A 57671-nucleotide genomic window follows, 5' to 3' on the forward strand; every position below is an offset into this window, starting at 1 on the left:
GTCGATGACAGCGCGTTCACGCAGGCCAGAAGTACTCTCAGGCGACTACGCAAAGCCCCTGGCGGAGCCGCGAGCCCGACGACAGGGCGGTCTGTGGTTCGCGTTCTACGGTCGAATGTAGACTATGGAGCGATGGGACCGGGTGACCTCCCGCCACTGGCAGCTGGACTGCGCGACCGAACTCGTGTCCGGTCACGGGACGATCGTCGCCGAGTACTTCGACGTCGGCTGCTCCCGTCGCCGAAGCTGGCACCGTCGCCCGCAATCCGCAGCGCTGCTGGCCGCGCTCGGCGATCCTCTTCGGGGGTTCGACGCGATCGTCGTCGGCGAGTACGAACGCGCATTCTCCGGGAACCAACTGGGGTTGACCCGGTTTGACGGACAGGGTCGGTAAGTTGATCTCACGCTACTTTGCTTGCCGACCTGGGCTGCTCCGCCCGGGTCTGAAGCGCTCATCGCCGCTACATGAGCAGCAGTTCCTCGCGCAAGATGATCATGTAGTTGGAGATCAACTCGGGCCTCGGACACATACAGTTACCCCACAGTAATCAGCGTCAGGCTTAGCCTCGACGCTGATTTTGTTTTGGCCGGGGTTGTAGGTGAGGGCGAGTCGTAGCTCGCGGTAGACGTTGCTCTTGTCCCTGCTGTCGGCGTCCCGCAGCGTGTTGCGGATGTCATCGAAGCTGCCGACGAGGCGCCGGATGTCGTCCTCGGTAAGGCGACGGGGTGGGCCTGACCCGGTTTGACGGACATCCCAGCTCAGAGGGGCTGTGTGCTCCTCGGGAGGATGTTCATCATGGAAGGCATGGGCAAGAAACCACGCCGGCCGCGCAGAGCGTTCACGCCGGAGTTCAAGGCGGAGATCGTCGAGGTGTGCCGGCGGGGTGACCGATCGGTGGCGCAGGTCGCGAGGGACTTCGACCTGACCGAGACCGCGGTACGTGAGTGGGTCACGTCAACGCCGGCACCCGCGGCGACGGGTTGACCAGCGACGAGCGCGACGAGTTGGCGCGGCTGCGGCGGGAGAACCGCCGGCTGCGGGAGGACGTCGACATCCTCAAACGGGCCACGGCTTTCTTCGTGAGGGAGACCCGGTGAACGTGTACCCGTTCATCGAGGCGGAGAAAGCGCGGCGGCACGGGAACGTGAAGCGTTCCTGTGAGCTGCTGGAGGTCTCCCGGTCCGCCTACTACCAGCACCGCACCGGTGGTCCGTCGCGGCGGGAACGCGACGACGTCGACCTGGCCGCCCGCATCGCGGAGATCCACGCCGACTCGGCCGGCACCTACGGCGTGCCCCGGGTCCGCGCCGAACTCGCCGCCCAGGGGCGGCGGCACTCCGGCAAGCGGGTCGCCCGGCTGATGCGGGACGCCGGGTTGTGTGGTCGGATGCCGAAGCGGTGGCGGACCACGACCGTGCCCGACCCGGGTGCGGCGTTGTCGGCGGACCTGATCCGCCGGGACTTCGACGTCGCCGCAGGCCGGGTCGACACCCGCTGGTGCGGCGACATCACCTACATCCACACGTGGGAGGGCTGGCTGTACCTCGCCACCGTCATCGACATCGCGTCACGCCGGGTTGTGGGCTGGGCGACCGCCGACCACCTGCGGACCGATCTGCCCGCTCAGGCGTTGTCCAACGCGATCGCCGTCCGACGCCCGACCGGGCCGGTGATTTTCCACAGCGACAGGGGTTGCCCAGTACACGAGTGCGCAGTACGCCCGGCTCGCCGACCGCAACGGGGTGCGGTTGTCGGTCGGTGGGCGGGGTCAGTGCTGGGACAACACCGTCCGCGGAGACGTTCTTCGCCACGATCAAGACCGAACTGCTCGATCGGAGGGCGTGGCCGACCCGGGCCGCCGCCCGTGCGGCGATCTTCGAGTGGATCGAGGGGTGGTACAACACCCGCCGCCATCATTCCACCTTGGACTATATGAGTCCGGCCGAGTATGAGGCGACGGCCTATTCCCGCAGGCCAGCGAGCAGGGTAGCGTGAGATCAATCTACCGACCCTGTCCGTCAAACCGGGTCAACCCCACGCGGCCCGACATCCGGCGAAGCCGTTCCGGCTCTGGCCGCCCGCCCGCCTGCGTGACGAACTGCGCGATCGAGGCGGCTGCCCACCCGAGGCGCTCGCCGATCCGGAGCTGCTGGCGCACGCGGCCGACCTGCTCGGACTGCACCTGCACCTGGCCGACACGTATGTGGCGCCCAAACCGGTCGACACTGACGTCTCTTCTCACGTCTGGTTCGGTCGCGACGACCCCTATCTTGACACCGCGCAGGCCAGCCAGTGGGCGCGGAACATCACCCGACCGGTGCTGCGGAGCTTCAGAGGCGGGCACTTCTACCTGTTGCAGCGTGCCGAACCGGCCGGCGCGCTGCGCGAGCTGGTGACCGATCTGGTCGAACAGGAGTCGGCGTAGCCAGCCGGAGCCGGCTGCGGCTGACGCCATTGCGGTAGGATGTGACAACGTTCCGGACGGCTCGCCGCCGTGACGCGACGCCGGTGCGGGTAGGGCGACATCGAAAGGGGCCGGTGTGTCAGCGAATCTAGACCTCTCCAGAGGGCGGCTGTCAGCGGCGTTCGACGCTAACCTGTCGTCGTCGTTCACCGAGTTCGTAACCCGGGTGGCGCCCGATCTGCTGCCGGGTCGGCGTCCGCTGCCGGCTGCCGTGCCAGATCACATGGTGCCGCACGCCACCACGATCGTGGCCCTGGTCACCGCAGAGGGTGTGCTGATGGCCGGTGACCGGCGTTCGACCATGGGCAACCTGATCGCGAGCCGCGAGATCGAGAAGGTCTATCCCGCCGACGCGTATTCGCTGATCGGTTTCGCCGGCACCGCCGGCATCGGCATCGAGCTGATTCGGCTGTTCCAGGTCGAGCTGGAGCACTACGAGAAGATCGAGTACACGCTGCTTTCGGTGGACGGCAAGGCGAACCGGCTCGCCTCGATGGTACGCAACAATCTCGGTGCTGCACTGCAAGGGCTGGCGGCGATTCCGCTGTTCGCTGGCTTCGACCTGGACGCGCCGTCGCCAGCGCAGGCCGGCCGGATCTTCAGCTTCGATGTAGCCGGCTCGCTGTCAGAGGAGCGGCAGTACGACGGGATCGGTTCCGGCTCGTTGTTTGCCAAGTCGTCGTTGAAGAAGCGCTACCGGCCAGGGCTCACCACGCTGGAGGCAGCAGCGATCGCGGTCGAGGCGTTGTACGACGCGGCCGAGGACGACACCGCGACCGGCGGCCCGGACCTGCTCCGTAAGATCTATCCGGTGGTGATGGCCGTGACCGCCGAGGGCAGCCGTCGGCTCACCGACGCTGAGCTCGCGCCGATGGCCGACGAACTGGTCGCCCGACGCCGGGAGAACCCGGGCAAGTAAGCCGCGCTGGCCGGCCGCGTCGCTCTGGGCGCTAGTGCCCTGCGCCGGAAATTCGCCTACAGAATCGAGCGAGTGACTCGAGGATCTCTTCTGCGGTCTTGGTCCAGGTGAACGGTCTCGGGTTGGTGTTCCAGTCGGCGATCCAGGAACGGATGTCGGCTTCCAGGGCTTGGACGCTCTTGTGGACGCCGTGCCGGATCTTCTGTTCGGTGAGGTGGCCGAACCAGCGTTCGACCTGGTTGATCCAGGAGGATCCGGTCGGAGTGAAGTGCATGTGGAACCGGGGATGCTTCGCGAGCCAGGCTCGCACGGCGGGGGTCTTGTGGGTGCCATAGTTGTCGGCGGCGTACCTGGTTGTCGCCGCGCTCACCGCCACGGCGGTGCTGGCCCGGATTCTGGAGCACTACGTGGACCGTGCCGAATGCTGCTGCCGCCCTCCCACACCGGCACCGTCCGGGCAAGTCGGGCATTACCGACCCCGCCGGACCACTGGGTCGCGATCTGCGAACCGGAGAACTGTAGCGCCCAGTCGTACGGACCGAACCTACTACCGTGTAGCGGCCGACGACGTCAGTGATCGCCACATCTACGGTGTACTTCGGATGCGGCACCATGGGGACCAGCCCGACGTACACGCCGGCCACCGGCCGGCCGGTGGCCGCAGCAGTGACAGTGACAGTGCCGATGATCTCGCCCGGCGGATCGAGTCGGATCTGTGGCGCGGAGGTCACGGCGCCGGCCCGGACCCGGATCACGGCGGCACGATGCCGTTGCCCGGTGCCACCATGCGTCCCGACCCATTGCAGCCCGTGCCGCTGCTCGTCGTACGGCGGGTTGACGAAGAGCTGGTAGCGGCCCGGTTCGACCCCCTCCGCGACGAGTGCGCCGTCCGCAGCAGCACAGTGACTACGCCAGCCGAGCTGCAAGTCGCCGAGATCGATCAGGGTGTACCGGTCGCGATCCACCGGCACGATTCGGACGCACGCGCGGGCGGGCAGACCGGTGACGGCGTCATGGACGGTGGTGCCCACCACCCCTGATTCGGCCGTGGCGCCCCGGTCAGAGGCCTGGTCCGCAGCAGACACGGTGGACGCGCCGGTGGCGAACACGGGTGACACGAGCAGCAGGACGGCGAGCCGGAGACCGGACCGGGTCAACAAATCGTACATGGTGGACTGTCTGCCACGATGGCGTCCGTCGTACCCGCTGCCACCAGAGGCGCATTGTCGGATCCAGGAACGAGTTCACCATCCACGACAACCGACACAACGCCTCGGCTGACCGTCGCGAAGGGACCTTCGAGCGCACCTGGAGCATCGAGTGTGACCTCCACCTTAATACGGTCACCGCGCACAGGCATGAACCGCCAGCCAGAAAATATCATTTAGTATTAATTGACGGTGGTTATCTCCATACCGATGTCGACTCACCATCCAAAAGTGCTCGAGACCACACCGTCGACTGCGATCACGCTATGGATACAAGCGATCACTAGTGATAGACTTACGTGGATTAATTGGATTTTCCACATTATTGGCCGCAGTGTCCCCGTCGACGGCCGTTAGATCGCCGCGAAGGAGTGGCTAAGACCATTCACCCCATGGAACGACGTGTCAATGACACCGCAGAAGAACCGGAGTGACTACCGGAGGTAAAACGTGCGTGTAGAGATACTGGGACCCCTTCGCGTCGACCACCAGGGACGGCATTTCCGCCTACCGGGACGTCGCAGCCAGGTGATCATGGCGCTACTGGTGTTGGAAGCCAACCGCGTCGTACCGATGGAACGGCTCATCGACGCGGTGTGGGAGGGGACCCCACCGTCGACCGCGCGCGGCCAGGTGCAGATCTGTCTGTCCACCCTGCGCCGGACCTTCACCGGTCGCGACCTGGCCAGCCCTTTCGAAACGCACCGCTGCGGATATCTGCTCCGGGCCGCCGACGGTCAACTCGACGTCGATGTCTTCAACCGCCTCGTCGCCGAAGCACGCTCCATCGCGGCCATCGGTGACCTGCCCGCCGCCACTGAACGGCTGCGCGCGGCGCTGGCGCTGTGGAGCGGCCCCGCCCTGGCCGGCCTGCCGGGACGGATCATCGAGGCGGGCCGCAAACGGCTCGAGGAGCTGCGAGCCGCCGCGATCGAGGAGCGGATCCGGCTCGATCTGGCATTGGGTCACCACGAAGAGGTGATCGGTGAGCTGATCTGGCTCATCGAGCGCGACCGGCTGCGCGAGCGGCTGTACGCACTCCTGATGCTGGCGCTGTACCGCTCGGGCCGACAGGCGGAGGCGCTGGCGATCTACCGCGCCGCGCGGACCGCACTCGTCGACACGCTCGGCATCGAACCGGGCGACGAGTTGCGCCGCCTCGAGCAAGGCATTCTCAGCGGCGATGCCCAGCTGGAGCTGCCTACCCACTCCGCCAGTACCCGCCGGACGTACCCACCGGCGACACCGCGCCCCACGCCGTGCCAGTTACCGTCCGACACGGCAGATTTCATCGGCCGCGAGGACGAGGTCACCGCCGCCGGCGACGCACTGGCCCCGAACCGGGCAGATGTCCGGGCGGTGCCGGTGGTCTCCATCACCGGCCGTGCCGGCATCGGCAAATCCGCCCTGGCCCTGCACGTGGCACACCGGATGCTCCCCGGCTACCCGGACGGGCAGCTCTACGCGTCGCTTGACGCGACGCAGAGCCGCACGGAGCAGGTGCTGCCGCGCTTCCTTCGCGCGCTCGGCGTCGGCCGGGCCGACATCCCAATGGAGATCGACGAGCAGACCCACCTGTACCGGAGCCGACTCGCGGGTCAGCGGATCCTCGTCGTACTCGACGGCGTCGCCGACGAGTCGCAGGTCCAGCCGCTGTTGCCCGGTAGCGGCACCTGTGGTGTGCTCGTCACCAGCCGATCCGCGTTGGTGGGCCTGCCCGGCGCACACCGTGTCCGGCCCCGGCCACTCGGTCATGCCGACGGGCTGCGTCTGCTCGGCAGGATCGTCGGTCACCAGCGGGTGGACACTGAGGCGGAAGCGGCGGACGCCCTCGTCACCTTATGTGGCGGGCTGCCCCTCGCCCTGCGGATCGCCGGTGCGCGGCTGACCGCGCGGGAGCACTGGGGAATCGGTCAGCTCGTGGCGCGGATGCGTGACGACAGGCGGTTGCTCGACGAGCTGGAGCATGGGCCGCTCAGTGTGCGGGCGAGCCTGGCGGGTAGCTACCGGTCCCTGCCCGACGGCACCCGCCGGCTGCTGCGCCGGCTCGCGCTGCTGGACTGCGCCCAGCTCCCGGCCTGGGTCGCGGCGGCGCTGCTGGACACCGACCCGACCGTGGCCGAGGACCTGCTGGAACAGTTGGCCGACGCGCAGCTGGTGGACGCGGAGCGCATGCCCGGTGGCGGCCGGCCGCTGTACCGGTTGCCGGCGCTGGTGCGCGTGTTCGCCGCGGAGCGCGCCGAGGTCGAGGACACCGCCGTGGTACGGGAGCAGTCGCTGCGCCGGGTCTGGGCCACCTGCCTGTACCTGACCGGTACGGCGAGCCGACAGGCGGAAGGCGCCGGCGCGGACATGCCGTCGCCCCTGGTGACCGACGCGGTGGTGGACCGGCTGCGTGCCGATCCGGTCAGCTGGCTGGCAGCCGAACTGCCCACCCTGATGGCCGCGGTGCACCAGGCTGCCCGGCTCGGCTGGCAGGGCCCGGCCGGTGACGATGTCACCGGGTCGCCGCGTACCGCCACCGGGTAACCGCCCGACCCGGTATCCGGCGGCTATCGATCGCGCATCGACCTCTTTCGCCGATGCGCCGGTCAGCCCTCGCGGTCGCCGGACGGGACAGCGAAGCGATATTTCATCGAAGTCGGTGGATGTTCTGCTGGTCGCATGGCCCTCACCGTTTCCGTGGTTATCCCCAACTACAACTACGCCAGGACCCTCGACGCCTGCCTGAGCTCGGTGTACGGGCAGACGTACCCGCCGCACGAGGTCATCGTCGTCGACGACCACAGCACGGACGGCTCGCGGGACGTCGCCGCGCGGTCCCCATGCCGGACCGTCGTCCACCCGGACAACCGGGGCGTCTCTGCCGCCCGCAACACCGGAGCCGCCCTCGCCACGGGTGACGTGCTGTTCTTCCTCGACTCCGACGAGGCGCTGGAGCCCGACGCCATCGCCAACGCGGTAGCGATCCTGCGCGACGATCCGGCGGTCGGCTGCGTGCACGGGGTCATCGCGCCGGAGCCACTCATTGACGACGGGCCGGTCGAGTGGTACCGCACGCTGCACGCGTACTGGTGGCGCTGGCGGCACGCCGGTGTGGTCCGGACCGCCTTCTTCGCGCAGGCGGCGATCCGACGCTCGGTGTTCGACGAGGTCGGACCGTTCGACGAGGAACTGCGCGACTCGGAGGACCTGGAGTACAGCGACCGGCTCGCCCCGCGTACCCGGATCGTGCTCAGCGACCGCGTCGTCGCCCGACACGACGAGGTCTCCCGGCTCGGCCCCCTGCTGGCCGAGCAGTTCCGCCGCTCCCAGCTGCTCGCCAGGACCGTGCTGGCCGCCCGCCGCGAGGGCCGCGCCAGCCTGACCGCGAACCGTCCCGCCGGGATCCTCGCCGTGGCGGGGGCACTGGGCGTGCTTCCGCTGACCCTGATCCATCCGGTGTTCGTCCTTGCCTCGGCGCTGCTGGTCGCCGTCTTCGCGGTCTGCGACATCGGGCTGCTGCGGTTCGTCGCCCGCCGCCGTGGTCCCCGGTTCCTGCCCTTCTTCCTCGGGGTGCACCTGCTACTGCACGTCGCGCTGGTCGCCGGGGCGGTGCTGGGCTGCGTACGGCTGCTGCTCGGCTCTCGGCCGACCCGCTGGCTCACCCCGTTGGTGCTGGTCGCCGCCGTGGTCGCGCTCGGCTTCACGGTACGCGCTGCCGGCACCGCGCCGCTGGTGGCGCTGGGCCGCCCGGCCGGCCTGCCGCTGCTACTGGCGGCGACCGCCGCGAACCTGGCCGGGTTGCTGATCGGCATGGTGGCCTGGCGGGTCCTGGTCCCGGTCCGCGGCCTCCCGGCGGCCCGGATCTTCTTCCTCGGCCAACTCGGCAAGTACCTGCCCGGACGGGTATGGGGCGTGATCACCCACGTGGACCTGGGCCGTCAGGCCGGGGCACCCGCCGAACGCATGATCACCGCCTACCTGGTCAGCATCGGGCTCGCCATCCTCGCCGGGGCCGGAGTGGGAATGCTCGCCGCGCCGGGACCCTGGATCCTGCTGCCCCTGGTCGGCTTCGTCGCCCTGCTGGGCCGCCCGGCGCTGCTCGACCGGCCCGTCGCACTGGTCGCCCGGCTCGTCCGGCGCCCGGTCACCCCACTCCCGCCGGCCGCGGTCCGCGCCGCGCTGGCGCTGGCGCTGCTGTCCTGGCTGGTCTCCGGTCTGCACCTGTGGGCGCTGGCGGTGGCGCTAGGAGCGCCCGCCGACCGTTCGGCGGCCGTCGCCGTCGGCGCGTTCGCGCTGGCCACCGTGGCCGGCGGCCTGTCGATCGTCGCGCCCGACGGCTGGGGGGTCCGCGAACTCGCGCTCGCCGCCGCCCTGGCCACCGTACTGCCCTGGGGGGTCGCCGGCACGGTCGCCCTCGCCAGCCGGCTGATCTGCGTCGTCGTCGAGATCAGCACCTCCCTCGCCGTACTCGGCCTGGCCCGTTTCGTGCACCGAGGAGAGCCGCATGTCCACGCTGTTCACCCTTGACGACGCCGAGCGGCTCGGTGTCGGCGAGGTCCACGACCTGTACCGGCGGCACGTGAACAAGTCCCAGGTGTCGCTGATGACCTCGTTCGGGTTCGGCCGCGAACTGGTCGACCGCGCTGAGGGCGCCTACCTCTACCAGCGCGACGGCCGCCGGATCGTCGACGGCGCGCGGACCGTGCTGACCGCCGCGGTCCGGACCAGGGTGATCCGGGTGGTGCACATCTCGTCCACGGCCGTCTACGGCCTGCCCCGGACCGTACCCACCACAGAGGAACACCCCCGGGAGCCGGTCGACCCGTACAGCGCCGCGAAGACGGCCGCGGAGGAGCACGCCGAACGACTGCGCGCCGACGGTGCCTGCCTGCCGATCGTACGGCCCAAGACGTTCCTCGGCCCCGGCCGGATGGGGCTGTTCTCCATGCTGTTCGAGTGGGCCGAGGAAGGCCGCAACTTCCCGGTCATCGGCCGCGGCGACGTGCGCACCCAGATGCTCGCCCTGTCCGATTTCGTCGACGCGGTGACCACTGAGCCTCGATCCACCGACGCGGTTCGTCTTGAGCTCGGTTGAGTAGTTTCGGTATTGGGTGGTTTCGGGGCGTGGCTGAATCGCCGATTACGTGGTCGGCTTGCTCCGGGTGTTGTCGTTCGGGGTTGGGCGGGGGTTCGTGGCCTGTGGTCGGGCCGCCTGGTCGCGCGTCGGTGTTGCTGTGGTCAGCCGGGTGCCGGGCGGACGGCGGTGAACAGGTTGTCGAACGCGGCCTGCCAGGGCCAGTGCTCGGGTAGGTGCAGGTGGATGGTGCGGGCCCGGTGCGCGAGGCGGGCGGCGACGGTGATGATGCGGGTGCGGATGGTCGAGGTCCGGGCGGTGGTCCAGGTGCCGGCGGCGAGGTGCCCGGCGGCGCGGGTGAGGTTGTGGGCGATGGCGGTGCAGGTCAGCCAGGCGTCGTTTGCTGAGAATCGGCCGGATGGCAGGTGCGCGAGGGGTCCGGCGATCAGATCCGCGTTGATCTGCTCGATGACCGCGTGCTGGCGGTGCTGGGCTTCGGCCTGTACGAGGGTGTACGGGCTGTCGGTGAGTACCGCGTGGTACCGGTAGGCGGGCAGGAGCTCTTCCTGGCCGGGAGCCTGGGTGGGGTCGTCGCGGCGGACGCGGCGCACGATCAGCCGGGCGGTCACCTGCTGCCGGGTGCCGGCGAACGCGGTGTATTCGGTTTCGGCGATCTGCGCGTCGGAGATCCACCGCTGTTCTTCCTCGTCCCAGACGGCCTGCGGATAGCGGATGTCGATCCACTGGTCGTCGCCGATGCTGTCGCATGCGGTGCGGACCTTGGCGTCGATCCGGGCGGTGACGGAGAACCGCACCTTGTGGCGTCGGCAGGTGGCGATGACCGCCTTGGAGTAGAAGGCGGAGTCGGCCCGGACCACGATCTCGCCGGTCGCGCCGCAGGATCGGGCGGTGGTGATCGTTTCGGCGATCATGCTCGCGGCGCCGCGGCTGGAGCCGGCGTTCCCGGCGCGTAGCCGGGTGGCCGCGACGACGGGCGCGGACAGTGGTGTCGCCACCGTCGCGACCAGGGGGTTGTAGCCGCGTAGCCGCACGTTGTAGCCGCCGATCTTGGTGTGGCCGAACCCGATGCCTTGTTTCTGTTTGCCGTAGACCCGGCGCAGCATCGAGTCGATGTCCACGAAGGTCAGCACGTCCGCGTCGGCCAGGATCGGCACCCGTGCGGCGAGACCGATCAGGGTGTCACGGGCGGCGGCGTGCAACTGCCGGACATGGCCGTGGGTGAACGTGCGTAGGAACGAGCCGAGTGTCGACGGCGCGTACACGCCGCCGAACAGTGAGCGCATGCCGCCGTGTCGGGCGATGTCGAGGTCGTCGATGCTGTCTGCGCCCGCGAGCATCCCGGCCACGATCGTGGCGACCTTCCCGGCCGGGTTGGCACCTTTGTCGGTCGGCAGGCTGACCCGGTCTGCGACCGCGTCGTGCAGGCCGGCCTGCTCGGCGAGGCGCATCACCGGGACAAGGCCGGCGCACGACACCAGATTCGGATCGTCGAACGTCGCGCGCACCACCGGCGCGTCATAGCGTAATCTCACCTGCGAGGTGCCCTCTCGAACCGAACGATAGAAGCGTCAGAACTCCTATCCTTCCAGTTCAGAGGGCACTTTCTACATCCGGGGTCCTGCCGGTCCAACCTTCATCGGTGGATCGAGGCCTGAGGGGCCTCGCGTTTTCCGGACAGTGGTTCGGCCGGTTCTTTCACGCCGCGATTTGAAGGTTCTCGAACTCTGCGTGGACTTCCCGGGGAGGGGTCGGTAGCCCACCGCCGAATGCAGACGCTGACGATTGTACCAGAATTCGATGTAGGCAGTAACGTCCCGGCGTGCCGCCTCACGCGTGGGATACTTCACACGCGACACGCGTTCGTTCTTCAGCGCACCGAAGAAGAATTCCGCCATCGCATTGTCGAAACAAATTCCGGTCCGGCCAGCAGATCGCCGCAACCTCAGATCCCGAAGCGTTCTGCCGTAGTCGTCCGACATGTAGTTGCTGCCCCGGCCCGAATGAAAGATGGCGTTCTTCCTGAGTTCGCGATTCCGGGCGGCGTTACGGATGGCGCGGGAGATCAACGGCGTCTGGTAGTGGTCGTCGATCGCGTATCCGATGACTTCCTTCGTGCAGCAGTCGATGACGGTCGCCAGATACAGCCACCCCTCGCCGGTCGGGGTGTATGTGATGTCGCCGACGAGCTTCTCGCCAGGCGCGTCGGCGGTGAACTCCCGGCCGACGAGGTCAGGCACCGTGCCGGACGACGACTGGGTGAGACCCCACCGCCTCAGGCGGGGCTGGCACGGCACGAGCCCGAGCTCGCGCATCAGCTGGCGGACGAGTTCCGGCCCGGCGGACACGCCCTGGCGCCGCAGTTGCGCGTGGACACGTCGATGCCCGTAGGTGCCGTCGGACGCGGCGAACACCTCCTCGATGGCCGATCGAAGGTGGGCGCGGCGGGTGGCGGTCGCGGAGTCGGGGCGGGTTCGCCATTCGTAGTATCCGGACCTGGACACGCCGAGTTGTTCGCACATGAAGTCGACGGGGTAGGCGTACTTCGCGGTGTCGAGTCGCATCGTCTCGATAAACTCGTACAAGCTCGTTACCGAGGGTCCTTCGCGAAGTACGCCGCGGCTTTTTTCAGGAAGCTGTTCTCCATTTCGAGTTCCCGGTTGCGACGTTCGAGTTCCTTCAGTCGAGCGCGCTCGTCGACGCCGATCTGTGGGCTGTCCTGGGCGCCGCTGTTTTCTCGCCGGTACTGGCGGACCCAGGAACGCAGCGTCTCCGGGTGAACGTCGATCTCCCGGGCAACCTGCGACACTGGCTTGTTCGACTGTAGAACGAGTTGCACTGCTTCTTCACGGAACTCTGGGGTGTATGAGCTTATGCGTGCCATCGCGCTTCTTCCCTCGACTTTCCTAACAGGGTAACCTTATTGGCTCCCTGTCCGGAATCCTCGGGGCACCTCAGCTGCGCACCGACCTGCTCGTGGGGGACAGCACTGTCTCGGTCTACAACGTCCACGTCACCGTGCCCACCGCCATCGATTTGAGCGTCCTGCGGCCCCAGGTCGACCCGGACGCGTACTTCCGTCGCAAGTTCGACTGGCGGCAGGCCGAGGTGCAGGGTCTCGTCGACGATCTGCAGGCCAACCCGAACCCGTCGATCATCTCCGGCGACTTCAACGCCACCTCGTCCATGGGGACACTCGACCCGTTGCGGGCGGTGGCCGAGGACGCGACCACGGCGAGCCGTCACCTGCTGCCGATGAGCTGGCGGTGCAACGCCCCGATGACCTTCCAGTGGGACAACCCCCTCGCCGGCCGGCCGCTGCCGTTCTGGCGGATCGACTGGACGTTCACCGCAGGTCCGGTCAGGGTGCACCGGTACGAACTGGCGTCTGCGGAGTACCTGTCCGACCATCGGCCGCAGCATCTGTGGTTCTCGATGGGCTGACGCCTCGTGCCGGCTCTCTAGGGAAAGTAGATGTTGATCAGATCGATGGCGTCCCATACTCTGACGGGCGGTAGTCATCAAGTGACCGCGAGCCAATGGCGACCACCGTCCTTGGGGGCACAGCTTGCCGCACCCATCCTGCCCTGCCGGGTACCCCCCACGCCCGCCGTCGACGGCACCTGACGTACCCGCCGGCCGCTCGTGACCGTCACGGATCAGGACCCCGGCCGTACCGGCAGCGGGATGCGGCACTTCCGGTTCCTGGTGGTCGGCAACGCGGTCTCGGCGTACGGCACCTATCTGGACATGATCGCGTTGAGCCTGTTCGCGTACTCGCTGACCGGCAGCGCCACGCACACCGGCCTGTTCATGGCGCTACGGCTGGCCACCAGTGTCCTCACCGGATTCGGTGCCGGCAGCCTGGTGTCCCGGTTCGACCGCAAGCGGATCATGGTGACGTCCGACGTCAGCCAGGCGTTCGCCCTGGTCGTGCTGGTCCTCGCGCCGACCGCGGCCCAGGCCGGCCTGTTGTACGCCGTCGCGGTCGTCACCGGCGCCGGTGCCACCCTCACCAGCGTCGCGCTGCGCAGCAGCATTCCCGAGATCGTCGGGCAGGACCAGCGGGTCCGGGCCAACGCACTGCTCGCCACCGGTCGGTCGCTGGCGATGGTCGCCGGGTTCGCCTCGGCCGGAGTGCTCATCTCCACGGTCGGCTACACGGGTGCGTTCCTCATCGACGCCGGGGCGTTCCTCTTCTCGGCCGCGGTCCTGGCCCGGCTGCCGATCACCACCCGCAGCCGGCAGCCGGCAGCCGCGGCGGGCTCCGGGCCGGGCTCCGGGCCGGGCGAGGCGCGGCGGCGGGACGGGCTGCTCGCCGCGCAGCTGACGGCGCTGCGTTACCTGAGGCTCACCCCGGTCCTGCTCGCGCTGATCAGCCTGCGTGCCGCCGACGCGTTCGGCTCGGCCTCGCACAACGTCGGCCTGCCGGTGCTGTCCACCATGCTGGACCCGCAGCATCCGGCCGCGTTCATGTCCCAGTTCTGGGCCACCTGGGCGATCGGCAACATCATCGCGCAGCGCTTCGTCGCCCGCTGGGCCAGGCGTACCGGCCGGACCATCAACGAGCGGGCGTTCGCCGCCGGCGCGGCGCTCATGTCGGTGGCGTTCATCCTCACCTTCACCGCGCCGCCGTTACCGCTGGCCATCCTGGTCGCCACGGTCGCCGGTGTCGCCGACGGCTTCACCGAGATCGCCTACACCACCCGGCTGCAGGCCACCCCCGACGATCAACGCGGGTACGTCTTCGGGTTCTCGGCCACCGCGGAGAACCTTGGCTTCGGCGTCGGCATGGTGGCCTGCTCATTCCTGCTGGAAGGGTTCAGTCCGTTGACCGTGGTCACCTTGTTCCACGGACTGGCGGTGCTGCTGGCGCTGGCGATGCTGGCCGCGCTGTGGGCCCGCCGGCAGGCGACGGCATGAGCGCCCCGACGCGCGGTGGCGCCGACGACCGGCGGATCGCCATCATCGGCATGGCGTTGCGGCTGCCCGGTGCGGACACCCCGCAGACGTACTGGCACAACATCCGCGACGGCGTGACCAGCGTACGCAGGTTCAGCCCCACCGAGCTGGCCCGCGCCGGGGTGCCCGAGCAACTGCGCGAGTCACCGGACTTCGTCGCTGTCAGCGGAGTGCTCGACGACATCGACTCGTTCGACGCCGAGTTCTTCGGCATGAGCGCGCAGGAGGCACGCACCGTCGACCCGCAGCACCGGCTGATCCTGCAGACCTGCTACCACGCGCTGGAGAACGGCGGATACGCGGCCACGCGACCCGATACCAGGGTGGGCGTCTTCGCCGGTGTCGGATACCACCTCTATCCACTCAACACCTACCTGCGCAACAACCTGGCCACCGCCCGCTGGGACGGTGACTTCGCCCCGGCGTTCCAGGTGGCCGTGGGAAACTACAACGACTTCGCCGCCACCCGGGTCGCGTACCGGCTCGGACTGACCGGTCCGGCGGTCACCGTGCAGAGTGGCTGCTCGACCGCTCTGGTGGCGGTGCATCTGGCCGGACAGGCGTTACTCGCCGGCGACGCCGACCTGGCCCTGGCCGGCGCGGCGGCGGTGCACACCCCGCAGATCCTGGGCTACCGCCACGTCAAAGGCACGATCCTGTCCCGGTCCGGCCGGTGCCGCGCGTTCGACGCGTCCTCCGACGGCACCGTCGGTGGCAACGGGGTCGCGGCCGTGCTGCTCAAGCGGTACGACCGCGCGGTCGCCGACGGGGACACCATCCACGCGGTGATCCTGGGCAGCGGAGTCAACAACGACGGTGCCACGAAGACCAGCTACGCCGCGCCCAGCGCCGCCGGGCAGCGGGACGCCATCCTGCGGGCGCTCGACGTGGCCGGGGTCTCCCCCGAGACGATCGGCTACCTGGAGACCCATGGCACCGGCACCTACAAGGGCGACCCGATCGAGTTCGAGGCCATGACCGCCGCGTACCGCCAGCGCACCGACCGGATCGGTTACTGCGCGATCGGCTCGGCCAAACCGGCCATCGGGCACATGGACGCCTGCGCCGGCCTGGCCAGCCTGATCAAGACGGTGCTGGTGCTGCGGCACGCGACGATCCCGCCGCTGGTCGGGTTCGAACGCCCCAACCCGGCGTTGGATTTGGCGGCCAGCCCGTTCGTCATCCCCACCGAGGTGCGCGCCTGGCCCGACCTGCCCGGGCCCCGCCGGGCGGCAGTGACCGCGCTCGCGGTCGGCGGCACCAACGCCCACCTGATCCTGCAGGCACCACCACCAGCGCGACCGGCGCCGCCGGCGAGGGCACATCCCGGCCCGGCTCAGCCTGTGAGGGGACAGCCAGCGACGGCCGGCCCGGTGCCGGTTCCACTGTCGGCGCACCACCCGGAGAGTCTGCGTACGCTCGCCCACCGGATGCGCGACCAGCTGCGGGCCGACCCCGGGCTCGACCCGGCCGATCTGGCCACCACCGCCGCGCTCGGCCGGCCGCACCTGCCGCACCGACTCGTCGTGACCGGCGCGACGACGACGGCGCTCGCGGACGCCCTGGACGACTACCTCGCCGCGCCGGGGCGGCAACGCCCGGGGCGGGTGGCCACCGGATCGGTCCCGGGTGCCGGCGTCGCCGCCGCCGTACTCAGCGGGGTGACGCCGGTGGTGGTGTACGGCGGGCAGGGCTCCTCGTACGCGGGTATGGCCGGTCCGCTGTACCGGCGGTACCCGCAGGTGCGGGCGGTGCTCGACGCCTGCGAGGCGTACCAGCGCCGCTGCGGCGGGCCGTCGGTGCTGACGCCGCTGCTCGCCGCCGCCCCCGGTGACGACCGGATCTGGCCGGCCGACGTGGCGCAGCCGGCGCTGTTCGCGTTCCAGGCCGCGCTGACCCGGCTGTGGCGCTCGCTCGGGGTGGCGCCGCGACTCGTCGCCGGTCACAGCATCGGCGAGTACGCGGCCCTGGCCGCGGCCGGCGCGCTGTCGATCGAGGACGGCCTGCGGCTGACCGGGCTACGCGGGCGGCTGATGCGGGAGCACACCGCGCCCGGCGGCATGGTGGCCGTCTTCGCCACCCGGTCCGCGGTCGACGAGTTGCTCGCCACCGACCGACGGCTCGACCTCGCCGCGACCAACGCGGCCGAGCAACATGTCGTCGCCGGGCCGGTCGAGGCGCTCGACGCCGCCTGCGGGGTGCTCGACCGCCTCGGGATGCGCTGGCACCGGCTCGCCGTCGACCGTGCCTTCCACTCGGCGCTGCTCGACCCGATCCTCCCCCGGCTGGTCGAGGCGTTCGACTCGGTCCCATGGACGCCTTTGGACACACCGCTGGTCAGCAGCGTGGACGGCACCGTGCTGCCAGTGGGACACCGACCGGACCCGGCGTACCTGGTGCGGCAGACCCGGATGCCGGTCCGGTTCGACCTGGTCACAACCGCGATCGCCGTCACGACAGCGGAAACGTCGACCGCCGCCGACGCGACCGGTGCGCCGGTGCTGGAGCTCGGTCCGCATCCGAGTCTGGTCGCGTTGCTGCGCGCGGCACTGCCCGGGTCGCCGGCCCTTCCCGTTCAGCGCCGGGGCGCGGAACTCGACCAGCACCTCGAGGCCTGCGCCCGGCTGCACGTCCACGGAGTCGATCTGGACTGGAACGCCCTGCTCGACGCTGCGCACGCGCACGCGCACCGGGTGCCGCTGCCCGCGTATCCGTTCCAGCGACGAATCCACTGGACCGGACCGCCGCTGACACGAACCGAACCTGGAGGGCTCATGGTCGACGTCGACAGCGTCCGCGACGGCGGTGCCACCGTCGCCGCCGGACCGGCCGCGCCGGATCTCGCGCCGGTGGTCGAGCGGGTACGCGAGATCAGCGCGCGGCATCTCGGTTGCACACCGGGCGACATCGCCGTCGACCGCCCGTTCGTCGAGATGGGTGCCGACTCGCTCGCCATGATCAACGCGCTGCGGGAGTTCGAAGGTGAGTTCGGTGTCCGGCTCGCCATGCGCGAGCTGTTCGAGGAGGCGGACACCCCGGGAAAGCTGTCCCGTCTGATCCTGTCCCGTCTGGCCCCGCCCGCACCTGCTGCGGCCCCGCCCGTCCCGGCTGCGGCTCCGGTCGCGACGCCACCGGCCGGACCGGCCGCGACGCCGACAGCACCGGGCATCGACGTGCACGGGCCCAGGGTGGTCGTGACGGACGACGCCGGTCAGGTCGGTGCGGTCGCCACCGACAACGTCCAGGCCCATCTGGACGACCTGCGGCGACGGTTCGTGGTGAAGACCCGGCGGTCGAAGGAGATAGCCCAGCGCTACCGCGGCGTGCTGGCCGACAGCCGGGCGGTGGTCGGCTTCCGCAGCGCAACCAAGGAGATGCTCTACCCGATCGCCGGTCGGCGTGCGAAGGGCGCATGGCTGGAGGATGTGGACGGCAACCGGTACCTGGACATCACCATGGGCTTCGGAGTGCTGCTGTTCGGCCATGAGCCGGACTTCGTCGCCGAGGCGGTCCGGGAGCATCTGTCCCGGGGGGTCCAGCTCGGGCCGCGCAGCGTCGACACGGGTGAGGCCGCGTGCCTGTTGAGCGAGCTGACCGGGATGCCGCGCGTGGCGTTCGCGAACTCGGGCACCGAGGCGAACTCGGCCGCGATCCGGCTCGCCCGGGCCGCCACCGGACGCGACAAGATAGTCATGTTCCACGGGTCGTACCACGGACATGCCGACAACGTGCTCGGCCGCTCGATCGGGACCGCAGCGGACCGGACCACCGTCCCGGTCAGCACCGGCATCCCGACCAGCGCCGTCGCGGACCTGGTCGTCCTCGACTACGGCGTACCGGAGAGTCTGCAGGCGATCGAGGAGTTCGGTGAGCAACTGGCCGCCGTCGTCGTCGAGCCGGTGCAGAGCCGCCACCCGTCCCTGCAGCCGGGTGAGTTCCTACGCCGGCTCCGTGACATCACCCGGCGGTACGGCATCGTGCTGATGTTCGACGAGATGCTGACCGGGTTCCGGCCCCATCCGCGCGGCGCCCAGGGACTGTTCGGCGTGTCGCCGGACCTCGCCACGTACGGCAAGCTGCTCGGCGGCGGTTTCCCGATCGGGGCGATCGCCGGACGCGCCGACATCATGGACGGCGTCGACGGCGGTTTCTGGCGCTACGGCGACGACAGTCACCCGCAGCGGGAGACGACCTTCTTTGGCGGCACCTACATCCAGCATCCGGTCTCCATGGCCGCCGCACGCGCGGTGCTGACCCGGTTGACCGAGCAGAGCCCACGGCTGCAGCAGGAACTCAACGCCCGGACCGACCGGCTCGTCGGCACGCTGAACGACTTCTTCACCGAGGAGGAGTACCCGGTCCGGCTCGGCCACGTCGGCTCGCAGTTCCGCTTCGAGCACCACGCCGACCTCGAGCTTCTTTATCACCATCTGCTACTCAAGGGAATGTACGTCTGGGAATGGCGCAACTTCTTCCTCTCCACGGCGCACACCGACGACGACGTCGACATGGTGATTGACGCGGTGCGCGCCTCGCTACGCGAGATGCGCGCCGGCGGGCTGCTCCCCCGCCCGGCCGGTCCCACCGTACCCGTGGTGAAACCGAAACACACCGCCCGGACCGGACCAGCGGTAGGAACCGGACCGGCGGTGCGCACCGAGCCGGCAGCGGGTGCCGCAGCAGCAGGCAGCCTCGAACCTCCGGGCGGACCGGGGCGACCGGCACCGGACTTCAGCGTGTACTTCTTCGGGGACTATCCGCCCGGCTCGGGGGCCGCCGACCCGTACGAGCTGATCGTCGACACGGCCCGCTTCGCCGACCGGCACGGCTTCCACGCGCTGTGGATTCCCGAGCGCCACTTCCATTCCTTCGGCGGGGTGTTCCCCAACCCGGTGGTGCTGGCCGCCGCGCTGGCCCGCGAGACGAGCCGGATCCGGCTGCACGCCGGGTCGGTGGTCCTGCCGCTGCACGATCCGATCCGGGTCGCCGAGGAATGGTCCATGGTCGACCGGCTGTCCGGGGGCCGGGTCGGCATCGGCTGCGCGCCCGGCTGGCACGCGGGCGACTTCGTTCTCGCCCCGGAACACTTCGGCGCACACCGCGACGTGATGTTCCACCACCTCGACGAAGTGCGCCGACTGTGGCGCGGTGAGTCCGTCGAGCGCCGCAGCGGCACCGGAGAACCGGTCGGGATCCGCACCCTGCCCCGCCCGGTGCAGCCGATGCCGCCGATGTTCGTCGCCGTGGTGGGCAACCCGGAGTCGTACCAACGGGCCGCCGAACACGACCTCGGCGTCGTCACCAACCTGATGAGCCAGTCGGTGGAGCAGCTGGCCGACAACGTCCGGCGCTACCGGCGGACCCGCGCCGCACACGGGCTCGACCCGGACGGCGGCCGGGTGGTCGTGCTCGTGCACACCTACCTCGGTGCGGACTCGGCCCAGGCCCGGGCCGAGGCGTTCGCGCCGCTGAAGGCGTACCTGCACTCCTCGCTGTCACTGTTCGGGCAGACGACCAAGAGTCTCGGATTCCAGGTGGACCTCGACACCGCCGACGCCGACGATCTGGACTATGTGTTCCGGCGCGCCTACGACCGGTACTGCAAGGCACGGGCGCTGATCGGATCGCCGGACGATGGTGCGCGGCTGATCGACGCACTCACCGCCGCCGGCGTCGACGAGGTGGCCGCGCTGGTCGACTTCGGCGCGTCCCCCGACCAGGTGCAGGCCGGACTGCCACAGCTGGACCGGCTACGGGCCAGATACCAAGCGGCGGCCGGACAGCCGGCGGCCGGTGCCGTGGTGGCGGCCGGTGCCGTAGTGGCGGCCCGCGATCTGCACCCGGACCGAACCGGACCGGTGTCTCGGGGACAGGCGCGGATGTGGTTCCTCGAACGGCTACATCCGGGCCGGGGCACCTACAACGAGGCGGTCACCGTACGACTCGACGGGCCGCTGGACGTGCCGGCGCTGCGCGCCGCGCTGAACCAGCTGGTGGCCCACCACGCGGCGCTGCGTACCGTGTTCCCGGAACGTGACGGCGAGCCGGTCCAGGTCGTACTCGGCCGGGGCGCGGTGGACCTCGCCGTCGAGGAGCACACCGGCCGCGACGAGGACGACGCCGTCCGGCAGGTGCTGGCCGACGAAGGCCGCCGGGTGTTCGACCTCGCCCGTGGTCCACTGCTGGTGACCCGGCTGCTGCGCTGGTCGCCCGAGCGGCATGTGCTCGTGTTGTCGTTGCACCACATCGTGATCGACGCGGCGTCGGTGCGGGTGCTGGCCGGTGACCTGTCCGCGTTGTACCGGGCCGCCCTCGACGGCCAGCCCGCCGATCTGCCGGAGCTGTCCGTGGACTGCCTGGACCTGGCCGGTCGGCAGGCGGATGCCAGCAGCGGCTCGCACGGCGAGCCGACCGGTCTGGGCTACTGGCGGGAGCGGCTGGCCGGGGACCTGCCGGTGCTGGACCTGCCGACCGACCGACCACGCCCGAAGGTACGCAGCGGCACCGGCGCGTCGGTGCGGCGCAGGCTCGACCCGGAGCTGTCCGCGCTGCTGAGCCGGCTCAGCGGGGCGCACCGGAGCACGCTGTTCATGACCGTGCTCGCCGGGTACGCGGCCGCGCTGCGCCGGTTCACCCGCAGTGACCAGCTGGTCGTCGGGACCCCGGTGTCGATCCGGCCCTCCGGCGCTGAGGAGGTGGTCGGGTTCTTCCTCAACACGGTGGCCCTGCGGCTGGACCTGTCCGGCGACCCGACCTTCGCCAACCTGCTCAAGCAGGTCCGCGACACCGCCCTGGACGCGTACGACCACGCTCACGTACCGTTCGACGCCGTCGTCGGCGCGGTGAGCCCGGACCGCGACCTCAGCCGGACCCCGGTCTTCCAGACCATCGTGGAATTCGACAACGGCGGCCCGATCCCGCTCGACCTTCCCCGGGTGCGTTCCCGGGCCCTGGCGCACCGGATCGAACGGGCGGTGACCGACCTGGCTCTATACGTGACCAACCACGCCGACGGGATCGACTGCCGTTTGGAGTACAGCACCGACCTGTTCGTGGCGGACAGCGCCGAGCGGCTGTTGTCGTACCTGGTCGCGACCCTTGCCGCCGCCGTCGGTCAGCCCGATACACCGCTCTCCGCGCTGGTCGGTGTCCTCGACGCCGACCGGGACGCACTGGTCCGCTGGGGCGTCGGGCGGCAGCGCGACCTGCCGCAGGCAGGTGCGCACGGCGCCGTGCGGCAGTGGGCGGCACGCACACCGCAGGCGGTCGCGGTGATAGGCGGCGGCACGGTGCTGACCTACCGGCAGCTCGACGAACGGGCCACCGCGCTGGCGCACCGGCTGACCGGCAACGGGGTCACCGCAGGCGACATCGTGGCGTTGTGGCTGCCCCGGTCACCAGAGTTCGTCGTCGCCGCGCTGGCGGTACTGCGCACCGGTGCCGCCTACCTGCCGCTGGATCCGCTCCTCGACGACCGGCAGGTGCGTTTCATGGTCTCGGACAGCGCCGCCCGGGTGGTGCTGGCTACCGGAGGTGACGCCGCACCGGATCTGCCCGACGGGGTACGGCTGCTGCACGTCGACGGGTCTGAGAGCGATCCGAGCGGGTACCACGGCGGTTCCGTCGGGTACGGCGACCCCGATCCGGAGGCTCCGTGCTACGTCATGTACACCTCCGGCTCGACCGGCAGGCCGAAGGGCGTGGCCATCAGCCACCGCAGCGTACTGAACCTGTGTCAGTGGTACCGCGACCAGCTGGAGCTGACCGCCGACGACCGGAGCTCCGTGGTGTGTGGGCAGAGCTTCGACGCCTCCGTGCTGGAGATCTGGCCGCCGCTGCAGGTCGGTGCGAGCCTGACGATCGCGGACGACGCCGTACGGATGGACTCGATGGCGCTGGCGCGCTGGATGCGTACCGCCGGGGTGAGCGTCGCGATGCTACCCACGCCCATCGGGGAAGGGTTGCTCTCGCTGCCCGTGGCGGCCCAGCCCCGGCTGCGCCATCTCACCGTCGGTGGCCAGCAACTGCGCGTACGCCCGCAGCCCGAGGTGCCCTACGTGGTGCGCAACGTGTACGGACCGACCGAGACGACGGTCGTCGCCACGTCCCAGGTGGTGGCGGAGGCGTCCGCCGAGTCCGACGGCCTGATTCCGATCGGCCGGCCGCTGGACAACGTCCGCGTCGAGATCCGCGACGAGTGGGGCAACTTGGCACCGGTCGGGGCCGTCGGGGAGCTGTTCATCGGCGGTGCCGGGGTGGGTCGTGGCTACCTGAACCGGCCCGAGCTGACCGCGCAACGGTTCGTCGACGACCCGGCCGGCGGCCCCGGTTCCCGCCGCTACCGCACCGGGGACCTGGTGCGGTGGACCGCCGACGGGGTGCTGGTGTTCCTCGGCCGTACCGACGACCAGGTCAAGATCCGGGGGAACCGGGTCGAACCAGGCGAAGCATCGGCCGTCCTGCGCGGGCTGGATCTGGTCGCCGACGGCGTCGTGGTGGCCCGTCGGGACCGCCGCGACGAGCCGTACCTCGCCGGGTACGCCGTGCCCGCGCCGGGCGTGGCACCCGACGGGCTGGCCGACCGGCTCGTCGCCGCGATGGCCCGCGAACTGCCCGACGTGCTGGTCCCCCGGGTGTGGGCGGTGCTACCCGCGCTGCCGCAGACCGGCAACGACAAGATCGACCACGCCGGGCTGCCGGAGCCGACCATCCGTACCGGCATGCCCGCGCCGCCGGTGGCCCAGCCGGTGGCCCCGCCACCGGCTCAGCCACCGGCACCGCAGCCGGTGACTCAGCCGCCGGCACCGCAGGCAGCGGCCCCACACGACGGTGGGACCGGTGACGTGCTGACCGAGACGGTGCGGGCGTTGTGGGCCGCCGAACTCGACCAGGATCCGGAACGCATCGACCACGACGCGTCGTTCTTCGCCCTCGGCGGGCATTCGATCAACGCGATGCGCCTGCTCAACCGGGTACGCGAGGCCACCGGAGCGGACTATCCGGCGTTGGAGTTCTTCCGCGCGCCGACCATCGTGGCGATGGTCGGCCGGCTGCGCGGGCACGCCACGCCCGCCGTCGACGGGTCTGCCCGCCGGGTGCGGGGCACGCTGTGACCTTCGACGAGTTGCTGGAGTACGTCGCCGTCCACGACGTGCGGCTCACCGGCGCCGGCGGCACCCTGTACTACGACGCCCCAGCCGCCGCGATGGGTCCGCAGCTGGTCACGGCGCTGCGGTCGCACAAGGATGAGCTGTTGCGGTGGCTGGCCGCGCCGGCGGACGAGCGCGAGATCACCCGGGCGCCGCTGTCGGCCCAGCAGGAACGGGTGATGGAGATAGCCGGCCGCAGCACGCACCCCGCCAGCTGGAACGTCGGGCTGCGGCTGGAACTGGTCGGCGACCTCGACGTCGCCGCGCTCGACGCCGCCGTCGACGGCCTCGTCGCCCGGCACCATGCGCTGCGCACCCGGCTGATCCGCGACGGTGGCACCTGGACCCAACGGATCCTCGCCCACCGACCGGTCCCGCTGCCCGTCGTCGAGCTGGCCGCGCTGGCGCCGGACGCGGCGCGGCGGCGAGCCGAGACCCTCTGCCGGGAGGTGGTGTCGCCGGTGTTCGCGCTGGCGGACGAGGCACCGGTGCGGTTCACGCTGATCCGGCTGTCGCCCGGCGAGTCCTGGCTTGTCCTGGTCCTGCATCACGTCGCCTGCGACGGCCGGGCGGTCACCGTGCTGCTGCGCGAGCTGGCGGACGGGTACCGCACCGCCCGCGATTCAGGTGCGCCGGGCTTCGGCCCGCCCACCGCCCAGTGCACCGACTACGCACGCTGGCAGCAGGGCCAGTGGGACGAGCCGACCCGCCGCCGACGGCTGGCCTACTGGGCGGAAAATCTTGGCGATGGGCCACTGGCGCTGGATCTGCCGTTCGGCCGCCCCGCACCGCAGCAGCCGAGTGGGCGGGCCGCCACCTGCCGGTTCGAGATCCCGGGACAGGTTCGGCTCGCCGTCGAGGAGCTCACCCGGGAGCTGGGTGCCACGGTGACCGCAGTCGCCGCTGCGGCGTTGGCGCTGCTGCTCGCCCGGCTCAGCGGACAGCCCGACGTGACCCTGTCGATGCCGTATGCCAACCGGTCACCCCGGGCGTACGAGGACACCGTTACCGTACTGTCGACGGCGTTGCCGGTACGGATCCGTACCGCCGCCGCAGCGACGTTCGCGGAACTGGTCGGCCAGACCGCCGGCGGCCTGTTCGCCGGCATCGACAATCTGCTGCCCACGGCATGGATCTACCAGCAGCTGCCCCCGCCGGGCGAGGGCGCAGCGCCGTCCGGGATGACGGTGAGCTTCGCCTTTCAGAGTACCTTCGACACCCGGATCGACCTGCCGGAGTTGGCTGTTCGGGTGCACGAGGTGCCGACCGGTGCCGCACGGGCGGCGCTGCTGATCGTCCTGGTACCCGGCCCGGACGGGATCGACGGCTTTCTGGAGTATCCGGTGGACCGACTCGCCGACGACACCGCCCGCCGCTGGATGACGGGGTACGTGGAACTGCTCGCCGCGGCGTGTGCCGGTGCGAACCGTCCGCTAGCCGACCTCTGACCGCCGGAGTCGTCCGTCTGGGACGCGACGACGATCCCAGCTTGAACGATCGTGTTCGATTCCTTGACACCCTAGATGCGGTCGCTAACACTTGGCCGCAACAAGAACGTAACGCACCGAACACACGCTTCATCGACTGCTCTGACGTGCCTTCTCCGCCCGCGCGGCACGTACTCCGCGCGGGGCCTTGACCGCGCGCACCACCAATCATGTTAGCGCGAACATCGCCAGCTGTATCGATAGGACAGCGGTCTGGTCCGACCACGCAACCGGTCCGATGTCCCGAACCCAGAAAGGCCAGATCTTGTCAAGGTCATCGTCGGACACCCGGTCGTTGCGTCGGTTGTCGATCGCCATGGTGGCCGTGGTGGCGGCGATGGTCGGCGCCGCAGTCGTCGCGTCGTCGCCAGCCACCGCCGCCACCAGCCAGCTCCGCGGCGTGAACTGGGCCGTGCTGGGTGACAACTTCAGCACCGGTCCGCTCATCGTGCACGGACTCAACTCATCCGACAGCAACGCGACGGTGCGGGCCAAGGCCAACGCCATCTACGACGACATGGCTGCCACCATGGGCGTCAACACCGTCCGGTTGCCGATCAACACCCACACGGTCGGGACGGCATGGTGGGAGGCCTACCGAGGGGCCATCGACGCCGCCACCGAACGCGGGTTCAAGGTCATCCTTGCCTACTGGGAGGACGGTGCCGCCTCCGGCGGCCGGATCACGAACCTCGCCGCGTGGAACGCGATGTGGTCGACGGTCACCAATACCTACGGGTCGAACCCGAACGTCTACTTCGAGCCGATGAACGAGCCGCACGGCTACAGCTCGGCGCAGTGGCGCGACGTCGCGGCCAACTGGTTGAGCTACCACTACTCGGCGGTGCCCAGCCGGGTGCTGATCGGCGGCACCGGCTACAGCCAGGACCTGCGGGACATCTGCAACGACAGCCGTTTCCACTCGACGCTGCTGTCCTTCCACCACTACGCCTTCTTCTACGGCGAGATGTCCTACGACGACTTCCGCAGCCACATCCAGACCCGCCTCGGCAACTGCGCCTCCCGGGCGGTCGCCACCGAGTTCGGCGCGCCGATGAACGACGGTCGCAACTACGCCAACCCGAACAGCACCGACAATTTCGTCCGCCACATCCGCGCCATGGCCCAGGTGATGCGCGACAACCAGATGGGCGGCACCTACTGGCCGGCGATCGGCGGCAAGCCCGGCAGCATCGGGTACGACTGGTACTCGATGTTCGCGCTCAGCGGCAGCGGTACCAGCCTGGACCTGACCGTCCGCAACCCGTCCGGCGCCGACCGGATCCGCTACGGCTGGGGCGACGCCGTCAGCGACGACCCCTCGACGCCGCCGACAGGGACGTTCTACCGCGTCACCGCGCGGCACAGCGGCAAGGCCATGGACGTCCAGCAGCCGAACACGGACAACGGTGCGCGGGTCGGTCAGTACACCTACAACGGCAACCCGTGGCAGCAGTGGCAGTTCCAGGACGCCGGCAGCGGCTACTGGCGCCTGATCAGCCGGCACAGCGGAAAGTGCCTCGACGTGGTGAGCGCGTCGACCGCCGACGGGGCTGACCTCATCCAGTACACCTGCGGCACCGGCGCCAACCAGCAGTTCCAGATGGTCACCAACGGCAGCTACTTCCAGCTGCGGGCGCGGCACAGCGGAAAATGTGTGGACGTGCCGGCTGCGTCGACCGCCGACGGCGTCGTCCTCACGCAGTGGTCGTGCCACACCGGCACCAACCAACAGTGGTCGCGTACACCCGTCTGACGGTCGCTAACCTGCTGGTCATGCGGACATCCGGCGACCGGCTCGACCTGGCCGTCGACCCGGCCAGGTCGACCGGGCGCATGCTGCTCGCCGACGGCGTCGAGCAGTCGTACGTGGATGTCTCCGATCCCGCGTACCTGCGCTTCGAGTACGTCCGCCGGATGGCCGCCGGGGCCGATCTCGCCGCGCCGGTCGGTGCTCCGCTGGACGTGCTGCACCTCGGCGGCGGTGCGCTGACGCTGCCCCGCTACGTCGCCGCCACCCGGCCCGGCTCGGCGCAGACCGTCGTCGAGCGGGATCCCGAAGTGGTCGCGCTGGTGGCGCGGGAGCTGCCGCCCCGGCCGGCCGGCGTCGAGGTCGTGGTCGCCGACGCGCGGGAGGCGGTCACCGCCGGGCCCGCCGACGCGTACGATCTGGTGCTCGCCGACATCTACCAGGCGGCCCGGATGCCGCCGCAGGTCACCACCGTCGGGTTCGCCGCCGAGGTCGCCCGGGTACTGCGACCTGACGGTATCTACCTGGTCAACGTCACCGACCTGCCACCGCTGGCCAGCACCCGGATGCAGGTGGCCACCCTGCGGGCGGTCTTCGCCGACGTCTGCGCCATCGCCGACCGGCGGATGCTGCGGGGCCGACGGTACGGCAACGTGGTACTCGCTGCGGCACGGGCGCCGGACCGCCTGCCGGTGGCGCGCCTGGTGGTGCGGGCGCTGCGCGACCCGGTGCCCGGCGGCGTGCTGCACGGACCGGCGCTGAACAGGTTTGTCGCCGGGGCCCGGCCCCGCACTGACGAACCGCAACGGTGAGGATACTCACCGAGCAGGGTCGCCAGTAGAAGGCCGCACCCGACGGGCCTACCACCCAGTCAGAGGTTCGCTGTCACCGCCCCTGCCCCAGCCGGGATTCGATGGCGGCGATGATCCGCGGGCGCAGCTCGGCGGCGCTGATGACGGCATCCACCGAGCCGACCTCGACCGCACGCTGGATGTCGTGGATCCGGTCGAACTCCGTGGCCACCTCGCCCAGCTTCTCCGCACGTACCGACGAGCGCAGCTCGTCGAGTTCAGCGGCCAACGCGGCGCGATCGGTGCCGGCTGCGGCGGCCGACCGCGCCTCCAGGTCCCGGATTCGCGGGTCGCGCGCGGTACGGGCGTCCACCTCGCCGGAGAACACCACTGCGGCGGCAGGAGCGCCACCGAGTACCGAGGCGAACGAACCTTCCAGCGCGAGCACGGTCATGGCGGAGTTCAACGCCTTCGAGAAGACCACGAACGCGCCGCCGTGGTACCGCGAGATCACACAGAACACGATCGGCCCACGGAAGTTCACGATTGCCCGGCCGATCTCGGCGCCGTACTCCAGCTGCAACTTGCGCATCGACTCGGGCGATCCGTCGAAGCCCGACAGGTTGGCCAGCACCACCAGCGGCCGGTTGCCGCTCGCCGCGTTGATCGCCCGCGCGGCCTTCTTTGACGACTGCGGGAACAGCGTGCCGGCGGTGTAGGTGTCCGGGCCGTCGGTGGGCGGGAAGCCACGCCGCGGCACCGTGCGCGACTCGATGCCGAGCAGGCAGGCGGGAATGCCGCCAAGGTGCACGTCCTGCACGACGGCGGTGTCAGCGTCGGCCATGCCCGCCCAGCGCTCCAGCACCGGGTGGTCCTGGTCGGCCAGCGCCCGCATCACGGTCCGGATGTCGAACGGCTTCTTGCGGTCCGGATTGGCCTCGGCCGAGAAGATCTCACCGACAGTGGTGAAGTCGCTGCCGGCCACCGTGTGCGGGAAGGTGGAGACGTCACGGTCGGCGGGGTCGGTGGTGCTCGCCCGCCGGGGCCCGGTTTCGCCCGGTACGACGTACGTGTGGTCGTAGTGGGCCAGCAGCACGTCCCGCGCGGCGGTCAGGCTCGGCGCCCAGTACTGCGCCTGCCCGTTCGGACCCATCACCCGGTCGTAGCCGCCGATGCCGAAGTTGTCCTCGGCGGACACCCCGCCGGAGAAGTCCAACGACTGCTTGCCGGTCAGCACCATCGCCGAGTCCGGCGTCATCACCAGGATGCCCTTGGTGTGCATGAGCATCGTCGCCTCAGCGTTCCAGTACGGCTGGGCGCCGACGTTGATGCCCGCGACCACGATGTTGATCTCACCACCGGCCTGGGTGAACTCGACGATCCGTTTGAGCGCGGCGGCCACCCAGTCCATGTTCTCGGTGCCCGACTCCATGGAGATCCGCGCCCCGGCGGACAACGCGTACCATTCAACCGGCACCCGCATCCGCTCGGCCAGGTCCAGGGCCGCGATGATCCGGCGGCACTCCGGCTCGGACAGGGCGCCGAGCGACTTCGTGGGATCACCGAACAGCACGACCCGGGTGACACCCTCTGGGTGACGGGCAGTGACCGTGCTGACCACACCGGCGACGATGGCCGCGCTGTTGCTCCCCTTCGGGCGGTCGACCGGCACCAACGCGTTGTCGTCGTCGAGGTCATGCTCGACGAAGTCGCCGAGCCGGCTGGTCAGTTCGTACGGGTACACCGTGTTGCGGCTGCTCGCCCGCAGCACCTTCAGCCGGTAGTCGTCCAGCACCTCGACCGGCTCGACCGGCGGCTCGCCGACGACCAGTTCGGCGCCGCCGGTGGCGTCGATGGCGATCCGTACCGCCGTCTTCCTCAACTCGCCGGTCGCCCGGTCGCGCCGCCGGCCGATGAACAGGATCTCCTCCAGCCCGGCACCCGCAGTCGTCGGGCGCATCCGCCCGGCGATCATCTCCATCTCCTGGCGGGTCAGATCGTTCGGCGGCCAGACGTAGACCACGATTCGGTTGGTGGTGAAGCGGGTCTTCGACGGTCTGCGCGACTGGGCCCGGCGGATAGAGTCAAGGCAGGCCGCGACGGTGTTCTCGGTGGTCGGTAGCGACACCAGACGTCCATCGTGGTCACGCAACTGAGTCAGGTCGCGTACCTGCGCGAACGCGACGAGACGCTGGTCCGACGGGTTCTCCCGCGCGACGCACTGGAAAAGGTAGACCTCCTCGTCCAGCGAGGGCAGCCGGGTCAGGTCGAACCCGCGCAGCCGCTCCAGCTGCATGCGCTGCGCGATGTACGGGTGCAGGCCGCGGATCAGCCGTTCCTCGACCATTCCCCGGCTCGATGGGCGGAACGTGAAGTGGTGGTGCATGACCGCACCGGCGCGGCCCGCGATGGTGGTGGTCACCCGGCGGACCTGGGGCGGTAGCGGGTGCGCGGCGACGACGTCGAGCAGCGCTGCCGCCATCGCGTCGAAGTCCTCCGGCTGGTTCTCCCAGGCAAGATAAATATCGGCATCGATGGACTCCCGGCCACTGGCAAGCTCGGCGAGCCCGTCGAGGGCAGTGCCCAGGGCATCGATGGCCACGGCGGCGGTGACCACGCTCGAGTCGGCCCGCTCGGCGACCACGAAGGTGCAGCCGGCGACCTGGTGGGTGTGGACCGCGGTGAGCCCTTTGTTGCCGTAGTACCGGCGGGTCAGCACCTCCAGCATGACCGCGTTGTCGAGGTGGTCACGCACGATCCGCTGGCCGAGTAGCCGGACCAGCGGTTCGGTGCTGCGGACCATGTCGGCGATGCGCTCGGCGCGATCCGGCGTGTCCGGATGGGCGTCCAGGTGACGCAGGTGCGCGCGGACCCGGGCGTAGACGGTGGCCCGGTTGCGGCGCAGCAACGGCTGGGCAAACCAGGCGAACACCACGCCTCGGGAAAGGTCGGCGATCACCGGGAAGCGGACCTGCGTGGCGGCGACCAGCCGCTCCAGGGCGAGACCGGCGGGCTCGTGCAACGACTGGCCGGGCGGCGGCTCCCGCAGCCACGCGCGCAGCAGTGTGGCGACGACTGTGGCGTCGGCGGCGGCACGCTGCAGTGCGAGGAAGATCCGGAATACAGCGGCCTCGAGATCGGCGGAGCGCTCCAGATCGGTGACGCCGTAGTGGCTGAGCGCCTTGGCGAGCTTGGCCTGGAAGGCGTCCGGCAGGCCGGCCCTTTCGACGTCGAGGCTCTGCAGGTAGGTGTGGAAGTACTCGCGGTCGCTGTGGACGTGCCCGTCACCGCCGTCGGCGTCGGTGGGCCGGTTGCGGCTCAGCTCGGCGAGGTCGGCGAAGACCCCGATGAGTTCGATCTCAGCGGCCAACGGCCGGTCGCCGTCCTCGGCGGCGGACCGGCGCGCGGCGAGATAGTCGTCGAGGACGCGACGGTCGTCGTGCGGGTCGACGTCGAAGCCGAGGAGCAGTCCGCGCAGACCCTCCTGGCCCCGACGGCACCGTTCGGCCGGCGGGAGTGCCCCGGACGCGGCTGGCATGTCCAGCTCGACGGGCGCCGACGACCCGGTCTCCGGACCGGCTGCCGCGTCGTCCGCGACCGGCTCCAACCTCAGCAGCGGTGCACCCGCCTCGACCTGGTTTCCGACCGACACGGCGGATTCCTTCAGGCGGGCCTTGAACGGTGCCCGCAGCACCGTCTCCATCTTCATGGCCTCGAGTACCAGCACCGGTGTGCCCGCTTCGACCTCGGCACCGACCGGCACCGGGGTGGCGACGACCAGGGCGGGCATCGGTGCGCGGAGCACGCCGCCCTCGTCGCGGCTGACCCGGTGAGTCACCCCGTCGACCTCGATCAGGTGCACCGGCCCGTGCGTTCCGGTGACCAGGCGGTGCCGGCTGCCGTTGACGACGATCTGCCCGGTGTGCCGGTCGAAACGGTCCAGCTCGACGTCGGCGCTGTGCACGACGTCTGCCACCTCGATGCCGACGCGGAACCGGTACGCGCCGGTACGCGCCACCCGTACCCGGTAGCCGACGCTGCGCAGCTTGAGGTCCACCGGCCGGCCGCTGGCGTGCTGCACCTGTGGACGTCCGCCGGACGCGGTGGCCAGCAATCGCTGCCGTTCGACGCGCTCGTCGGCCTCGTAGCCCTCGATCGCCGCAGCGGCGAGGGCGACGGCGACGTGCCGGTGCGCGACAAGCCGGCCTGCACCGCGGACCCGGTCGATCCACCCGGTGTCCGCGCTGGCGTCGATCACCTCGGGCTGATCGAGCAGGTCGATCACGAAGCTCTTGTTCGTCGCACCGCCCTCGATGATCACGGTGGTGTTCGCCATCGCCCGGCGCAGCCGGCCGAGCGCCTCGTCACGGTCCCGTCCGTATGCGATGATCTTGGCGATCATGGAGTCGAAGGCGGCGGGAATGGTGTCGCCCTCGCTGACCCCGGTGTCCACCCGGATCCCGGGCCCGGCGGGCAGGTCCAGCCGGGCGATCCGACCCGGCGAGGGCGCGAAGTCGCGGTCCGGGTCCTCGGCGTTGAGCCGGGCCTCGACGGCGTGCCCACGCTCCACCGGCGGGTCGCCCTCCAGCCGCCCGCCCGACGCCACGTGCAGCTGCGCCTTGACCAGGTCGAATCCGGTGGTGGACTCGGTGATCGGGTGCTCCACCTGCAGCCGGGTGTTGACCTCGAGGAACGCGAACATGCGGTCACCGGGATGGTAGAGGAACTCGACGGTCGCCGCGCCCTGGTAGCCGACCGCGACGGCGAGCCGTTCGGCCGACGCCTTGAGGTCGGCGGCCTGCGCCGGGCTGAGCACCGGCGACGCCGACTCCTCGATCACCTTCTGGTTGCGCCGCTGCACCGAGCAGTCCCGTACGCCGAGCGCCCAGGCGGTGCCCTGACCGTCGGCGATCACCTGAACCTCCACGTGCCGGGCACCGGTGACCAGCCGTTCCAGGAACACGACGCCGCTACCGAACGCGCGGGCGGCTTCCTGGCTGGTGCGCTCGTACGCGTCGACGAGCTCGGCCTCGTTGGTGATCACCCGGATGCCGCGCCCGCCGCCACCGGCGGTCGCCTTCAACATCAGCGGGTAGCCAATGCCACCCGCCGCCGCCAGGGCGGCCTCCAGGGTCTCGACCGCGCCCCGGCTCCAGGGGGCGACCGGCACGCCGACCTCCTCGGCGATCAGCTTCGCGCCGATCTTGTCGCCGAGCTGACGCATCGCGTGCGCGCTCGGTCCGACGAAGGTGACACCGGTCTTCTCGCACAGCTCCGCGAACGCCGGGGACTCGGCGACGAAGCCCCAGCCGACCCACGCCGCGTCGGCGCCGGTCGCCACCAGGGCGCGTTCCAGGACCGTCAGATCGAGGTACGGCCGGGCGGATGCCGGCCCGAGGTCGTAGGCGATGTCCGCTTCACGGACGAACGTCGCGGTACGGTCGACGTCGGTGTACAGGGCTACGGTCTCGATCCGCGCCCCGGTCTCGGCGGCCAGCTCCCGGACGGCGTGGATGAGCCGCATCGCGGCCTCACCACGGTTGACGATGGCAATGCGGCTGAACACCCGATCGGCCCTCCGGTACGCCTACGATCCACGCGTCGCTGATGCGACTCCGACAGGATCACCCTTACGCCTGCCGGCTGGAAACACCATAGGGCGTCCGACTAAGTAACGACCATGTCACTCAATGCGGTTTCCGTCGCCGATGCCGGTCGGCGTCTCGCCGATCCCTCAAGCCAGCGCGCTCGGCGCGGCGGTAGGTGCCGACGCGGTAGGTCCGACCTGGGGGGATGCCGGTACCGCGGCGACTTCGTCCGGGGTGGCTGCGCCGGTGGCCGCCGCGGCGGCCACCGGGACGTCGGCATCGCGCAACGGATGGTAGGGGCGGCACGACGCGCGGACCACCAGCTCCGTCGGCAGCCGCAGCAAGACCTTCTGAGCGATCAAGTCGAACTTCTGCTCACCCGCAGACGAAAGAACCGCAGAGGCCGTCGACGTCCGTCGAAGGACTGGCTGTCAGGTCGGTCGGCGGACTGTGCGCCCACCCGGCACACCCACACGAGACGGTAGAGTCGGCGGGCCAACCTGCGCCCCATCAGAAGGAGTGCCGATGGCCGCGCGTTTCGAAGAACTAGACTGGCGGCAAACCCCGATGGGTGAAATTAGCCTCCGGCGGCGGCGGGACCCGGTCGTGGACCGCGAGGTGTACGAGGTCAAACTGGGCGACGAGTACCTGATGTCGAGCCTGTTCACCGTCGCCGAGATCGAACTGGCCCGGCTTGCCCTGGCCGAGCTGTCCCGCGAAGACCTCGACGTCGTCGTCGGCGGGCTCGGCCTCGGCTACACCGCCCATGCCGTACTGCGGGATCGTCGGGTCCGGTCGATGATCGTCGTCGAAGCGCTGGCCGACGTCATCGGGTGGCACCAACGCGGTCTGGTGCCGGGTGGAGAGGCGCTGGTCGCGGATCCCCGGTGCAGGTTGGTGGCCGGAGACTTCTTCGCCCTGACTGCGGCGGCCGGCCCCGATCCGGCCGCACCTGGACGACGGTTCGACGCCGTCCTCGTCGACATCGACCACTCCCCCGGGCATGTCCTGCACCCGTCGCACGCCGCCTGCTACCGGCCGGACGGCCTACGGCGCCTGGCCAGCCACCTGCGGCCCGGCGGCGTATTCGCGCTGTGGTCCGACGACCCACCGGAAGCCGGGTTCACCGAAGCGCTCGGCCAGGTATTCCCGCAGGTCCGCACCGAGGTGGTCACGTTCCGCAACCCGCTGATCGGCAGCGACTCGGCCAACACCGTGTACCTGGCGCAGACCCAGGCACGGCCGCCGGACGAACCGGGTCAGCCGCCGCCCGGCTAAGCGGCGACCGGCAGAGCCGCCACCGGAATGCGCAGGTCGCGGACCTGCAGGGCGGCCGGTGTGCCGGTCGGGTCGGGATGGGCGCACGGGGTCGACGCAGTGGCCAACGCGGCACGGTCGTCCGCGCCGCTGATCTCGACCGCGACCTCGACGCACCCCTCGGTGGTCCGCAGGACGTTGCCGTACACGCTGTACACCTGGCTCGGCACTAGATAGGGATAGTCGAACCGACTGACGGCCCCGTCGGACGGACGGCTGACGGACAGCCGAATGGTGACCCCGGTCGGCACCCGCTCGGTGGAGACGAAGAGTGGCCAGGCCGCCTGGCATCGCTGGGAGTAACGCAGGGTGAGGCTGCCGTAGGGCGGCTGGGTCGGATCCCGGTCGGGAACCTGCACGGTGTGCGTGCTCACCGCGTCGAGGTGGCACTGTTCCTGCTGCGGGTCCGCGCCGTCCGCCGCCGGTGACCCGGCGGCCGAGGTCGCCACGGGTTCCTGCACCGCCCCGCCGAGCCGGTCGAGTACCGACGTCGGCACCAGGATCACCGCAGCGACGACAGCCGCGATCCCGCCGGTCGCCGCCAGCGCCCGGCGGGTGAGGTGCGGCTCGCGTACGGCGGGCCGGTCGGCTGGTGGCGTGGCACCGTTGATGAGTGCGTCGACCTGGCTCCACCGCTGCCGCCAGTTGTCCTCGTCTCCGTCACAGGCGCGGACGAACGCCAAGGTCAGCTCCAACGAGGGCAGCCGGGTTCCGGACAGCACACCGGACAGCGCGGTGTGCGAGTAGTGGGCCTTCTCCGCCATCTTGCGCAACGAGGGCTGCCCGGCGTCGCGTCGAAGCTGTTCCAGATCGGCGACGAAGGCACCGATCGGGCCGGCGGCGGAACCACGAGTGCCGGTGTGTCCATTCTGATCCGTCATGTCCTCTCCTGAACGCGTAAACCTGGTGTCAACAGCGGTCAAGCCAGTGCTTTACGAGCAGGTCCAGGTCAGTATCAGCCTCGACGCAGCTGCCCGTTGGATAGACACCAGCGAACAGCGTCTCACAGTCCGTACAGGACCATGTGCGCCTTCGGATCCTGACCGACCGGGCGTACCGGGCGACGGATGCCGTCTGTGGAGGCCTCCGGCATGGACGCGGTATCGGGTGGACGGGCAGTCCGCTCTACGACAGGAGGACCGCGTGTACCACCGCAAGCAGACTGAACCCGCCCGCCGACCGGTGCCCAGAACCCTCCCCCGAATCCTGCGGGGTGTCCTGGCGTCCCTCGTCGCATTGGTGATGGTCCTGGTCGGAGCCGCCGCGCCAGCGATCGCCGGGATCACCGGCTACCGGGTGACCGGCACCGGTGGTGCCGGGCTGATCGTGCGGACCAGCCCGCACGATGCCTCGGCACCGGCGGTCACCGTCCTCGCCGACGGCACGTATTTCACCGCCGAGTGCGCGGTACGCGGCCGCAACATCTACGGCAACAATGTCTGGCACCAGATCAGCGCGCCGGTGAACGGCTGGATCAGCGACTACTACACCACCACGCCCGGCTTCAACCAGTACCTGCCGGGCGAGCCGGAGTGCGGCTCCGGCACCCCACCGTCGACCGGCACCCGGGAGCAGCGCGCCCTCGCCTGGGCCCGGTCGGTCCTCGGACACACGCACACCAACGGCGACCTCGGCGACAGCAACCATCCCTGGGACGGCTGGTGCGACAACTTCGTCGGGCACGCGTACGGACGCGCCGCCAGCGGCTACGCCACCGCGCTGGTCCACTACAACGCGTTGTACCAGCGCGGCCTCATCCACACCACCGGCACACCGCCGCCCGGCGCCCTGGTCTTCTTCGCCGGAGCGCAGATCAACGGCTACGCCGGTCACGTGATGCTCTCCGAGGGCAACGGCAGTTACATCACCACCGCCCCCGCTATCCGGCAGGTCTCGCTCAGTTGGCCCGGCGCACCGTACCTCGGCTGGTCGTACGCGGACCCGGAGTGGCCGGGACGTTGACCACCGCGTCACCCGACCGCCACGTCACCCGTCGGAACTCAGTCCCCGCTCGTCGTTCCCAGGAAGGAACATGATGGATCCCGATCGTCTCCCGCCCACCTCCGCCGGCGGCCGTCGGCGCCGTCCTCGGCTGGCGCTGGGCCTCGCCTTGCTTTCCGTCGTCGGCGCGGTCGCTCTCGCGGTGCCCGGCACGGCCAGTGCCGCACCGGACAGCGGTGCCGTCGACGGAGCTGTCCCGGCCAGCGTCGGCGAGCCCGCCACCACGCCGGCACCGGACACCGTCAGCGTCAACGCCGTCGGTATCGACCTGTGCGCCCAGGTGGGGTACGCCGCCGGGTTCCGGGGCAGCCCACTGGTCACTGCGGTCGCGGTGGCCATGGCGGAGTCCTCGTGCAACCCGTCGGCGGTCGGCAGCAACGGCCCCACCGCCGGATGTCCCTACGGATCATTGGACCGCGGTCTCTGGCAGATCAACAACTGCTACCACCCCACCGTGACCGACGCCTGCGCCTACGACGCCCAGTGCAACGCGAACGCCGCGTACAACATCTCCAGCGGCGGCAGCAACTGGCAGCCGTGGTCGACCTACAACAGCGGCGTCTACGCCAACCACCTGTCCGCCGCGCAGGCGGCGGTGAACCGGCTCGGCGGCGGCACACCGGGCGGCGTAACCGGAACAATCCTGGCCAGCCCGTGGCTCAACGTCCGGGCCGGCCCCAGCACCACGTCCGCCGTCGTCGGATACACCTACTACGGCAGTACGGTGACCATTTCCTGCTACACCTTCGGTGAGTATGTCGGCGGCGGGTACTGGCCGTCATCGACGTGGGACCGGATCACCGATCCGGCCACCGGTGCCACCGGATTCGCCGCGGACACCTGGATCAACACCACCCAGGACGTCAAGAGCATGGTGCCGTCCTGCTGATCCGTCACGTCGGACGGCACCGGTGGGCCGGCCGTGTTGTCCCCCTGCCCCACACCCTACGCCGGGCCGACACCGGCGTGCCGCTGGCGGCACGGGACAACACGGCCGGCTGCCGTGAGACGCCGAAGGCAGCCGACCGGAGCAGGTCGCCGCGCGGCAGCGGACTGAACCCGCGCCGACCGACAATCCGGCCCCTTACGTTAGAGTCCGGTCGTCGACCTGCCACCACACACGGGCGGCGAAAGGAGAAGGACGTCAGGTGTCGGGAACAGCGGAAGCCCTACGACCGGTCACGGCGGAGGCAGCGCGGCGGCGTACCTTCGCGGTGATCTCCCACCCGGACGCGGGCAAGTCCACCACCACCGAGGCCCTTGCGTTGCACGCTCGGGCGATCAACTCCGCCGGCGCCGTGCACGGCAAGGGCGACCGCCGTGGTGTGGTTTCCGACTGGATGGCCCTGGAGCAGCAGCGCGGCATCTCGATCACCTCGGCGGCGCTGCAGTTCACCTACCGCGACACGGTGGTGAACCTGCTCGACACGCCCGGGCACGCGGACTTCTCCGAGGACACCTACCGGGTGCTGACCGCGGTCGACTGCGCGGTGATGCTGCTCGACGCCGCCAAAGGACTGGAGCCGCAGACGCTGAAGCTGTTCGAGGTGTGCCGCCACCGCCGGGTGCCGGTGATCACCTTCATCAACAAGTGGGACCGACCCGGGCTGGAGCCACTCGAACTGCTCGACGAGATCGAGCAACGGATCGGATTGCGCTGCACCCCACTGACCTGGCCGGTCGGTGTCGCGGGGCAGTTCCACGGGGTGGCCGACCGGCGCACCGGCCGGATGGTCGCGTTCACCCGCACCCCGGGCGGGGCGAGCGCCGTCATCGAGGAAACCCTCACCGCCGACGAGGCCAGCCGACGGTACGGCACCGACTGGACCCAGGCGGTCGAAGAGCTGGACCTGCTCGCCGCCACCGGCGCCGAACACGACCGGGCCGCGTTCGTCGCCGCGACCACCACGCCTGTGTTGTTCGGCGCTGCGGTCACCAACGCCGGCGTACGCCAGCTCCTCGACGTGCTGGTGGACACCGCCCCCGCGCCGACGGCTCGACCGGACACAACCGGCACCCCCCGCGAACTGGACGCGCCGTTCGCCGGATTCGTCTTCAAGACCCAGGCCAACATGAACCCGGCCCACCGTGACCAGGTAGCGTTCGTCCGGGTCTGCTCCGGCCGGTTCGAACGCGGCATGGTCGTCACCCACGCCGGCACCGGCCGTCCGTTCGCCACCAAGTACGCCCAGCAGGTCTTCGGCCGCGACCGGGACACCATCGACGAGGCGTACCCGGGCGACGTGGTCGGACTGGTCAACGCCACCGCGCTGAGCATCGGCGACAGCCTCTACGCGCCTGGGCCGGCGGTGACATTCCCACCGCTGCCGTCGTTCGCCCCCGAACACTTCGTCGCCATCCGGGCCACCGACGCGTCGAAGTTCAAACGGTTCCGCCGCGGCATCGAACAACTCGACGGTGAAGGCGTGGTCCAGGTGCTGCGATCGGACCGCCGGGGCGAGCAGTCCCCGGTGCTCGCTGCGGTCGGGCCGATGCAGTTCGAGGTCGCCACCCACCGACTGGCGACCGAGTTCGGGGTACCAACCGCAGTCGACCATCTGCCGTACACCCTCGCCCGGCGCACCGAAGCGGCGAGCGTGGCCGGGTTGAACGCCGCTCCCGGGGTCGAGGTGATGACCCGGGTGCGTGACGGGGAACTACTCGCCCTGTTCCCCGACAAGTGGCGGCTGTCCACCGTCCGCAACCGCGACCCCGACCTGGTGCTGGAACCGTTGCTCGCCGATGCCGGGAGCTGACCTTGCGCACCACGTCATGCGGCAGGCCGGGCCGGCGACCGCCGGGCGGTGACCAGGTACGTGCGAACCTCGGGGTAGACGGGTGGCGCGGGGTTCACATCTCCCCCTGCTGAAGCAGAGAGTCTCGACACAGTCCAGCAGACCGTGCAGCCGCTCCAGCTCCACATGGCGGCCGACGAAGTCCGCCACGACCGGCAGCAGGTCGGGCATTGCACCGGCCGATTGTCATCGGGCTGCTCCTCGGCGCGGCCGCGTCCGACAGCCGTCCACCATCGCTCGCAGCGTCTGCTCGACCCGCTCAGCACCGACCGTGACCGAGAACACCTTGTCGTAGTAGGACCGACCAGCCTGCCCGAGCAGCTCGAGCTTCTCGCGGCCCAGGTCGCACGCTTCGCGCAGGGCGGTTCGGATCGAGTCCGGATCCCCCGACCGGGCGACGAAGCCGGCGCCGCTGTCCTGGGCGGCCGTCGCGGCGTCGCCCTCGGCCGCGACGAGCAGCGCCCGACCTGCCGCAAGGATCGCCTGCACCTTGCTCGGCATCGTGTACGCCGACATTCCACCGGGGCGCAGGCTCACGTAGTGCACGTCGCCGGCGGCCATCAGTGCGGGCATCCGGTCGCGGGGCAGCCGGCCGAGAAACCGGACGTTGGAGGCACCTGCCCGCGCCGCCCGGGCACGCAGCCGGTCCTCGGTGGTGCCCGACCCGGCGATGAGACAGACCAGCCTCGGATCCTCGACCCGGGCACACGCGTCGATCAGCGGGTCGAGACCCTGTGCCTCACCGAGCGCCCCGGCGTACGACAGCACCACCTGGTCGGGACGGATCCCGAGCTCGGCGCGCAGATCCCGATGGCGAACCGGCGTCGCCTCGTCGGCCCACATCGGGATGTAGACCAGCTTCTCCGGCGGTACGCCCCGCCCGGCGAGCAGCCCGCCCGCGCCGGGCGAGACGTAGGCCACCCGATCCGCGCTGCGGTACATCGCTTCGCACCAACCGGCCATCCCCCGTGCGAGGCTCCGTGACAACGGTCCGCCACCGAGGAATCCGCTGGCCACCGCGCTGTCCGGCCAGATGTCCAGAACGTGCAGCAGGACCGGTACCCGGTGCATGTACCGGGCGTACCACATCGGCATCGCCACCGAGATCGGCGAGTTGCCGACCCAGAGTGCGTCGAGTCCGCGCAGCGCGTCGGCGCCGGAGATCAGCGCCGAGCCAGCGAACGAGCCGTAGTTGACCAGTCGCCGTGCGGCGGACCGGTCATGGCTGGGATAGAGCGCCACCCGACGGATCCGCACGTCGCCGTCCATCTCGTCGACCCGACGCGCCATCCGGTAGCCGGGTGTGAGCCGGCCGGTCGGATAGTTCGGAAAGCCGGTGACCACCCGTACCTCGTGTCCCCGTCGAGCGAGGGCGTGAGCGAGCCGACCGGGCAGCGCGGCCGGCCCCGGCTCGGGATCGAACCACTGGGTGAGCAGACCGATCAGCATGCAATACAACTACCAGCCATTGAGGAGTGTTTTGCTCTTTTTGCAGTTAATGATGACCCGGCCCCCGATCGCGGGTCGCCAGGAGCATCCGAGCCTTCCTCACCTTGCCGGAAATGACCTCTACGCCAGTTATGTAGCTATATCGTCACGTGCGACGACCTCCACCGTCCCTCAGGGTGGCCCGACGGGAGAAGCAAGACGGGGGCAGATGTGGTTTCCTCGCTATCGGACCGACGCTTCCTGGTCACCGGTGGCACCGGGTCCTTCGGTCAGACGATGGTTACCCGGTTGCTGGACGCCGGCGCCGAGGAGGTCCGGGTCTTCAGCCGCGACGAATCCAAACAGGACGCCATGCGGCACCGACTCGCCGACGAACGCGTCCGCTACTACGTGGGTGACATCCGAGACTACGACAGTGTACTCAAAGCCGTACGGGGCATGGAGTTCGTCTTCCACGCCGCCGCGCTCAAGCAGGTGCCGTCGTGTGAGTTCTTCCCACTCGAAGCGGTCCGGACCAACGTCCTTGGCAGCGCGCACCTGGTGGACGCGTGCGAACGGGTCGGGGTCGAGGCACTGGTGCTGCTCAGCACCGACAAGGCCATCTATCCGGTCAACGCGATGGGCATGACCAAGGCGCTGATGGAGAAGGTGGCACAGGCACACGCCCGGGACAACCTGACGGCCCGGACCCGAGTCTGCTGTGTGCGGTACGGCAACGTCATGTACTCGCGCGGCTCGGTCATCCCGCTGTTCATCGACCAGATCCGCCACGGTGGCCTGCCGACCGTCACCGAGCCGTCGATGACCCGGTTCCTGATGTCCCTGGCCCAGTCGGTCGACCTGGTGGAACACGCGTTCCGCAGCGGCCGGCAGGGCGATGTCTACATCCGCAAGGCCGACGCCTGCACCATCGGCGACCTGGCCACCGCATTGTGCAACCTGTTCGGCGTACCTGCCAAGTTCGACGTGCTCGGCATCCGGCACGGCGAAAAGATGTACGAGACGTTGGCCAGCCGCGAGGAGCTGTCCCACGCCGAGGACCTGGGTGAGTTCCTCCGGGTCCCGGTGGACAGCCGCGATCTCAACTACGCCCTCTACGTCGACGAGGGCGACATCGCCAGCGGCGGGCTCACCGACTTCAATTCGCACAACGCCCGACGGCTGACCGTGCCGGAGGTCGAGTCGCTGCTGCTCACCCTGCCGGAGGTGCGGGCGCACCTCGATGCCGCCGCTACTCCGGTCGGCGCGGCATGAGCGCCCATGCCGGCGATGGCGGGCGCCTGGAGCGGGTGCCACGGCGGCGGACCGACGGGCCGGTCCCCGCTCGACGGCGGGTCCTCATCGTTGGCGCCACCGGAATGCTCGGCCACGCCCTGTTGCGGGAGCTCAGCGCCGATCCGGAGCTCGACGCCCACGGCACCGCCCGCAACCTGGCCGACCGCGCCCGCCACTTCCCGGTGCCACTGGTCGACCGGATCACCGGCGACATCGACGCCACCCGGATCGACCAGGTCCACCGGATCGTCGACGAACTCCGGCCGGACGTGGTCGTGAACTGTGTCGGGGTGATCAAGCAACGCCCTGACGTACGGGACGTCACCCACACCGTCACCCTCAACGCTCTCTTCCCGCATCTGTTGGCGCGGACGTGCGGCCAATTCGGCAGCCGACTGATCCACATCAGCACCGACTGTGTCTTTTCCGGATGCCGGGGCGGCTACGTCGAGGACGACCTACCCGACCCACCGGACCTCTACGGACGGTCGAAGCTGCTGGGCGAGGTCGCCGGAGAGGGAGCGCTCACGCTGCGTACCTCGATCATTGGTCACGAGCTGACCGACAACCGGTCGTTGGTGGACTGGTTCTTGTCGCGTCCCGGTGGCGTCCGAGGCTGGACCGGGGCGATCTACACCGGCGTGACGACCGTCGAGTTCGCCCGGCTGCTACGGACCGTGGTGCTGCCCCGGACCGATCTCGCCGGGCTGTACCACCTGGCCGCCGAGCCGATCTCGAAGTACGACCTGCTCCGGTTGATCGCCGAGGTGTACCGGTGGCCGGGCGACATCGTGCCAGACGACGGGTTCGTCTGTGACCGGTCGATGCGCGCCGACCGGCTGGCCGACGCCACCGGCTACCGTCCGCCCTCCTGGCCGGACATGGTCCGGTCGATGCACGCCGCCCGCGCCCGCTGGACAGATGCCCTGCCCGAGGCGGACCGGCAGCGCCTCGTGGTCTGACGCGCCGGACCGACAGCCAGACCGCTAGGGGTGACCCGGCCGACCGCAAGCCGAAGGACGACACGTGGTAGACCGAATGAGTCGACTGACCGTGCTGGTCGGCGCGGCAGTCCTGCTGGGGGTCACGACCATCCTCGCGGTACGGAATCCGCTGGTCGCCTCGGCCGCCGTTGCGCTGCTCGTCATGCTCATCTGCGCATTCCAGATGGATGGCTGGCGATGGCTGCTGACCCTGACGTTGGCGCTGCTGGTCGGCGCGTCGTCCGATGTAGAGGCGTTGGTCGACGCCAGCTTCTATCCACGGTACGTGGCCGTCGGCGGCCTGGTCGTCTGGACGCTGTGCCTCCGCCGATCCGCCGCTGCCGGGCCGACGAAGCCGTGGACCGGTGTCCTCATCGGGTCGCTGTGGGTACTTGCCGGTCTCGCCACGCTCAGCGCGGTCTGGTCGATCGCTCCGTTTGATTCCTTCCAGCGTGGCCTGGCCCTGCTGCTGCTGGCCGGGCTGGTCCACCTGCTGGCTCAGCGGCGGTGGCCGGACCGGACGGTCATGATGGCCGACCTGCGGATGGTCTACCTGGTACTGGCCGTGTCCGTCATGATCAGCATCGGCTACGGAACGACCAACGGCACGCTGGCGACCGCGTTGTCCGGCAGTTCCCGGTTCCAGGGACTGTTCAGCAATCCCAACATGCTCGGCATGGTCTGCGCGTTGACCGTGCCGCTCGGCTGGGCGGTCTACCGGGAGAGCGGGCGACGTGCCGAACTGCTCGGCATCGTGCCGGCGGCCGGCGCACTCGTATTGTCCCAGTCCCGCACCGGACTGGTCGCCGTACTCGTCGGCGCGCTCTGGGTGGTGCTACGACATGGAATCGGTACCCTGACCCGGGTCGCCGTCGGCGCGACCGCAGCCCTGCTGGCCGGGTACCTGTCCGGTCTGTTGCCGTCCGTCTTCGCCGCGTCCTGGATGCAACAGTTCGTCGGCCGGTTCACTCAGAGTGACCTGTCCAACGGCCGGATTCGGCTGTGGCACATGACGGTCGACCTGTGGTGGGAGAACCATCCGGCGCTCGGCTACGGGTACGCGTCGCGCAACCATCTCTACGAGCTGGCCAGCTACGACGAACTGCGCGGCTTCAACGTCGGGCTGGTGCACAACAGCTACCTGCAGATGATGCTGGAGCTCGGGCTGGTGGCCGCAGTGCCGCTACTGCTCACCGTGCTCGCCGCCGGGTGGGCCGCCGTTCGGGCTCCGGTGAACCGGGCGAACTCGGGTCTGGTCTGGCTCATCGTCACCGGCCTGCTGATCCAGGTCACCGAATCGGCGATGTTCGGTACCGGTCAGACGTACCCGTACGTGTTCTGGCTCGCCGTGGTCGCCGTCCTGCTGCACCTGCCAGCCCGGCGACGGGCCGGAAACCACCGGGCGGCGGCGGACGCCCCACCGCCGTGGCACCGGCCTGGCCCGTCGCGGTGGCCAGCACCGTCGGCTGAACCGGACAGGTCTCCCCACCGGGGGCGGACCCCGGTCCTGCGGTAGTGGTCAGTCCCGGCCCTCGATCGGGACGACGAACTCACTGACCCGCTCCGACCAGGCCCGGTGGTCGAACGAACTGCGGGCCCGCGACCGCGCCGCCTGGCTCATCGCCGCCCACTGCTCGTCACGCAGCCGCAACGCGCGCTGCACCGCCAGCCGGACGTCGTCCGGACCGTTGCCGTCGAGCACCAGCCCTTCGGCGCCGTCACGCACGTAGTCGGCCAGGTCACTGGTGTGGTTGAGCAACACCGGGCACCCCGCAGCGAGACTCTCCGGCACCTTGGACGGGAAGCCGTTCGCCGCGTAGCCGCCGGTGGGCCGCACCAGCATGGCGAAGTGCGACTCGGCCAGCAGGTTCAACACTGTCGCCCGGGGTACCCGGCCGAGGAACACCACCTCGGCGTGGACCGCATCAAGCACCGCCGGGTCCAGGTCGGACAGGTTCGCCGCGTCGTCGCGGGTGATCCCGGCAATGGTCAGCCGGACCCGCCGCTGGTCCTGCGGTGCCAGTCGGCCGATCCCCGCGACGATCACGTGGAGCATGTCCTTGCGGCCCGGCGTACCCGCGTACAGCAGACGCAGGCCGGCGTCGAGCGACGGCGGCCGTGGTGGCGCGAACTCGTCGCAGTCCACCTGCGGTGGCACCACCAGCACGGCCCCGCCCCGCCGCTCGAAGTGCCGGGCCAAGGTGGTGGAGACCGCGGTGAACCGGTCGACGAGCCTGGCTGCCAGGAACGTCGACCACCGGTGGCGCACGAAGTAGGGATCAGACCAGCCGCGCCGAAACTGTCGCCGGTCGTGGCGTTCGCTGGCGTCGACCACGATCGGGCAGCGCAGCCCGAGACGCAGCACCGCCCAGTTGCCGAGCGTCATCATGGCCATCGGCAGCAGGACCACGGAGACGTCGCCGCGGCCGACGCCACGGCGGCGCAACGCCCGCAGCACGCGGACCGGACGGGCCAGCCGGGCCCACATCCGGCTGACGTGGTTGGCTCCCCTGGTCCACAAGGTGATCAGTTCGACGCCGCTGGCCCGCGGCCCGTCCGGCGGGAACGGCAGTTCGCAAGGCCAGTCGTTGACCACCAGTGTCGGCCCGGCGGCGCCGGCGGCGCAGCGAGCGAGTTGCAGCAGCCGGTTCGAGGTGGCGTCGCCGTACGGGAACGCGTACGCGCCGATCAGCAGCGGTCGTGGCCGACGTCGCCGACCTGCCGGCCGGTCACCGGGTCGTGGTCCGTGCTCGACCGTCGTGGTCTGCTCGGTCATCGGACTCCTTCCGTGCAGGGCCGGACGCGGGCCGGACGCCGTCGGTAGATCGCCAGGTGGGTTTCAGCCGCAGCGTCGATCGCGAACGCGCTGTGGGCGAAGCGCTCGCCAGCGGCCGCAGGGGTGGTCGCGGCGGTGTACGCGACCGCGACGAGTGCCGCCTCCGCCCAGTCCGCCGCCGACGCCCCGGGATCGACGATCACGACGCCGGGTAGCCGCTCGTCGATGAACCGCACGCCGGGCAGGTCACAGGCCACCGTGCCGATACCCAGCGCGACCGGCTCCAGCACCCCGCCGGGCAACCCTTCCAGGCTGGACGGATGGATGACCAGGTCGGCCTGTGTCAGCAGGCCGCCCACGTCGTCCCGAGGCCCGAGCAGATGCACCCGGTCGGTCACCCCGGCGGCGTCCGCCGCGGCCCGCACCCGGGCGTCGTCGGCAGGATCACCCGGCCCGACGAGTACGGCGTGCGCGGAGACCCCCCGGTCACGCAACGCGGCCAGGATCGGCGGCAGCAGCCAGCGGCGCTTCTCCGCCGAGGCCCGTCCCACGCTGACGCAGACGACATCGGCGATGCCCGCTCCGATCATCGCGCGCAGGTCGTCGATCGACGGTTGACGCAGGCGGTCCAGGTCGAGCCCGTTGAGCACCACCTGGCAGCGTGGATCGTCCGGCCAGGCCCGATGGAAGCCGAAGGTGAGCGAGCCGGGCGACACGCCCAGGACGTCGGTGGCGAAGATCCGCAGCAGCCGCCCACCGAGCCACCGGAGGATCCGGCGGCGCAGGCTCCTCGGCGCGTTGTCGTCCCCTCGAAAGTGCGCGACCCGTCCGGGCACCCCGGCGACCGCAGCGAGGGCGAGCAGCACGCCGGAGAAGTTGGCGCAGTCGGCGTGCACCACGTCGGGCCGTAGCTGGCGTAGCAGACGGTGGAACCGGACCGGGAACCACGTACCGAGCGGTACGGCGGTCACCGAGCCGCCGTACCGCTCGACCGTCCCGGCCAACGGCCCCGGCCCGACGCGGTGGCTGAGCGTGACCAGGTGCATCTCGGTTCCGCCACGGACGAGCCGTGGCAGTAGTTCCGCGGTACGCGTTTCGGTGCCGCCGAAGTTCAGTTCGCCCACCACCCGCAGGACGCGGCGGCGGGCCACGCCCGGCGGTGGGGCGGCCATCGGCGGGGCCGCCGCCCTATTGCCGGGCGGGTCCGGATGGTCACGGACGTCGCCCTGGTCAACCACCAACTCGGACACCGGTCCCCCTTTCGTCGGCTGTCGGCCGGAGCGCCGTGCCACCGCCAGTGCGCGGGTCGGGCGCTGCAAGGTCGGGCGCTGCAGGCGACGGGCCGGCGCGTCGGCCGGCCCGGTCCACTGCCCGCCGGTAGCCGATCACCGCAGCGGGCCAGATGGTGAGCAGGTACGCCATGCAGGCCGCCAGCGGCACGGCCACCAGACCGAGCTGATGCAGCCCCCAGATCTTCAGGCCGGTCGCCAGGACCAGGAACGCGGCCCAGCCGACCGCCTGCGGCCGGAGCAGACCGGCGCTGTTCTGCACCAGGATCAGCGGCGAGCTGACCGCGACAAGGAAGGACCAGCAGGCAAGTCCGGCGAGGACCGGCACCGGAACCGCAGCCCGGTCGATGCCGCCTACCCACAACTCGATCAACGGGTGCCCCCAGCCGACCAGGGCCGCACCCGCCGTCCCGACCACCGCTGCGTAGAGCAACACCATCCGTCGGGTGTGCCGGCGTACCCAGGCCACCTCACCACGGGCCAACGCCGCACCGTTCACCGGCCAGACGGTCATGCCGACCAGGCCGACGAAGATCGAGAGCACGCCGAAGAGCTTCACCGCGACGGCGTAGTGCGCGGCCACGGGGAGTCCGAGGATGTTCGCCACCAGCGGGCTGTCGATGTTGATCGCGATCGACGACATCGTGGTGAGCGCGAAGAACCGCAGGCCGAGCCGGAGCAGGCCGGCTGCGGTCGCCCGGTCGACCAGCCTGGGGCCGGGGCGCTTGGCCGGCTGTTGGACGCCGAAGTAGACCACGGTGTTGACCAGGTTGACGGCGGGCACCGCCAGCACCGCGCAGGCGATCACCGCCAGCGGATCCCATCTACCGCCGATGGCGCACAGCACAGCCACCATGGCGGCCAGCGAGCCCGCCGACTGCCAGACGCTGCTCTGCACGACCTGACCGTCGGCATACTGGATCCGTTGGATCAGCGACAGCGGGATGTTGCCGGCGAACGCCCCGAACGACAGCAGGACCACCGTCGACGTCTCGGCGGCGATGCCCGGATCGGTCACCCCGAGGAGCCGGTCCCAGGGCACCAGCGGATTGACCACGAACAAGCCGCCGAGCAGGGCGATGGCGACCGTGCCGACAGTGGCGAACGCGCTGGAAATCTCCCTGGCTTGCTGCCCTACGTCGGTACCCAGCCGGCTGAGCCGGGTGAGCAGCCCGTTGCCCAGGCCCAGGTCAGCGAACCAGGCCATCCCGGTGAGCGCGGTGACCGCCATCCACAGCCCGTACCGCTGGTCGCCGAGGTACTGGAAGCAGGCCGGGGTGATGACCAGCGGGGCCGCCATACCGGTCGCCTTCGCCGCCATTGCCGCGGCGATGCCGGACCGCACGGCACGGTCACGATCCCGGTCACGGCCGTCCGGTCCGGTCCGGTCGGCGGCCCCGGTCACCGGGTCGCGACGGGCTCGACGGCCAGCCGACGGGCCATCCACTCGACGGTCGCCCGTAGACCGTCCCGACGGTCGACCGGGCTGACGCCGGGGAAGAGCGCCCGCAACGTGGCGGTGTCGGCGAGGGAGTGCGCGACGTCGCCGGGGCGCGGCGGCGCGTGCTCGCGGTCGATGCGCCGGCCGAGCAGTCCGGCGAGGTCGTCGAGGACCTCCAGCAGGCTGGCCCGCGCGCCGAAGGCAAGGTTGACCGGGTGCGGGTGGCACACCCGGCGCCGCAGTGCGTCCAGGATGACCGCGCACACCGTGCCGACGTAGGTGAAGTCCCGGGACTGGGTGCCGTCGCCGTGCACCAGGGCTGGCTCGCCCCGCAGCGCGGCGTGGACGAACCGGGGGATGACCGCCGCGTAGGCGTGGTCGTGCCGTTGCCCGGGGCCGTAGACGTTGAAGAACCGCAGCGCCAGCGTGGGCAGCCCGAACGACGCCTGGTGGGCCAGGGCGTACGCCTCGGTGGCGAGCTTGCTCGCCGCGTACGGGCTCATCGGCCGGGTCCAGGTCAGCTCGGTCTTCGGCAGCGCCGGGTTGATGCCGTACACCGACGAGGAGGAGGCGACCAGCAGGTGGGCCACGTCGTGCCGGCGGGCCGCCTCCAGCACCAGCAGGGTCCCGGTCGCGTTCGCGTGGTGGGAGGCCACCGGGTCGCGTAGCGACCGGGGCACGCTGGGCAGGGCGGCCAGGTGGACCACGGCCTCCCGGCCGGCCATCGCGGCGTCCAGTGCGGCCGGATCCAGGATCGACCCCTCGACGACCTCGACGTCCAGCCCGGTGAGGTTGTCGCGCAGCCCGACCGACAGGTCGTCCAGGACGGTGACCTCCTTGACCGCCGGCTCGACCAGTGCGGCGCGGGCCAGGTTGGAGCCGATGAAGCCGGCACCGCCAGTGATCAGAATGCGCATGGACAACTCCTCGCAGTGCCGCCCGGTCACTTGTACATCGCGCCGACTCAGGGCTGAGTAACGGGTCTATAACGTCTTTTATTCGGAGATATCATTTCCGGTCAGCCGTATCATCCGTGAGTGCCGCCGATCGTGCGGCAGGCACCCGCCAAACGGCCGACAGCGCTGTCACGTCACCGACCGGAGAACCGCCCTGGCCAGCGAAAAGGCGCACAGTGGCAGCAGGTCGCGCGGCTCGCCATGGAGGTGCCGAAATGCCTGGACTGACGGTCCACCGGTCGAACGCCCTGATGTCGATCAGGTCGAGGTTCGACGGCACCCGGGACCTGGTGATGCCGGTCAACCTGGCCTACGCCGAGTCCATGGTCGGCATGTGGCACGCGGGCCTGCCCCAGGTCACCCTCGTGCCGTCGACCGCCACCGACGCCCAGGTCTGGCCGGTGATGTCGGCGGTGGGCACCCGGATCCACGACACCTCGGACGACAACTGCCCGATCCACACCGGCTGGTCGTACATCGGCGGCAACCACGGCTACAACGTCGGCACCCAGGTCGCGCTCACCGACCACGGCAAGACCACCGCCGATGTGGGCTCCCGGTGGACCGACGGAATCCGGACCTTCACCCTGCTCGCCGTGCCGAACGGCAACAGCCTGCTGTTCGGCAACCCGTACACGATCGTCAACGGGGTCGCCCAGGGCGTGCGGGTGCGGCCGGCGGCGGCACTCACCCACGTCGCCGGGGCGACGAACCGGACCTCGGTACCGATCACCTGGTTGACCCCGGACGTCCAGATCCGCCCGGCCACCCACTCGCACACCGTGGTCGTCGACCTCGACGGCCGGCCGGTGCCCGACGGCCGGTCCACCGGTGAACAGCTACGGATCCGGGAGTCCTACGTGATCCCCTCGTACCGGGGGATGATCGACACCGCCCAAGCCAACATCGGCACACCGCTCGCCACCATCATGACCCGGATCCCGCCGATGTGTCGCATCGACAACGACTACCGCTGGTCGCCGGGAGGCCTGCTGGTCACCCAGCGGGTGACCGCCATGGACCGGTTCACCCTGAGCACCGGGGTCACCCAGTGCTCGGCGCTGACCGTACCGGCGGGCGGCAGCCGCCTGCAGTTCATGCCGAACGTCGAGGCGGCCGGGACGCTCAACTGGTCGACCTGGGCGCGGATCGACACGATCACGGCGATCACCGACATCACCCCGGCGAGTCTGCGGGATCCGGCGATGCCGGCGGCCGGCATGACCCAGTGGGCGGTCAGCGGCGGCGGGGTCCAGCTGTGGGGAATCGCCGCCGGTCTGCTGCCGGTCGACGACGGAGAGCCGGCGACCAGGGTGCGGCACACCACAGCGAAAAACTGGTTCGTCTCGTCCGGCCTGAAGAAGAACTACCCGCAGCTGGTGTGGGGTCGCGAGCTCTGGCCGGGACAGACGGTCACCGGTACCGCGTACCGCCGCTATCTGGCACCGCCGGCGGCCGCGACCGAGCTGGTCGTCTCGGACGGCAGCAGCGACTTCGTGATCATCGAGCGGGTGGGTACGGTCACCGCCGCCCGGATACCCGCGCCGGAACTGTTCCACCGCCGGCTGGTCCCGGTCGGACCGACGAACCTCGCCGTCGCGGAGCGGGTCACTGCCGACGGCATCGCCTACCAGGTGCCGGTCTCCCCCGGGTACGGCATGTGGCGGGCGGATCCCGACCAGGCCAGCCCGCAGCCGCTGGCCGGAGCCACCTCTGGGGTCGGCAGCTACTTCCTGCCGTTGGCCGGTTCAACCGGGACCACCACCTGCACCGACGCGTTCCAGCGGCTGCTGCTGCACCCGATGTACCTGGCCGAGGCCACCCGGGTCGACCGGGTGTGTGTGGAGGTCACGGCGACCGGTAGCGGCTGGTTGCGCCATGGCGTGTACGCCCACGACCCGACGACCGGTCGACCGGCGTCGCAGGGACCGATCGCCGACTTCGGCGCGCTCAGCGCGGCCACCGCCGGTATCCGGGAGTACGTGCTGACCACGCCGGTGACGCTGCCCGCCGGCTGGCACTGGTACGCCGTCGTGTGGCAGGGCTCCGCCACCACCCCGCCCACCCTGCGGACCAGTCAGGTCGGCGGTGCCACGACGTTGAACATCGGCTCCGGCCCGGCGGCGATGACCGGTGACCGGTTCGGCTACCAGATGTCCGGCGTGGCCGGCCCGCTCGGGCCGGTCACGGTCGCCGGTGTGCACCAGTTTCCGCCACCGCGGATCGCCTACCGCCGGGCCTGATCACCGCGCCGGTACGCCGTAGATCCGCTTTATCTCCGCATGCTTGGCGGCGACTGGAAGGTGCCCGATGCCCAGCGACTTGGCCTGCAGCCGGCGCAGATAGTCGTCGGTCGTGCGCAGCGGTCGGGCCGGCACCCCCGCAGCCACCATGTTGTCCGGTATGTCGCGGGTGACGACCGAACCCGCGCCGATGACGCACCGGTTGCCGATGGTCACCCCGGCCAGGATCATCGCCCGCATCCCGATGTAGACGTCGTCACCGATGACGATCGGAGCCGTCCAGTCCAGGTCGGGATGCTCCTTGCGGAGGATCAGGGTTCCCCCGTCGTGGGTGACGAACTGCACCCCGGAGGTGATGTAGACGTTGTCGCCGATCGTGATCAGCCACGGTTCCGAGCCGAACATCGCCCGGTTCACGCCGTAGAACCGCACCCGGCCGGTGAGGTTGACCCCCAGAGATCTGGCAAATGCCTCAGGGTCACGGCTGGCCGCCAGATGGTCCCGCACCCGCCGGACGATGGTACGAAGACGACTGGTCACACTCGGTGCAACGATCCGGGCCGGCGCCGGTGACGTCGGGTCACCGGCAGAAGTGGCGGGCGTGGTCGAGGACGTTGAGTTCGCGCACCTGCCGCCGCCATAGCCGGTACCGCCGCCCCGCCGTCTCCTTCGCCTCGGCCCGCTCACCCGCCGGCCGGCCAGCCAGCTCGTGCACCACCTCGGCAAGTGCCGACACCGTCATCGGCCGGACCACCGCCCCGCCGGCGCTGGAGATCAACTCGCTGAACGGGGTCCGGTCGGAACAGACGACCGGGCAGCCGGCCGCCAGGCTCTCCAGGATGACGTGTCCGAAGTTCTCGCCCAGCGTCGGGAACAGGAATGCGTCGTACCGGGCGAAGGTTGACAGCACCTCGTCGGCCGGCAGCTCGCCGTGGTACCGCACCCGGACATGGTCGGGCATCGTTGCGATGAGCTGGCCGCAGCGCGCCCAGTACGGCTCGTCCTCCTCGGGCCCGAAGATGTCGAAATCGACCGGCCGGGTCGCCTGGGCCACCGCTGCCAGCGCCGTGACCAGGTTCTTCATCGGTGATATCCGGCCGATGAAGACCAGCCGCGACGGACCGTCGTGCGCCACGACCGGTGGCGGCGGACGGTCCGGGATCGGGCACTCGTTGCCGTTGACCATCACCCGGGCCCAGGGCAGCACCGCAGCGATCTGATCCGCCTCCAGCTGGCTGCACGCCTGCCACCGCACGCCGAGGCGACGCAGCACCGGTGCCCACACCGCCAGGAAGAGCCGCTTCTTGCCGCCCTTGATGGCCAGCGCGGCCGGGGCCAGTTCGCCGCGCGGAGCCACCATGATCGCCGGTACCCGTAGCAGTCGCAGGGCCACCGCCAGAATCGGGACCACCGAGAACATCGACCACAGGCTGTTGACGTACAGCAGATTGACCGGCCGGGACCGGATCTGCCGCAGCAGCCGCAGCCACTGCCAGGGACGCACCGGGTCGAGATAGAACACCGCGGAGCGGGAGTCGCGGTGGACCAGTTCGCCGGACAGCCCCGGGTACCGGTCGCTCGCGTGCAGGTCCCGGTCGCGGGTGACCAGGGTGACGTCGAGGTCGTCAGGCAGGGTGTCCAGGATGAAGCGCAGCGACCGGATCGGGCCGCCGCCACGGAATCCCGGCTCAAACACCGCAGCGGTGGCGAGGATGCGGAAGGTCCTGGTCGCCGCGTCGGCGGCGGTCTGCCGGGGCGCCACCCCGCCAGCGGCGGGTCGGACCCGGGTCCTTGTTTCACGCACTGTCGGCTCAGCCTTCGATTCGTACGGCTGCCGCGCTCAGCGACGCAGCCCGGCCCACTCGTGGTGGCGCCGCACGGTGGACAGGATGAAGTCAACGACCCGCCGTGAGGTGTCGGGCACCTGGTAGTCCGCCGGGCACGGCACCCCGGCCGAGGCGACCTGCTCGACGGTCGCCCGGACGGCTTCCACCACGCCGGCCGGGTCCAGCCCGGTCATGATGATGCCGCCGGCGTCCAACGCCTCCGGCCGTTCGATCGACTCCCGCAACGTCACTGCGGGAAAGCCCAGGATCGCCGCTTCCTCGCTGATCGTGCCGCTGTCGGACAACGTGCAGCGGGCGGCGCCCTGCAGGCGTACGTAGTCGAACAGCCCGAACGGCTCGTGGAAGGTGATCCGGTCGAGGCTGGTCGGGTCGGTGGCCAGGGCCTCCAGCCGTTTGCGGGTACGCGGATGGGTGGAGACCAGCACCGGTAGCGCCCACTCGTCGCGTACCGCCCGCAGACAGTCGAGCAGCTGGTGCAGCCGGTCCGGCCGGTCGACGTTCTCCTCACGGTGGGCGCTGACCATGAAGTACCCGCCGGCGGTCAGCCCCAGCTGGTCGAGCACGGTGGACCGGGCGATGTCCGCCCGATAGTGCTCCAGCACCTCCCGCATCGGTGAGCCGGTGTGCAGGATGCGGCGCGGATGGAGGCCTTCGGCGATCAGGTTTCGTCGGGCGTGCTCGCTGTAGACGAGATTGAAGTCGGAAACGTGGTCAACCAGGCGGCGGTTGGTCTCCTCCGGCACGTTCAGGTCGAAGCACCGGTTGCCGGCCTCCATGTGGTAGACCGGCACCCGCATCCGGCGGGCCATCAGGGCGGCGATGGCGCTGTTGGTGTCGCCGAGCACCAGCAGGGCGTCCGGCCGGCAGTCGTCGAGGGTGGCCTCGATGCCGACCAGGACGCCGCCGAGCACCCGACCGAGCGAGGTGGTGTCCACGCCCAGCGACCGGTCCGGCGGGCGCAGCCGCAGCTCAGTGAAGAAGACCTCGGAGAGGACCGGATCCCAGTTCTGCCCGGTGTGTACCAGGACATGGTCGACGGTGCGGTCCAGCCGGTCCATCACCCGGGACAGCCGGATGATCTCCGGCCGGGTGCCGACGACCGTCATCACTCGGGTCATGACCGACTCCATTCATTGCCGACTCGGGGCGCACACCTACTACCAGCCCAAAAACGGGCAATCTCCGCATACCATAGCGGACCATCGGGGCAACGGTGACGGCCCGGCCGAACCCGAACCGTGGCACCCTGGCCCGTTCGTACTGTCGTCCACCTGACAGCAGAACCTGTTGGTCGGAGCGGACCGCCGCACTCCCAGTTGTTGTCCGACAACCGTCGGGCATATCGAGAGGAGCAGCGGACCATGAGATCCGAATCCGTACGCGGCGCGCGAAGCCGCGTACTCGCCGCTCTGGCGGTCGTGGCGACGGCGGCCTCGCTCGCCGGTACGGCGACGACCCCGGCGGCGGCCCACCCGGGCCCGCCCTCGGCCGTCTTCGACCCCGACGAGGTGGGCTGGGCGTCGGTACGGGACATGACCCCGGCCGACTTCCAGGTGCGGTTCGACGAGTACGCCGCCGCCGGCTACCTGGTCGTCGGCCTAGACGTGGACGTGGCCGACGACGGACGGCGCATCGGCGCCGCCTTCCAACGCAACCTCGACGGGCGGGGCTGGCTGGTACGCACCAGGCTGACCAAGGCCGAGTTCGACACCGAGTTCGTCAAGGCGGCGGACGACGGGATGCGGCTGGTCGACTTCGAGACCTACGTCGAGAGCGGTGACCGCTACTACGCCGCCGCCTGGGTGCGCAACGTGGAGGGCTACGGCTGGTCGATGAAGTACAACCTGACCGCCGCCGAGTTCACCGCGTACTACACGGAGCAGCGACGCACCCGGATGCCGGTCGACGTCGACATCTATCCGACGGGTGCCGGCACCAGGTACGCGCTCGTCTGGGTGGACAACGCCGAGAACCTGGACTGGCGGCTACTCGGCGGCATCACCCGCACCGAGTACCAGGACGCGGTCGACGCCTACCAGATCGTCTACCGGTCGCTGGTGGTCGACTCGGCGCTCACCACCGTCGGCCAGCGGTACGCCGGCATCTGGGTGGAGAACACCAACCACCGCCGCTGGTGGGTACGCAGCGATCTGACCCGACAGGAGTACGTCAACTGGTGGCACCGGTACGCCGACGAGGGATACCGGGTGATCAACTTCGAGCGGTACGAGACCGCAAGGGCACCCGGTACGCCGGGGTCTGGCGGCAGAACTCCGACCGGCCGGGCTGGAAGCTGCGCCGGTCGGTGGACAACCTGGTCCAGGGCGAGGCGAACAGTCTCAACATGCCGGGCATCGCCGTGGCGGTGATGCAGGACGGTGAGTTCCGCTACCTGCGCGGGTTCGGGCACGCCAACGTCAACGACGACGTGTGGCTGGACTCCGGGCACGTGCTACGGATCGCGTCGGTGTCCAAGGGGATCGGCGGGGTGCTCACCATGCGGGCGGTCGAGGACGGGCAGATCGACCCGGCCGACGACGTCCGAGACCACGTCGCCGGGCTGCCCGCCCACCACGCGTACACGGTCGAGCAGGTGGCCAGCAACCGGGCCTGTGTGCGGCACTACGCGGGCACGGAGGCCGCCGACGGCGCCGACCCGGCCGACGTCGCGCAGTGGCAGGCCGAGGACACCGATCTCAGCACCACCTGGTACGCCAACTCCACCGCGGCCGCGGCCGAGTTCTGGGACTCCGACCTGGTCTGCTCGATCGGTGACGGGCACTACAGCACCCACGGCTACACCATCCTGGGCGCGGCGTTGGAGGGCGCGACCGGCACCCCGGTGGCGGAGCTGACCGAGTCGGAGTTGACCGCCGCGTTCGGCCTGGGCACCCTGCGGCCCGAGGACCTGTCGGACACCTCGGTGCGGCGCAGCACCTTCTACGACGGCGCCAACGACGAGTACGGCGGCGACGAGGTGAGCTGGAAGGTCCTCGGCGGCGGGATGGAGTCCTCAATCGCCGACCTGGCCCGGTTCGGCGACAAGCTGATCGACGGCGAGATCGTCGGCCCGAACTCGCTCGACGCCATGTGGGTCGACACCGGGTGGAGCTACGCGTACGGGTGGTCGATCAGCACCGAGGACGGACACCGACGGATCGGCAAGAACGGCGGCGCCGACGGGTCCACCGCGTACCTGCAGATGTACCCGGACGACGGGATCGTCGTGGCGGTGCTGATGAACCGGGCCGACGGGGTCGCCGGCGAGAACCGGGCCGAGGAGCTGGGTTCCGAGATTGGCACGCTGGTGCTGAACACGCTGCCCTGACCGGTGCCGGATCCCCGGTCCGCGAGATGCCCGAGCGGCGTCCGGCGGGCCGGGGATCCGGCGTCGCCGCCGGTACGCCGAGCGGCCGGTGACCGGCGACTTTCCCTCGATCAACGTTTAGGGTAGCCTCACCTAACATGATCGCGACGACGTTGCACGGCGACGACCTGGTGCTCGGATACCAGCGCACCACGGTCGTCCACGGCGTGTCCGTCGCCATCCACCCCGGCGTGGTAACCGCCCTGATCGGCCCCAACGGCAGTGGCAAGTCCACCGTGCTGCGCTCGCTCGCCCGACTGCACCGGGCATCGTCCGGCCGGATCCTGCTCGGCCGCGAAAACGGCGACCTGGAGGACGCGGCACCGCTGTCCGCCCGCGACTTCGCCCGCCGGGTGACCCTGCTGTCCCAGTCCCGACCGCACCCGTCTGGCCTGCGGGTCCGCGACGTCGTCGCCTTCGGGCGCCACCCGCACCGGCGCCGGTTCAGCCCGCTCACCGACACCGACCAGGCGATGGTCGACCACGCCATGGAGCTGACCGGGACCACGCCGATGGCCCATCGCGCGGTCGACCAG

The 57671-nt window shown here is 70.3% G+C and carries 40 protein-coding genes and 3 pseudogenes (1 of these 43 running past the window's edge); 28 read left to right on the top strand and 15 right to left on the bottom strand.

Going from position 1 to position 57671, the window contains the following annotated elements; all coding sequences use genetic code 11:
- Nucleotides 1-124: 124 nt before the first annotated feature.
- From ACFHW1_RS08050 to prcB, 7 genes and pseudogenes are all read left to right on the top strand, one after another.
- Nucleotides 125-394: a hypothetical protein gene (locus ACFHW1_RS08050; protein WP_416615163.1), complete on the top strand. Its 270-nt coding sequence runs from the start codon at nt 125-127 to the stop codon at nt 392-394.
- 411 nt (nt 395-805) lie between these two features.
- The gene (locus ACFHW1_RS08055) at nt 806-985 is read left to right on the top strand and encodes a transposase (RefSeq protein ID WP_416615165.1); all 180 of its coding nucleotides are present in this window, start codon (nt 806-808) and stop codon (nt 983-985) included.
- Nucleotides 946-1098 carry a hypothetical protein gene (locus tag ACFHW1_RS08060; RefSeq protein ID WP_416615217.1) on the top strand — a complete coding sequence of 51 codons (153 nt, stop codon included), beginning with the start codon at nt 946-948 and terminating at the stop codon, nt 1096-1098. Before ACFHW1_RS08055 ends, ACFHW1_RS08060 begins: the two co-directional genes overlap by 40 nt.
- Before the next feature lie 2 nt (nt 1099-1100).
- Nucleotides 1101-1685 (top strand): annotated as a pseudogene (locus ACFHW1_RS08065) (IS3 family transposase); the annotation flags it as partial.
- A 74-nt stretch (nt 1686-1759) separates the two neighbouring features.
- Nucleotides 1760-1996, top strand: coding sequence for an IS3 family transposase (locus tag ACFHW1_RS08070; RefSeq protein ID WP_416615167.1), 237 nt, complete (start codon nt 1760-1762; stop codon nt 1994-1996).
- 16 nt (nt 1997-2012) lie between these two features.
- A complete protein-coding gene (locus tag ACFHW1_RS08075; protein WP_416592096.1) occupies nt 2013-2426 on the top strand; it encodes a thioesterase II family protein in 414 nt (137 codons plus the stop codon).
- Nucleotides 2427-2541: 115 nt separating this feature from the next.
- Nucleotides 2542-3384: a proteasome subunit beta gene (prcB, locus tag ACFHW1_RS08080; protein WP_416592094.1), complete on the top strand. Its 843-nt coding sequence runs from the start codon at nt 2542-2544 to the stop codon at nt 3382-3384.
- Between the two features lie 31 nt (nt 3385-3415).
- On the opposite strand, the pseudogene ACFHW1_RS08085 reads toward prcB, so the two are convergent.
- Nucleotides 3416-3724: pseudogene (locus tag ACFHW1_RS08085) on the bottom strand (transposase); the annotation flags it as partial.
- A 262-nt stretch (nt 3725-3986) separates the two neighbouring features.
- Here ACFHW1_RS08085 and ACFHW1_RS08090 point away from each other — a divergent pair.
- The 4 genes and pseudogenes from ACFHW1_RS08090 to ACFHW1_RS08105 form a co-directional block, all read left to right on the top strand.
- Nucleotides 3987-4424: a hypothetical protein gene (locus ACFHW1_RS08090; RefSeq protein WP_416591780.1), complete on the top strand. Its 438-nt coding sequence runs from the start codon at nt 3987-3989 to the stop codon at nt 4422-4424.
- Between the two features lie 702 nt (nt 4425-5126).
- A complete protein-coding gene (locus ACFHW1_RS08095; RefSeq protein ID WP_416553174.1) occupies nt 5127-7121 on the top strand; it encodes a BTAD domain-containing putative transcriptional regulator in 1995 nt (664 codons plus the stop codon).
- 135 nt (nt 7122-7256) lie between these two features.
- Nucleotides 7257-9104 carry a glycosyltransferase family 2 protein gene (locus tag ACFHW1_RS08100; RefSeq protein ID WP_416615169.1) on the top strand — a complete coding sequence of 616 codons (1848 nt, stop codon included), beginning with the start codon at nt 7257-7259 and terminating at the stop codon, nt 9102-9104.
- 76 nt (nt 9105-9180) lie between these two features.
- A pseudogene (locus ACFHW1_RS08105) lies at nt 9181-9624 on the top strand (NAD-dependent epimerase/dehydratase family protein); the annotation flags it as partial.
- A gap of 191 nt (nt 9625-9815) precedes the next feature.
- Here the strand turns inward: ACFHW1_RS08105 and ACFHW1_RS08110 are convergent.
- The 3 genes from ACFHW1_RS08110 to ACFHW1_RS08120 form a co-directional block, all read right to left on the bottom strand.
- Entirely contained in the window at nt 9816-11204 is a 1389-nt protein-coding gene (locus ACFHW1_RS08110) for an IS1380 family transposase (protein ID WP_416615171.1), read from the bottom strand.
- A 72-nt stretch (nt 11205-11276) separates the two neighbouring features.
- Nucleotides 11277-12254, bottom strand: a complete 978-nt coding sequence (locus tag ACFHW1_RS08115) for an IS3 family transposase (protein WP_416615173.1) — start codon at nt 12252-12254, stop codon at nt 11277-11279.
- 5 nt (nt 12255-12259) lie between these two features.
- Entirely contained in the window at nt 12260-12553 is a 294-nt protein-coding gene (locus tag ACFHW1_RS08120) for a transposase (RefSeq protein ID WP_416567659.1), read from the bottom strand.
- A gap of 92 nt (nt 12554-12645) precedes the next feature.
- Here ACFHW1_RS08120 and ACFHW1_RS08125 point away from each other — a divergent pair, with 92 nt between their 5' ends.
- The 6 genes from ACFHW1_RS08125 to ACFHW1_RS08150 all read left to right on the top strand — a co-directional run bounded on the left by ACFHW1_RS08125 (nt 12646) and on the right by ACFHW1_RS08150 (nt 27829).
- Nucleotides 12646-13113, top strand: coding sequence for an endonuclease/exonuclease/phosphatase family protein (locus ACFHW1_RS08125; RefSeq protein ID WP_416615174.1), 468 nt, complete (start codon nt 12646-12648; stop codon nt 13111-13113).
- A 201-nt stretch (nt 13114-13314) separates the two neighbouring features.
- Nucleotides 13315-14592, top strand: coding sequence for an MFS transporter (locus ACFHW1_RS08130; protein WP_416615175.1), 1278 nt, complete (start codon nt 13315-13317; stop codon nt 14590-14592).
- The gene (locus ACFHW1_RS08135; protein WP_416615177.1) at nt 14589-23744 is read left to right on the top strand and encodes a MupA/Atu3671 family FMN-dependent luciferase-like monooxygenase; all 9156 of its coding nucleotides are present in this window, start codon (nt 14589-14591) and stop codon (nt 23742-23744) included. Before ACFHW1_RS08130 ends, ACFHW1_RS08135 begins: the two co-directional genes overlap by 4 nt.
- Nucleotides 23741-25228: a condensation domain-containing protein gene (locus ACFHW1_RS08140; RefSeq protein ID WP_416553186.1), complete on the top strand. Its 1488-nt coding sequence runs from the start codon at nt 23741-23743 to the stop codon at nt 25226-25228. Before ACFHW1_RS08135 ends, ACFHW1_RS08140 begins: the two co-directional genes overlap by 4 nt.
- Nucleotides 25229-25532: 304 nt before the next feature.
- Entirely contained in the window at nt 25533-27023 is a 1491-nt protein-coding gene (locus ACFHW1_RS08145) for an RICIN domain-containing protein (protein ID WP_416615178.1), read from the top strand.
- Nucleotides 27024-27043: 20 nt separating this feature from the next.
- Nucleotides 27044-27829, top strand: a complete 786-nt coding sequence (locus ACFHW1_RS08150; RefSeq protein WP_416567663.1) for a spermidine synthase — start codon at nt 27044-27046, stop codon at nt 27827-27829.
- Between the two features lie 73 nt (nt 27830-27902).
- Here the strand turns inward: ACFHW1_RS08150 and ACFHW1_RS08155 are convergent, their stop codons facing one another.
- Nucleotides 27903-33374, bottom strand: a complete 5472-nt coding sequence (locus tag ACFHW1_RS08155) for a carboxyl transferase domain-containing protein (protein WP_416553192.1) — start codon at nt 33372-33374, stop codon at nt 27903-27905.
- A 168-nt stretch (nt 33375-33542) separates the two neighbouring features.
- The gene (locus tag ACFHW1_RS08160) at nt 33543-33758 is read right to left on the bottom strand and encodes a hypothetical protein (RefSeq protein WP_416553194.1); all 216 of its coding nucleotides are present in this window, start codon (nt 33756-33758) and stop codon (nt 33543-33545) included.
- A gap of 205 nt (nt 33759-33963) precedes the next feature.
- Here ACFHW1_RS08160 and ACFHW1_RS08165 point away from each other — a divergent pair, with 205 nt between their 5' ends.
- On the top strand, nt 33964-34674 hold the full coding sequence (locus tag ACFHW1_RS08165; protein WP_416567664.1) for a spermidine synthase: 711 nt from the start codon (nt 33964-33966) through the stop codon (nt 34672-34674).
- Here ACFHW1_RS08165 and ACFHW1_RS08170 read toward each other — a convergent pair.
- Entirely contained in the window at nt 34671-35594 is a 924-nt protein-coding gene (locus tag ACFHW1_RS08170) for a DUF2690 domain-containing protein (RefSeq protein WP_416553198.1), read from the bottom strand. The genes ACFHW1_RS08165 and ACFHW1_RS08170 overlap by 4 nt on opposite strands.
- Before the next feature lie 262 nt (nt 35595-35856).
- Between ACFHW1_RS08170 and ACFHW1_RS08175 the strand changes: the two genes are divergently transcribed.
- The 3 genes from ACFHW1_RS08175 (at nt 35857) to ACFHW1_RS08185 (ending at nt 39470) form a co-directional block, all read left to right on the top strand.
- On the top strand, nt 35857-36675 hold the full coding sequence (locus ACFHW1_RS08175) for a hypothetical protein (RefSeq protein WP_416567665.1): 819 nt from the start codon (nt 35857-35859) through the stop codon (nt 36673-36675).
- 73 nt (nt 36676-36748) lie between these two features.
- Complete coding sequence (locus ACFHW1_RS08180; RefSeq protein WP_416615180.1) at nt 36749-37603, top strand: transglycosylase SLT domain-containing protein; 855 nt, start codon at nt 36749-36751, stop codon at nt 37601-37603.
- Nucleotides 37604-37862: 259 nt separating this feature from the next.
- A complete protein-coding gene (locus ACFHW1_RS08185) occupies nt 37863-39470 on the top strand; it encodes a peptide chain release factor 3 (RefSeq protein WP_416553204.1) in 1608 nt (535 codons plus the stop codon).
- Nucleotides 39471-39695: 225 nt separating this feature from the next.
- Here ACFHW1_RS08185 and ACFHW1_RS08190 read toward each other — a convergent pair whose 3' ends face one another.
- Nucleotides 39696-40958 (bottom strand): glycosyltransferase family 4 protein, encoded by a 1263-nt coding sequence (locus ACFHW1_RS08190; RefSeq protein WP_416553206.1) that lies wholly within the window; start codon nt 40956-40958, stop codon nt 39696-39698.
- Between the two features lie 210 nt (nt 40959-41168).
- Between ACFHW1_RS08190 and ACFHW1_RS08195 the strand changes: the two genes are divergently transcribed.
- From ACFHW1_RS08195 to ACFHW1_RS08205, 3 genes are all read left to right on the top strand, one after another.
- Nucleotides 41169-42212 (top strand): polysaccharide biosynthesis protein, encoded by a 1044-nt coding sequence (locus tag ACFHW1_RS08195; RefSeq protein ID WP_416615182.1) that lies wholly within the window; start codon nt 41169-41171, stop codon nt 42210-42212.
- On the top strand, nt 42209-43195 hold the full coding sequence (locus tag ACFHW1_RS08200) for a dTDP-4-dehydrorhamnose reductase family protein (protein WP_416615183.1): 987 nt from the start codon (nt 42209-42211) through the stop codon (nt 43193-43195). Before ACFHW1_RS08195 ends, ACFHW1_RS08200 begins: the two co-directional genes overlap by 4 nt.
- 76 nt (nt 43196-43271) lie before the next feature.
- Nucleotides 43272-44732 carry an O-antigen ligase family protein gene (locus ACFHW1_RS08205; protein ID WP_416615184.1) on the top strand — a complete coding sequence of 487 codons (1461 nt, stop codon included), beginning with the start codon at nt 43272-43274 and terminating at the stop codon, nt 44730-44732.
- A gap of 3 nt (nt 44733-44735) precedes the next feature.
- Here ACFHW1_RS08205 and ACFHW1_RS08210 read toward each other — a convergent pair whose 3' ends face one another.
- From ACFHW1_RS08210 to ACFHW1_RS08225, 4 genes are read right to left on the bottom strand one after another with little or no spacing between them, the layout of a single operon-like run.
- Nucleotides 44736-45992, bottom strand: coding sequence for a glycosyltransferase family 4 protein (locus ACFHW1_RS08210; protein WP_416553214.1), 1257 nt, complete (start codon nt 45990-45992; stop codon nt 44736-44738).
- Nucleotides 45989-47242: a glycosyltransferase gene (locus tag ACFHW1_RS08215; protein ID WP_416553216.1), complete on the bottom strand. Its 1254-nt coding sequence runs from the start codon at nt 47240-47242 to the stop codon at nt 45989-45991. The genes ACFHW1_RS08210 and ACFHW1_RS08215 overlap by 4 nt, the downstream gene beginning before the upstream one ends.
- Nucleotides 47223-48626 carry a lipopolysaccharide biosynthesis protein gene (locus tag ACFHW1_RS08220; RefSeq protein WP_416553218.1) on the bottom strand — a complete coding sequence of 468 codons (1404 nt, stop codon included), beginning with the start codon at nt 48624-48626 and terminating at the stop codon, nt 47223-47225. The genes ACFHW1_RS08215 and ACFHW1_RS08220 overlap by 20 nt, the downstream gene beginning before the upstream one ends.
- 56 nt (nt 48627-48682) lie before the next feature.
- The gene (locus ACFHW1_RS08225; RefSeq protein WP_416567668.1) at nt 48683-49639 is read right to left on the bottom strand and encodes an NAD-dependent epimerase/dehydratase family protein; all 957 of its coding nucleotides are present in this window, start codon (nt 49637-49639) and stop codon (nt 48683-48685) included.
- A gap of 254 nt (nt 49640-49893) precedes the next feature.
- Here ACFHW1_RS08225 and ACFHW1_RS08230 point away from each other — a divergent pair, with 254 nt between their 5' ends.
- On the top strand, nt 49894-51921 hold the full coding sequence (locus tag ACFHW1_RS08230; RefSeq protein WP_416567669.1) for a hypothetical protein: 2028 nt from the start codon (nt 49894-49896) through the stop codon (nt 51919-51921).
- Here the strand turns inward: ACFHW1_RS08230 and ACFHW1_RS08235 are convergent, their stop codons facing one another.
- The 3 genes from ACFHW1_RS08235 to wecB form a co-directional block, all read right to left on the bottom strand.
- Nucleotides 51922-52428, bottom strand: coding sequence for an acyltransferase (locus ACFHW1_RS08235; protein ID WP_416553222.1), 507 nt, complete (start codon nt 52426-52428; stop codon nt 51922-51924).
- Nucleotides 52429-52501: 73 nt separating this feature from the next.
- Nucleotides 52502-53725: a glycosyltransferase family 4 protein gene (locus ACFHW1_RS08240; protein WP_416615186.1), complete on the bottom strand. Its 1224-nt coding sequence runs from the start codon at nt 53723-53725 to the stop codon at nt 52502-52504.
- Nucleotides 53726-53761: 36 nt separating this feature from the next.
- Complete coding sequence (gene wecB / locus ACFHW1_RS08245; protein ID WP_416553226.1) at nt 53762-54886, bottom strand: non-hydrolyzing UDP-N-acetylglucosamine 2-epimerase; 1125 nt, start codon at nt 54884-54886, stop codon at nt 53762-53764.
- Between the two features lie 243 nt (nt 54887-55129).
- Between wecB and ACFHW1_RS08250 the strand changes: the two genes are divergently transcribed.
- The 3 genes from ACFHW1_RS08250 to ACFHW1_RS08260 all read left to right on the top strand — a co-directional run.
- Nucleotides 55130-56137 carry a hypothetical protein gene (locus ACFHW1_RS08250; RefSeq protein WP_416553228.1) on the top strand — a complete coding sequence of 336 codons (1008 nt, stop codon included), beginning with the start codon at nt 55130-55132 and terminating at the stop codon, nt 56135-56137.
- On the top strand, nt 56074-57096 hold the full coding sequence (locus ACFHW1_RS08255) for a serine hydrolase domain-containing protein (RefSeq protein ID WP_416567672.1): 1023 nt from the start codon (nt 56074-56076) through the stop codon (nt 57094-57096). The genes ACFHW1_RS08250 and ACFHW1_RS08255 overlap by 64 nt, the downstream gene beginning before the upstream one ends.
- Before the next feature lie 137 nt (nt 57097-57233).
- Nucleotides 57234-57671, top strand: partial view of an ABC transporter ATP-binding protein gene (locus ACFHW1_RS08260; RefSeq protein ID WP_416553232.1) — the 5' portion only. It continues 378 nt past the right edge of the window; only the first 438 of its 816 coding nucleotides appear in the window; its start codon is at nt 57234-57236; the stop codon falls past the right edge of the window.

It is taken from the genome of Micromonospora sp. LOL_014 (genome assembly GCF_048060245.1).
Classification (GTDB): Bacteria; Actinomycetota; Actinomycetes; order Mycobacteriales; family Micromonosporaceae; genus Micromonospora_E.

What these genes read in the sequence shown, in the direction of transcription:
- ACFHW1_RS08250 (WP_416553228.1), top strand. Translation starts at nt 55,130, where the DNA reads ATGAGATCCGAATCCGTACGCGGCGCGCGAAGCCGCGTACTCGCCGCT.
- ACFHW1_RS08225 (WP_416567668.1), bottom strand. Translation starts at nt 49,639, where the DNA reads ATGCGCATTCTGATCACTGGCGGTGCCGGCTTCATCGGCTCCAACCTG.
- ACFHW1_RS08170 (WP_416553198.1), bottom strand. Translation starts at nt 35,594, where the DNA reads ATGACGGATCAGAATGGACACACCGGCACTCGTGGTTCCGCCGCCGGC.
- ACFHW1_RS08095 (WP_416553174.1), top strand. Translation starts at nt 5,127, where the DNA reads ATGGCGCTACTGGTGTTGGAAGCCAACCGCGTCGTACCGATGGAACGG.
- wecB (WP_416553226.1), bottom strand. Translation starts at nt 54,886, where the DNA reads ATGACCCGAGTGATGACGGTCGTCGGCACCCGGCCGGAGATCATCCGG.
- ACFHW1_RS08120 (WP_416567659.1), bottom strand. Translation starts at nt 12,553, where the DNA reads ATGGCACGCATAAGCTCATACACCCCAGAGTTCCGTGAAGAAGCAGTG.
- ACFHW1_RS08180 (WP_416615180.1), top strand. Translation starts at nt 36,749, where the DNA reads ATGGATCCCGATCGTCTCCCGCCCACCTCCGCCGGCGGCCGTCGGCGC.
- ACFHW1_RS08100 (WP_416615169.1), top strand. Translation starts at nt 7,257, where the DNA reads ATGGCCCTCACCGTTTCCGTGGTTATCCCCAACTACAACTACGCCAGG.
- ACFHW1_RS08205 (WP_416615184.1), top strand. Translation starts at nt 43,272, where the DNA reads ATGAGTCGACTGACCGTGCTGGTCGGCGCGGCAGTCCTGCTGGGGGTC.
- ACFHW1_RS08210 (WP_416553214.1), bottom strand. Translation starts at nt 45,992, where the DNA reads ATGACCGAGCAGACCACGACGGTCGAGCACGGACCACGACCCGGTGAC.
- ACFHW1_RS08050 (WP_416615163.1), top strand. Translation starts at nt 125, where the DNA reads ATGGAGCGATGGGACCGGGTGACCTCCCGCCACTGGCAGCTGGACTGC.
- ACFHW1_RS08190 (WP_416553206.1), bottom strand. Translation starts at nt 40,958, where the DNA reads ATGCTGATCGGTCTGCTCACCCAGTGGTTCGATCCCGAGCCGGGGCCG.
- ACFHW1_RS08150 (WP_416567663.1), top strand. Translation starts at nt 27,044, where the DNA reads ATGCGGACATCCGGCGACCGGCTCGACCTGGCCGTCGACCCGGCCAGG.
- ACFHW1_RS08090 (WP_416591780.1), top strand. Translation starts at nt 3,987, where the DNA reads ATGCGGCACCATGGGGACCAGCCCGACGTACACGCCGGCCACCGGCCG.
- ACFHW1_RS08135 (WP_416615177.1), top strand. Translation starts at nt 14,589, where the DNA reads ATGAGCGCCCCGACGCGCGGTGGCGCCGACGACCGGCGGATCGCCATC.
- ACFHW1_RS08200 (WP_416615183.1), top strand. Translation starts at nt 42,209, where the DNA reads ATGAGCGCCCATGCCGGCGATGGCGGGCGCCTGGAGCGGGTGCCACGG.
- ACFHW1_RS08055 (WP_416615165.1), top strand. Translation starts at nt 806, where the DNA reads ATGGGCAAGAAACCACGCCGGCCGCGCAGAGCGTTCACGCCGGAGTTC.
- ACFHW1_RS08230 (WP_416567669.1), top strand. Translation starts at nt 49,894, where the DNA reads ATGCCTGGACTGACGGTCCACCGGTCGAACGCCCTGATGTCGATCAGG.
- ACFHW1_RS08165 (WP_416567664.1), top strand. Translation starts at nt 33,964, where the DNA reads ATGGGTGAAATTAGCCTCCGGCGGCGGCGGGACCCGGTCGTGGACCGC.